At 58.2% G+C, this 57,671-nt stretch carries 39 protein-coding genes and 3 pseudogenes (1 of these 42 running past the window's edge); 37 read left to right on the top strand and 5 right to left on the bottom strand.

All coding sequences use genetic code 11. The features are described from left to right. The 31 genes from AC0L3J_RS31760 to AC0L3J_RS31610 form a co-directional block, all read left to right on the top strand. Positions 1-720, top strand: the 3' portion of a protein-coding gene (locus AC0L3J_RS31760; RefSeq protein WP_473349658.1) for a dipeptidase. The gene continues 369 nt to the left of window position 1, outside the view; 720 of the gene's 1,089 nt are visible here — the last part of the coding sequence; its start codon lies off the left edge, out of view; the stop codon is at positions 718-720. Between the two features lie 514 nt (positions 721-1,234). After that, a complete protein-coding gene (locus AC0L3J_RS31755; protein ID WP_473349657.1) occupies positions 1,235-1,615 on the top strand; it encodes a RidA family protein in 381 nt (126 codons plus the stop codon). Positions 1,616-2,547: 932 nt separating this feature from the next. Next, on the top strand, positions 2,548-3,693 hold the full coding sequence (locus tag AC0L3J_RS31750) for an ABC transporter substrate-binding protein (RefSeq protein ID WP_473349656.1): 1,146 nt from the start codon (positions 2,548-2,550) through the stop codon (positions 3,691-3,693). 587 nt (positions 3,694-4,280) lie between these two features. After that, complete coding sequence (locus AC0L3J_RS31745; protein WP_085384554.1) at positions 4,281-5,390, top strand: ABC transporter substrate-binding protein; 1,110 nt, start codon at positions 4,281-4,283, stop codon at positions 5,388-5,390. Positions 5,391-5,844: 454 nt separating this feature from the next. After that, positions 5,845-6,861 (top strand): ABC transporter ATP-binding protein, encoded by a 1,017-nt coding sequence (locus AC0L3J_RS31740; protein WP_473349655.1) that lies wholly within the window; start codon positions 5,845-5,847, stop codon positions 6,859-6,861. Positions 6,862-6,993: 132 nt separating this feature from the next. Further along, positions 6,994-7,770, top strand: coding sequence for an ABC transporter permease (locus tag AC0L3J_RS31735; RefSeq protein WP_473349654.1), 777 nt, complete (start codon positions 6,994-6,996; stop codon positions 7,768-7,770). Next, positions 7,770-8,567: an ABC transporter permease gene (locus tag AC0L3J_RS31730; protein WP_473349653.1), complete on the top strand. Its 798-nt coding sequence runs from the start codon at positions 7,770-7,772 to the stop codon at positions 8,565-8,567. The genes AC0L3J_RS31735 and AC0L3J_RS31730 overlap by 1 nt, the downstream gene beginning before the upstream one ends. A 667-nt stretch (positions 8,568-9,234) precedes the next feature. After that, complete coding sequence (locus AC0L3J_RS31725) at positions 9,235-10,329, top strand: ABC transporter ATP-binding protein (protein WP_473349652.1); 1,095 nt, start codon at positions 9,235-9,237, stop codon at positions 10,327-10,329. Positions 10,330-10,417: 88 nt separating this feature from the next. Continuing rightward, positions 10,418-11,476 (top strand): ABC transporter substrate-binding protein, encoded by a 1,059-nt coding sequence (locus AC0L3J_RS31720; protein WP_473349651.1) that lies wholly within the window; start codon positions 10,418-10,420, stop codon positions 11,474-11,476. A gap of 80 nt (positions 11,477-11,556) precedes the next feature. Beyond that, complete coding sequence (locus AC0L3J_RS31715; RefSeq protein WP_473349650.1) at positions 11,557-12,807, top strand: ABC transporter permease; 1,251 nt, start codon at positions 11,557-11,559, stop codon at positions 12,805-12,807. Between the two features lie 5 nt (positions 12,808-12,812). Next, a complete protein-coding gene (locus AC0L3J_RS31710; RefSeq protein WP_473349649.1) occupies positions 12,813-13,643 on the top strand; it encodes an ABC transporter permease in 831 nt (276 codons plus the stop codon). 428 nt (positions 13,644-14,071) lie between these two features. Then, entirely contained in the window at positions 14,072-14,260 is a 189-nt protein-coding gene (locus AC0L3J_RS31705; RefSeq protein WP_473349648.1) for a hypothetical protein, read from the top strand. A gap of 415 nt (positions 14,261-14,675) precedes the next feature. Continuing rightward, positions 14,676-16,025 (top strand): CapA family protein, encoded by a 1,350-nt coding sequence (locus AC0L3J_RS31700; protein WP_473349647.1) that lies wholly within the window; start codon positions 14,676-14,678, stop codon positions 16,023-16,025. A gap of 1,140 nt (positions 16,026-17,165) precedes the next feature. Then, a complete protein-coding gene (locus AC0L3J_RS31695) occupies positions 17,166-17,624 on the top strand; it encodes a hypothetical protein (RefSeq protein WP_473349676.1) in 459 nt (152 codons plus the stop codon). Positions 17,625-18,461: 837 nt separating this feature from the next. After that, positions 18,462-19,898 carry a M20 family metallopeptidase gene (locus AC0L3J_RS31690; protein WP_473349675.1) on the top strand — a complete coding sequence of 479 codons (1,437 nt, stop codon included), beginning with the start codon at positions 18,462-18,464 and terminating at the stop codon, positions 19,896-19,898. Between the two features lie 78 nt (positions 19,899-19,976). Further along, positions 19,977-21,572 (top strand): ABC transporter substrate-binding protein, encoded by a 1,596-nt coding sequence (locus AC0L3J_RS31685; protein ID WP_473349646.1) that lies wholly within the window; start codon positions 19,977-19,979, stop codon positions 21,570-21,572. Positions 21,573-21,579: 7 nt separating this feature from the next. Further along, positions 21,580-22,521 carry an ABC transporter permease gene (locus AC0L3J_RS31680; protein WP_473349645.1) on the top strand — a complete coding sequence of 314 codons (942 nt, stop codon included), beginning with the start codon at positions 21,580-21,582 and terminating at the stop codon, positions 22,519-22,521. A 2-nt stretch (positions 22,522-22,523) separates the two neighbouring features. After that, positions 22,524-23,405, top strand: a complete 882-nt coding sequence (locus AC0L3J_RS31675; protein ID WP_473349644.1) for an ABC transporter permease — start codon at positions 22,524-22,526, stop codon at positions 23,403-23,405. A gap of 1 nt (position 23,406) precedes the next feature. Next, complete coding sequence (locus AC0L3J_RS31670) at positions 23,407-24,414, top strand: ABC transporter ATP-binding protein (protein ID WP_473349643.1); 1,008 nt, start codon at positions 23,407-23,409, stop codon at positions 24,412-24,414. Beyond that, positions 24,411-25,388, top strand: coding sequence for an ABC transporter ATP-binding protein (locus tag AC0L3J_RS31665; protein WP_473349642.1), 978 nt, complete (start codon positions 24,411-24,413; stop codon positions 25,386-25,388). Before AC0L3J_RS31670 ends, AC0L3J_RS31665 begins: the two co-directional genes overlap by 4 nt. 714 nt (positions 25,389-26,102) lie before the next feature. Further along, positions 26,103-27,305 carry a pimeloyl-CoA dehydrogenase large subunit gene (gene pimC / locus AC0L3J_RS31660; RefSeq protein WP_473349641.1) on the top strand — a complete coding sequence of 401 codons (1,203 nt, stop codon included), beginning with the start codon at positions 26,103-26,105 and terminating at the stop codon, positions 27,303-27,305. A 90-nt stretch (positions 27,306-27,395) separates the two neighbouring features. Further along, positions 27,396-28,583, top strand: a complete 1,188-nt coding sequence (locus AC0L3J_RS31655; protein ID WP_473349640.1) for an acyl-CoA dehydrogenase family protein — start codon at positions 27,396-27,398, stop codon at positions 28,581-28,583. Then, positions 28,576-30,654: a 3-hydroxyacyl-CoA dehydrogenase NAD-binding domain-containing protein gene (locus AC0L3J_RS31650; RefSeq protein WP_473349674.1), complete on the top strand. Its 2,079-nt coding sequence runs from the start codon at positions 28,576-28,578 to the stop codon at positions 30,652-30,654. Before AC0L3J_RS31655 ends, AC0L3J_RS31650 begins: the two co-directional genes overlap by 8 nt. 68 nt (positions 30,655-30,722) lie before the next feature. Next, the gene (locus tag AC0L3J_RS31645; RefSeq protein WP_085384584.1) at positions 30,723-31,877 is read left to right on the top strand and encodes a thiolase domain-containing protein; all 1,155 of its coding nucleotides are present in this window, start codon (positions 30,723-30,725) and stop codon (positions 31,875-31,877) included. 6 nt (positions 31,878-31,883) lie between these two features. Beyond that, positions 31,884-32,264, top strand: a complete 381-nt coding sequence (locus AC0L3J_RS31640; RefSeq protein WP_473349639.1) for a Zn-ribbon domain-containing OB-fold protein — start codon at positions 31,884-31,886, stop codon at positions 32,262-32,264. A gap of 976 nt (positions 32,265-33,240) precedes the next feature. Further along, positions 33,241-34,335 carry an ABC transporter ATP-binding protein gene (locus AC0L3J_RS31635; protein ID WP_473349673.1) on the top strand — a complete coding sequence of 365 codons (1,095 nt, stop codon included), beginning with the start codon at positions 33,241-33,243 and terminating at the stop codon, positions 34,333-34,335. A 94-nt stretch (positions 34,336-34,429) separates the two neighbouring features. Further along, a complete protein-coding gene (locus AC0L3J_RS31630) occupies positions 34,430-35,479 on the top strand; it encodes an ABC transporter substrate-binding protein (RefSeq protein ID WP_473349638.1) in 1,050 nt (349 codons plus the stop codon). A 302-nt stretch (positions 35,480-35,781) separates the two neighbouring features. After that, positions 35,782-36,555: an SDR family NAD(P)-dependent oxidoreductase gene (locus AC0L3J_RS31625; protein ID WP_473349637.1), complete on the top strand. Its 774-nt coding sequence runs from the start codon at positions 35,782-35,784 to the stop codon at positions 36,553-36,555. Positions 36,556-36,914: 359 nt separating this feature from the next. Continuing rightward, the gene (locus AC0L3J_RS31620) at positions 36,915-38,402 is read left to right on the top strand and encodes an AMP-binding protein (protein ID WP_473349636.1); all 1,488 of its coding nucleotides are present in this window, start codon (positions 36,915-36,917) and stop codon (positions 38,400-38,402) included. 307 nt (positions 38,403-38,709) lie between these two features. Further along, the gene (locus AC0L3J_RS31615) at positions 38,710-39,582 is read left to right on the top strand and encodes an SDR family NAD(P)-dependent oxidoreductase (protein WP_085384585.1); all 873 of its coding nucleotides are present in this window, start codon (positions 38,710-38,712) and stop codon (positions 39,580-39,582) included. Positions 39,583-39,771: 189 nt separating this feature from the next. Further along, positions 39,772-40,656 (top strand): MaoC/PaaZ C-terminal domain-containing protein, encoded by an 885-nt coding sequence (locus tag AC0L3J_RS31610; RefSeq protein WP_473349635.1) that lies wholly within the window; start codon positions 39,772-39,774, stop codon positions 40,654-40,656. 266 nt (positions 40,657-40,922) lie between these two features. Here AC0L3J_RS31610 and AC0L3J_RS31605 read toward each other — a convergent pair whose 3' ends face one another. Both AC0L3J_RS31605 and AC0L3J_RS31600 read right to left on the bottom strand, forming a co-directional pair. Continuing rightward, positions 40,923-41,699, bottom strand: a complete 777-nt coding sequence (locus AC0L3J_RS31605) for an SDR family NAD(P)-dependent oxidoreductase (RefSeq protein WP_085384576.1) — start codon at positions 41,697-41,699, stop codon at positions 40,923-40,925. Positions 41,700-42,972: 1,273 nt separating this feature from the next. After that, the gene (locus tag AC0L3J_RS31600) at positions 42,973-43,455 is read right to left on the bottom strand and encodes a MarR family winged helix-turn-helix transcriptional regulator (RefSeq protein ID WP_473349634.1); all 483 of its coding nucleotides are present in this window, start codon (positions 43,453-43,455) and stop codon (positions 42,973-42,975) included. A gap of 459 nt (positions 43,456-43,914) precedes the next feature. Between AC0L3J_RS31600 and AC0L3J_RS31595 the strand changes: the two genes are divergently transcribed. The 6 genes and pseudogenes from AC0L3J_RS31595 (at position 43,915) to AC0L3J_RS31570 (ending at position 53,840) form a co-directional block, all read left to right on the top strand. Beyond that, positions 43,915-45,432, top strand: coding sequence for a porin (locus AC0L3J_RS31595; protein ID WP_085383233.1), 1,518 nt, complete (start codon positions 43,915-43,917; stop codon positions 45,430-45,432). 1,020 nt (positions 45,433-46,452) lie between these two features. Next, the gene (locus AC0L3J_RS31590) at positions 46,453-47,154 is read left to right on the top strand and encodes a hypothetical protein (RefSeq protein ID WP_143273761.1); all 702 of its coding nucleotides are present in this window, start codon (positions 46,453-46,455) and stop codon (positions 47,152-47,154) included. Positions 47,155-47,447: 293 nt separating this feature from the next. Continuing rightward, positions 47,448-48,752, top strand: a pseudogene (locus AC0L3J_RS31585) (IS5 family transposase). Between the two features lie 551 nt (positions 48,753-49,303). Then, positions 49,304-50,356 (top strand): KamA family radical SAM protein, encoded by a 1,053-nt coding sequence (locus tag AC0L3J_RS31580; RefSeq protein WP_085383232.1) that lies wholly within the window; start codon positions 49,304-49,306, stop codon positions 50,354-50,356. 255 nt (positions 50,357-50,611) lie between these two features. Next, positions 50,612-51,532: a MaoC/PaaZ C-terminal domain-containing protein gene (locus AC0L3J_RS31575; RefSeq protein WP_085383231.1), complete on the top strand. Its 921-nt coding sequence runs from the start codon at positions 50,612-50,614 to the stop codon at positions 51,530-51,532. Between the two features lie 1,309 nt (positions 51,533-52,841). Further along, positions 52,842-53,840: an NAD(P)H-dependent flavin oxidoreductase gene (locus AC0L3J_RS31570; protein WP_473349633.1), complete on the top strand. Its 999-nt coding sequence runs from the start codon at positions 52,842-52,844 to the stop codon at positions 53,838-53,840. Positions 53,841-54,390: 550 nt separating this feature from the next. Here the strand turns inward: AC0L3J_RS31570 and AC0L3J_RS31565 are convergent. The 3 genes and pseudogenes from AC0L3J_RS31565 to AC0L3J_RS31555 all read right to left on the bottom strand — a co-directional run. After that, positions 54,391-54,620: pseudogene (locus AC0L3J_RS31565) on the bottom strand (IS110 family transposase); the annotation flags it as partial. Positions 54,621-55,194: 574 nt separating this feature from the next. Beyond that, positions 55,195-55,455 carry a hypothetical protein gene (locus AC0L3J_RS31560; protein WP_473349632.1) on the bottom strand — a complete coding sequence of 87 codons (261 nt, stop codon included), beginning with the start codon at positions 55,453-55,455 and terminating at the stop codon, positions 55,195-55,197. Between the two features lie 1,673 nt (positions 55,456-57,128). Then, positions 57,129-57,671 (bottom strand): annotated as a pseudogene (locus AC0L3J_RS31555) (integrase core domain-containing protein); the annotation flags it as partial.

Genomic DNA, 57,671 nt, shown 5'->3' with positions numbered 1-57,671 from the left:
GCGGCCAAGCGTGAAGGGAAGCTTGCGTTGCTGCCGGCTCTCGAGGGGGCGGACAGCCTGGAAGGGCTCATGGACAACTTGCATGAGTTCCATCGCCGCGGCTTGCGCCTCCTGCAATTGGTCCATATGCGCGCGAACGAAGTCGGGCACGTCCAGACCTTTCCTTACTCACCCGGAGGCCTGACGCCTTTTGGGCGTGAGGTCGTTCGCGCGTGCAATGAGCTTGGGATCGTCATCGACCTGGCGCATGCCAATACCGAGACGATCATGGACACCCTCGCGCTCTCTTCGCACCCCGTGATATGCAGCCACACTGGCGTTCAGAGCCTCTACAATGGGCAAGAACAGATTGGCTTCGATCGCTTCCTCACGGACGAAGAGATCCGGGCTATCGCCGCTAACGGCGGCGTCATCGGCATCATTCTCGTCCGAGAGTGGATGCCTCGCTTGAGCGACCTCATGCGCCACTGCAATCACATCAGGCGGCTCGTGGGCATTGATCACTTCGGTATCGGCAGCGACCTTATCCGCGAGGTAGGACGTACCTCGCAACCGGAATACATGGTCGAGTTCGGTGAAGACGCGAACTTTCGCGCCATCGCCAATGGCTTGTTGGGTGAGGGCTACTCGGTTGAGGAAGTCGGAAAGGTGATGGGCGGCAACTTCTTCCGCGTCTGGGAGCAGGTGGCGGAGCCGCGCACTGATCGCTCAATCTCATAGTCAGAGCAGCGGGCAGAGGCTGGGACTGCGGTGCCCGGCATGCGCCGTCTTTATCGCGCGTGCGGCGCGTTCGAACTCAGCGCCGCGCCGCCTCGATGCTCTCGACTAACAAACGCAATCGCCCACGCGGGACGCAGCCGCGTCAATAGTGTCAGCAATCATTGCTTTTGCAATCTTTCTGTCCCCCGCACGACGGCGAGTTCGGCCGCTGGTTGCGCGTCGTAGTGTCGTAGTTACTAGCAAGGCCAAAAGACACTGCATCTGTAGAGTTGGTGGCGCACCGCTGACAGTTGGCGCAGGCGAGGTGCAGTAGTGACGCGGTGTCAGGGCACTTTTGCGGCACTGCGTCGTTAAGCTGCTCAAAACACGGATGTGCGTTCGAAATGACACGATGGCGATGAAAGGTAGGTGAAAATCCGCGCGACGTTCGGAATAGCAATTCCTGGAAGTTGATCAGCTCCTCTCGGTTTTTCGCATGTCGAATGTCGAGCACTCACGAAAGGTACGAACAAAAATGAGCAAGCAGATTCCTTGTAGCCCAGCCCGTTGGGCTGGCGATTTGTTGAATGTGGCGGGCCAATTGGGTACGGCGCCGGGAGGGCTCGTCACCGCCGCCGGTGACCGGGCAGCGCAAGTTGCTGCACAGACCCGGCAGGCACTAAAGAATTTACTGCAGATCGTTGAGGCGAATGGGCTCAACGCCGCAGACATTGTCAAGGCAACCGTTTATTTGGTGAAGTGGAGCGATTACGGGGCCATGCACGCGGAATACACAAAAGTGTTCCCCTCCTCGTCGGACGATAATCCGCCGGCTCGGATGACTATGGCGGTGCATGAGTTGTGGAATGGTGCTCTCGTCGAAATCGATTGCTGGGCTTACCGGAAGAAGGCGTGACGACAACTCCCGCCTCGATTGTAGTCACTAGGTGGGCAGCTGGACGGATCGGCCGCGCGTGTGTCGTCGCGGCCAATCTAGCCGGCCACACATGCATCCAGCAGGCTAAGCAAAACCATCGTGGCACCAGCAGGTTCGGCGGTCGGTGATCCGCTGAGTTGCCAACACTTCATTTCTTCGGGGTCGCGAGATTCGTGACTTCCTCGTCAAGACACGGGAAGAGGGCATTTGCAACTCCGTTGCAACTCTTGGGCGACATGCAGCACCGCATTTGCTGGTCGATGTGGCGAAGCAGGCTACGTTGCTATGACGTGGCAAGTCGAGGTGGGTGACCAGGGTCGCTGAGCGAAGCGGCCCCGACGCTTCTTGTCTGCCCATGAACTTATGGGGCGCGCCGTGCAACACCTCCGGGAAGGGCGGCCTGACGGCCGCGCTGCTGATGCAATTGGCGGTCTCGTCGCCTTTTGCATTTGAATCCTGCAAACGGCAGCGCGAGCGCAGAATTCCAGCATCGAAGGCGGATCAACGCGGCGTTTCATCTTAAATTGTCCATACTGTCCCCGCGGATCGAACGGGACCCCGGTCTTACGCCCACGTTAGATTGGCTTCAGGCGAAAGGACATTGGGGTAACAAGCGCAATGAGCACATACTCGGCCTCAGTTTTCTCACGGGCGTTCAGTGTGGGACTGGCTGCACCAGCTCTTTCCGCTGGACGGCAGCTGTTGTGGCTGTCCTGGCTGCAACGCGCCGGTACGGCCCATTGCGGCTTGCTTATTGGCCAATATTTCGCAGCGGCTGCAAATAGCTCATTTTGCCGCCTTTTGCTCCATGCTGTCTGCCGATTTTCCGGCGCGCTCGCCGGGCACACGTTCACTCACGTGAGCCGCTCGCAGCCACTGCCGTGTCGGTGCAAAAACCGAGAGGGGAAGTCATGAACGATTCAGACAATGATAGAAATGGACAATCTGACCCAAGCCGCCGGAATGTTTTGCGGGCCGCTGCTGCGGCCTTAGCCATTCCCGCAGTCGCGCGATCCACGAGCGCCTTTGCCCAGGAGAAGCTCGTCGGTACCGGCCAGGTAGTGGCGTATTCAACGGGTGGCGCGTTTACCCAAGGCGTTCGCAAATACGTCTACGAGCCCTTTACCCAGGCAACTGGAATCAAGGTAGTCGATGTGATCGGCGATCTGGCCGAGCCTCAAGTCAAGGCGATGAACCAGGCGGGGCGTGTTGATTGGGATACTGCCTTTATACAAGGATCCATTTTTCCCACCATGGACGCAGCGGGCATGTTCCTACCGATTGACTACAGCCTTTGGGACGCCGAATCCCTCGAGGGCATACCCCAGTCGGTCCGTCTCAAGAATGCAGTTCCGGACATCGCATCGGCCAACTTGATCACTTACGACAAACGGGTGTTTGGAGATAATGGTCCAAAGAGCTGGACGGATTTCTGGAATGTCAACGCTTTTCCGGGGCCGCGTGGCCTTGGCGGCCTGCCCTCAGCGGCAAAAAACGCCATCGTCATCGCTTTACAAGCCGATGGGGTGCCAAAATCAGACGTCTGGCCGCTGACCGACGAGAAGATCGACAGGGCGCTAAAGAAGCTTGATGAACTCAAGCCGCACATAGCGAAATGGTGGACGGCGGCTGGCGAACCAAATCAGCTGCTTCTCAATCGCGAGCTCGTAATGACAAGCAACTTCGACGGTCGGGCGATCAGTGCAATCCGTCAAGGTGCACCAATTAAGATGGTTTGGGACGGTGCATACGTCAATTACACGTATTGGTCAGTGCTGAAAGGTGGTCCGAACAGTGAAAACGCACAGAAGCTGGTCGCTTTCGTCAACCGAGCCAGAATTGCCGCGGGCTTTACGTTAGGAACAGGGTACCCTGGCCCAAATACAAATCAGCTCAAGCATTTGCCTTCTGATCTCGTTGCGCTGCTGAGCGTCAATCCAGAGAATTCGTCGAAGGTGGTGCACGAGGATTCCGGTTGGCTTGCCGTCACGCGCCCTGACGGCAAGACGAATCTCGAGCACCTCGGCGATCGATGGCTGGCGTGGCGGGTGCAGTAATGAAATCCAAACCGACATCAGCTCGCCTCTTTTCTTGGGGGGCGAGAATTATCCTTAACCTGGAAAACGCACATAGGCGTTTCGCCACTGACCGCCCTTTGCGCCGCCTCTCCTGATGGAGAGGTGCGGACGAACTCATCTCGGAGCAATGAAAAGCGGCTGAAAGGCAGAGACGCGCCCGAGGAATCCAAGGTGGTCCTCTGGCGGATTTATTCATAAGCCGTGTGCAGGCGGTCAGTTCGATCGAAGCTCCGCGAGTTGCGTGGCAGAGCCAGTGCGTCCGAGCGGCCATGATTCGTTCTGCGACACGCTGCAAGTGATCCAGAAACGGTGGGATGGGCCGACGTCAAAACCGCGGGAAGGCGCTTCATTCGCAGGAATTTCCGCCTTCATGGACGAGCTTTACCGCTTTTATGCGTCGGGCTCCTCTACGATCCGCACGTTATCTGGTTCTTCATCACGCGAACAAGTGCCCTAAACGCGACCGGCACCGCTTGGGATGCTTGAGCCCAATACTGCGGTCATTGGTGCAATCGATATTACACACTTCAACGGAAGCTGTACCGTGAGAGAAAGGAGGCCTTAGTATGGATGAACGTCCTGTGCCGATCATTAATCGCCGCCGCGCCGTCAGTCTGATCACGGCCGGGCTCGCGGCACCTTTCGTCAGCCGATGGGCGGGTGCACAATCGGCTTGGCCAGAGCAGAGCGCCGTCCCCGAGATCCTCAAGGGTTCGGGCGAAGTGCGCATCGCCACTTGGGGTGGCGCATTGCAGCAGGCGGAGCAGAAGGCTTATTTCGAGCCGTTCGAGAAGCTGACCGGGATAAAGGTGCGCGCCCTTCCCGGCGCCGACCAGGCCAAAGTCAAGGCCATGGTTGAGACCGGCAACGTCGAATGGGACATCGTACAGCTCAGCAACGGCTCCATCATGAACCTGATGAAGTCCGGCGATTACTTTGAGAGGATCGACTACTCCCTCGTCGACGATGGTGTCGGCAAAGAATACCGATCCGAGTATGGGCTGGAAATGTTGGTCTGGGCCAGCGTGATGGCCTACCGCAACGATGCATTCAACGGGGCCGCGCCTACAAGCTGGGCCGATTTCTGGGACGTCAGAAAATTTCCTGGCAGCCGCGCCTTATACGGCATCGGCTCTGAGCATCCGGAGTTGGAGTTCGCTCTAATGGCGGCCGGCGTACCCGCTGACAAGCTCTATCCGCTCGATGTCGACAAGGCTCTGGCCAGCTACGAAAAGATTAGAAAGAGCGTGACGAAGTGGTGGACTACCGGTGCTCAGCCGCCGCAGATGTTGACCGATCGCGAGGTCGTCATGACCACGGTCTGGAACGGCCGGATGGCGGCATTGCAGGAGCAAGGCGTGCCGGCAACTATTTGCTGGAATCAGGGCGTGGCTCGGCGTGACGGTTGGGGGGTTCCTAAGGGAGCCAGGAACAAGGCCAATGCCATGAAGTTCGTGGCCTATTCAACTATGGCAATTCCGCAGGCGCGTTTCGCGCTCTCCATACCATATGGCCCGGTTAATGAAGATGCCTTTAAGTATATCCCGCCAGAGCGAACCGCCCTACTGCCAAGCGCGCCTGAGATCAAGAAAAAGCTGATCTCGTACAACTACGATTGGTGGATTGCCAATCAAGAAATGGCTGTCACCAAGTTCAACAAATGGCTGTTAGGCTGATGCCTTCTTTCCCGGTTCCAGCCCTGCGCTGCATCGAGCTTAAGTTGAACTGCCGCTTGGAGGGAAGAGCTGCGTAGCTTACCCGGGCTCATTGCCAACGCAAAGCGGCGGCGCCAACGGCCACACCCGCATCTGCAGTCACGGGTCCCTCTCGCTTCCCAAGTGGACGTCGCGCCGGGACGGGTAGCGATATTGCCAGCTGCGCCTGGATCGAAAAGCGTTGTGTCCCATCAATGTGAAGAGTGGCCGGAGAATCGCGAGGCAACCGCCAATGAGATTCAATAGCCCTTGGAGAAGTTCGTTGTCGTCGTCAAGTAGTGCTCTAAGGCTACCCCAGAGGGATCTTATGAACGAAGCGTCGGGCCCTTCGGCTCTGCCTAAGGGCGATGGTTGTCTTCGCGGGGCTTCGGTGTCGCTCAGTGACTTGGAGAGGAGTTACGGTGGAGTCGCAGCTGTGGCCGGAGTATCGCTTGATATTCAATCCGGCGAATTCCTCACGTTGTTGGGGCCCAGCGGTTCAGGCAAGACGACGACGCTCATGATGATCGCGGGCTTCCAGGCGCCCAGCAAGGGCGATATTGCCATTGACGGTGTATCGGTAGTCGATACCCCGCCTTATCGACGCAACATCGGCATGGTGTTTCAAAACTACGCCCTCTTTCCACACCTGACCGTGGCCGAGAACATCGCCTTTCCCCTGAAACAGCGTCGTGTTCCGAAAGTAGAGCGGGCACGCCTGGTGGCGGAGGCGCTTGAACTCATGCATCTGCCCGGCTATGGCGGGCGCTATCCGCGCCAGCTTTCCGGAGGGCAGCAGCAACGCGTGGCAGTGGCGCGTGCTCTGGTCTTTAAGCCGCGTCTATTGTTGATGGACGAACCATTGGGGGCGCTCGACAAGCAATTGCGGGAGAATCTTCAGCTTGAGATGCGCCGGCTGCACGCAGAACTCGGCATCACATTCATCTATGTGACTCACGATCAAGAAGAGGCGCTCACCATGTCGGACCGCATCGTCGTGATGAACGACGGGAAGGTCGCGCAGGTCGGACGGCCGGAGGATCTCTATGACCGGCCCTGCAATCGATTCGTGGCTAGCTTCATCGGTGAGTCCAATTTTCTTCCTGCGGTTGTGCGCGGTCTGGAAAATGACATGGTCGTTGCGGAGTGCGGGGGCGTGCTGCTGCGAGCCGCGACCTCACAGCGTCTGGAAATCGGCGCGGAGATTACGTTGGCAACCCGTCCGGAGCGGCTGCGCTTCGCCGAACAGCTTGCCGAGTCCGATGCGATCAACCGCATCGCTGTTACGGTGACCGAGTCGGTGTTTGCCGGTGAGCGTTGCCGGTACCTACTGAAGACTGAGAACGGGGCCGCCATGGTGCTCAAGGAAGTTTCCAGTGCCACGGTCCGCCGCCGCGACGTTGGTGATCGCGTGGAGATTGCTTGGTCGGTCGCGGACACGATCATCGTATAGGGTTGTCCAATGTCTGACTCGAGCATGACGCCATCCATGCGCATCTTAGGTGGCCGATGGGAGTGGAGCAGGTGGAGGCGCGACATACCATGGCTCACTCCGCTGCTGTTCGCAGCGCCGCTCCTCCTCTACATGGCCGTGTTCTACGCCATTCCGGTCGTGTCCATGCTGCTGCGCAGTCTTAACGATCCGAAATGGTCGCTGGACCACTATGCAGCGTTGCCAGGTGACGTCGTTTTCCTCAAGGTTCTCTGGATCACGCTCAGCACGTCCTTAATCGTGACGCTCGCCACCCTGATGTTGGCGTATCCAGTGGCGCTTGCTCTCTCTCTCGCCCGATCAACCGCGCCCTTGATCCTGATTGTGGTCCTGCTGCCATTTTGGACCTCGGTGCTGGTGCGGACCTACGCCTGGATGGTGTTGCTCGGCCGTCACGGCATGATCAACGAGGCGCTGATGGCGCTCGGTATAATCGAACAGCCGCTCCGGCTGCTCAACACGACGCTTGCGACGGAGATCGCAATGGTTCACATTTTGTTACCCTATATGATCCTGCCGATTGCCAATGCGCTGCGGCAGATTGATCCCTCGCTGGCGCTGGCTTCCTCTGGTCTCGGCGCCACACCCTGGGGCACCTTCCGGCAAGTGACGTTTCCCTTGTCGATGCCAGGTGCTGCGGCCGGAATGCTGCTGGTCTTTGTGCTGGCGCTCGGGTTCTACATTACCCCGGCCATGGTGGGCGGCTCTCGTGATATTACGCTCTCGATGCTGATTGCTCAGGAAGTCGATCAACTCCACTGGGGTTACGCCGCCACTCTTTCCACATTGTTGCTGGCGGTCGCGCTCGGCCTAGTCGCCATTGCGCAACTCCTGCCAGGCGTTGGCAACACCTTTAGGACAAGCAAGTGATGAGTGCTGTCCGCTTCGTGCCGCCGTTGATCGTTGCGCTCATCCTGCTCTTCCTTGCTCTTCCGATTGTTGTGGTGTTCGTGCTCTCCTTCTCCTCGGCGGCGTATCTCACCTTCCCGCCACCGGCTTTCGGCTTCAGGTGGTATAAGGCGTATTTCGGGGATTCTGATTGGCTTGACGCAACTTGGCTTAGCCTCTGGGTGGCGGCAGCTGTCGTGGCGCTTTCGACCACGCTCGGAACGCTTGCTGCGATCGGCATCGTTCGCCTGCCAAGACCTATACGCATATTCACAACCGCACTCGTTCTTTCACCGCTGGTTGTGCCGGGAATAGTCATCGCGATCGGTGTATACTACGCTTTCTCCCGCTACGGGCTGGTCGGCTCGCCGATGGGCATCGTGCTGGCGCATACGTGCTTGGCCGTGCCGTTTGTCGTAACTAGCGTCAGCGCCAGCCTCGCTGCAATTGATCCCAAGCTTGAGCATGCGGCTTTGAGCCTAGGCGCGACACCTGGTGCGACCTTGTGGCAAGTAACTTTGCCCCTGATCCGGCCGGGCGTCCTCGTCGGCGCGCTGTTCGCGTTCATCACCTCCTTCGATGAGGTGATCATAGCGCTGTTCTTGTCTGGTTCTGGCGCTGTCACGCTGCCGCGGCGCATGTGGGATGATCTGCGCTTTCAGCTCAATCCCACGATCGCGGCCGTATCGACGCTCACGATAATTCTGACAGCGTTGCTGCTCGCCATCGCGCACTTGATCCGCAGGCGCACCGAGCAACTGAAGAACGAACAAAGCTAAGCATGATCCTAAAGCCCGGCTTTGGTCGCACGATCCGCAACTACATTGGGTTGAGGCAGTGACTTGGAACGGCTGATTTGACTGTGATCAACTGCACCAGTGTATTGCCGAAAACGGGCAAGGGTGCACCATCCTTGTCCTGGAAATTAGGCTGCTGGATTGCGAGCCGACCTTCCAAGCTGAACGCGCCTGACGCGCAGAGAGCAATTCGAGTCGCTTGGTAGCATCCGACGAAGAACCTCGACTAGCGCTAAGATCATCTTTTCGCGCGCAAGAAGTCGCCTCTGAGTGTGAGGCCGCGTGACGATGAGTGTTTGCGCCTTAGTCATGACCGGTGCGCCGGTTAAACCAGTTTTTTGAGTGAAGCGCTCCAAAGAGTCAGAATTGTTCGGTTCAACGCACAATTGCGGCCATGCGGCGGTCCAAATCGGCTGAATCCAGCGCTGTCAGCGGATACATATTTTCCTGAAAGAGAAGCCTTTCTTGGCCGCTAGGTCACGGAGGTCAAGACCAGGGAGCTGGAACAGTGAGCCAACCGCAGGCGCCTAGTACACAGGTGTCGCCGCGATCCTGGGCGCGTACGGCGTCGGTCAAGAAGATCGCGGTCTGCTCTTCTATGGGCGCGGGGGCGGAAGCGCTAGTGCGCGCGGGGGAGGAAAGAGGGGCGATGCCGGGCACGGACAATGCCTTTGTGGAGTTTTCTGGCGTTCAGAAGACGTACGACGGCGAAACGCTGGTCGTTAAGGATCTCAACCTGGAAATCGCTCGAGGTGAGTTTCTGACGATGTTGGGGCCTTCCGGCTCTGGCAAGACAACGAGCCTCATGATGCTCGCCGGCTTCGAGGCGCCGACCCAGGGCTCGATCCTCCTGGCGGGTCGCTCGATCGGCAACATGCCGCCCCACAAGCGCGACATCGGAATGGTCTTCCAGAATTACGCGCTGTTTCCGCATATGACCGTCGAGGAGAACCTCGCGTTCCCACTGAAGGTTCGCAAGCTTGGGAAGCTGGAACGAGAGGCGAAGATTAAGCGGGCGCTCGACATGGTTCGTCTGGGTGCGTATCGCGGCCGTCGGCCTGGCCAGCTTTCCGGCGGCCAGCAGCAGCGCGTTGCACTGGCCCGCGCGCTCGTCTTCGATCCCACGCTAGTGCTGATGGACGAGCCGCTCGGCGCACTGGACAAGCAATTGCGCGAGCACATGCAACTCGAGATCAAGCACATCCACGAGGATCTCGGCGTCACTGTGGTCTATGTCACGCACGATCAGGGCGAGGCGTTGACGATGTCGGACCGCATCGCCGTGTTCAACGACGGGGTCATCCAGCAACTCGCGGCGCCCGCCGAACTCTACGAGCGGCCGCAGAACGCTTTCGTCGCCCAGTTCATCGGTGAGAACAACCGCCTCCACGGCAAGGTGGTAGCGTTGCATGGCGCGACCTGCCAGGTGGAGATACCGGGCGCCGGCAAGGTGCAAGCGCTGGCCGTCAATGTCGGCGGGGTTGGCAGGTCGACGGTGCTGTCGCTGCGGCCAGAGCGTGTGAAGTTGAATCCGGCGCCAGGCTCGCTGCCCAATGCCTTCAGCGCGCAGGTTTCGGAAGTGATTTATCTGGGCGACCACGTACGTACCCGGGTTTCGGTCTGCGGTCACGACGACTTTGTGATCAAGCTGCCGAATTCGGAAGGCACGGTGCAGGTCGAGCCCGGCGCGGTGATCACGATCGGCTGGAAAACTGAGGATTGTCGGGCGCTCGATGCGTCATGACGGACGACCAAGGGCCCACGTGGGGCTCGGCTGGACTTCGGCAGCGCTGCCCTCACTAAGGGGGCGGCATAGAGGGGGAGAGTGCACGATGAGAACGTCACTAACGATCGCGAGCAGCCTGGCCGTCATCGGCTTGACAGCGGGCATGTTCGCAGCGACGACGGCCGCCCTTGCGGACGACCAGCTCACGGTCACTGCTGGCGGCGGGTCCTTCCAGCAGGTCCTGCGCAAGGTCATTTTCGAGCCGTTCTCAAAGGCGAGCGGGACCAAGATCACTGAAGCTGAGTACGACTACACTCTCGGCAAGATCCGCGCCATGGTCGAGACCAAAACCGTGAGCTGGGATGTGGTTTACGCCGGCGACTCGGGCACCCGGCAGATGTGTGCGGAGGGTCTAATTGAGACTATCGACTGGAAGAAGCTTGGCCTCGACCGGACTAAGTTCGAGGGCGGCGAATATAGCGACTGTGGAGTTCCTGCCGGCATCGCCGCCTCTGTCGTTACCTACGACAGAGACAAGCTTCCGAACGGCCCGAAGACCATCGCCGATTTTTTCGACCTGAATAAATTCCCTGGCAAGAGGGGACTACCTAAGACTCCCCAGGTCACAGTTGAATGGGCTCTTATCGCAGACGGAGTGCCTATCGGCGACGTCTACAAGGTACTCAACACCCCGCAGGGAATCGATCGGGCATTCAAAAAGCTCGACACCATCAAGAAGGACATCGTCTGGTGGACGTCCGGCGCCCAGCCGATCCAGCTTCTCGCCGATGGCCAGGTGGTCATGACCGATGCTTGGAATACCCGAATCTATGATGCGGTCAAGAACTCCGGCAAGCATTTCGAGATGGTGTGGGACGGCGCCGTAACGAACGGAAACGCTTGGGTGATTCCAAAAGGTACGCCACGGCTGGACAACGCCTACAAGTTTGTTGCTTTAGCCGGTTCGGCCCAGACGCAAGCCGACCTAGCTAGCTATACTAGCCAGGGGCCGGGCAACAGCGATGCCCTCGCACTCATCGATCCTGCCGTCCGTCCCAACATTCCGAATGATCACTCGGGTAGTGCTCTCCCGAGCAATTTAAGCTTTTGGAGTGAGAAGGGCGATGAACTACGCCAGCGCTTTAACGCTTGGCTCGCGAAGTAAAGCCGTAGCAGAAAGAAACTGCCGCGAGGAGCGCTTCCCTCTCCTCGCGGCACCAGCGCAGACAAGTCAAGGAATAGTCAATGTCGACGACGGCCATCCAAATTGGCGGTACCTTCGAAGGCATACCTCTGCGTCTCAAGCTTCGGCGCATCGAGCGCCGGCAGAAGTTGAAGGCTCTCGTTCTCGTCCTTCCGCTGCTGCTGTTCATTCTGGTCGCCTTCGTTCTTCCGATTGGCCGGATGCTGTTCAACGCCATCCACGATGATACACTCTTGACTCTGGCGCCGCGGACAATGACGGCGCTAAGAGGATGGGATGGCAAGGACCTGCCGGGCGAGCCTGTGTATGCCGCACTGGCTGGTGACCTCAAAGAGTCTTGGACCCGGAAAACGGCGGCCACTATAGGCAAGCGCATTAACTACGAGCTGCCCGGGTCTCTCAGCGAGGTGATATCTAGCGCGCGCAAAGCGAGCTTGATTCCCGCTGGTCCCTACCAAGAGGCATTGATCAAAATCAGTCCGCTCTGGGGCCGGCATGACGTCTGGAGCCTACTAAAGCGTGGAACGTCGGCCTACACTGGCTACTACCTGCTGCGTTCTGTCGATTTCGAGTATGGCCCAAACAGCCAAATTGTCGCCTCACCGCCGGAAAACAGGATCTTTCGGGACGTCTTCTTGCGTACGCTAGGCATCAGCAGCGCCGTAACCGCAATAACCCTGCTGCTCGGCTTTCCTTTGGCCTTTCTCCTGGCGACATTACCGCGCAAGTCCAGCAATCTTCTGATGATCTTAGTCGTGCTGCCGTTCTGGACATCAGTGCTGATACGGACCACGGCCTGGGTCGTGCTGCTGCAACAGCACGGCATTGTCAACGATACCTTGATGGCGCTGCATGCCATCTCCCAACCGGTAGAGCTCATCTACAATAGGATTGGGACTGTCGTGGCGATGACCCATATCCAGCTGCCGATAACTCTCCTGCCGATCTACAGCGTTATGCGAACGGTATCGCCGAGCTATGTCCGCGCCGCTCGCTCGCTCGGCGCTGGACCGTTCTACGCGTTTTGGAGGGTCTACTTCCCTCTAACCCTGCCGGGCATTGCCGCCGGATGCCTGATGACCTTCATCCTGTGCCTCGGTTATTACATAACCCCGGCGCTCGTCGGGGGGGCAGCTGACCAAATGGTTAGCTCTTTTGTAGCCCACTACACAAATGAGGAACTTAACTGGGGCATGGCGTCTGCGCTTGGCACCATTCTGCTCACTACGACGTTGCTTCTCTACTGTTCCTTCAGCAAGCTGGTCGGGGTCGACCGCGTCAAGATGGGGTGAGAACGATGGCCGCCTCCGCCTATGCCACTCCTTTAGAAACGGTTTGGTACTACGTCCACCGGCTGCTCTGCGGGGCAGTACTGTTCTTTCTGATTGCGCCGATCCTCGTCGTCATCCCGCTCTCATTCAATTCCGTACCCTTCTTCACCTATCCAATGGCGGGGTTGTCCCTGCGATGGTATGAGGAGTTCTTCCTGACCGTCCGATGGCAGGGCGCACTTCACAATTCGATTTTTATCGCCGTCGCCGTGACGATTCTGTCGACGGTTCTAGGCACGTTAGCGGCGCTCGGGCTCAGCCGACCGCATTTCCCCTGGCGCACGGCGGTGATGAGTGTGCTGATCTCGCCCATCATAGTACCAGTCGTGATTACCGCGGTCGGCGTGTATTTTTTCTACGCCGATGTCGGCCTGCTCAACACCTTTGCTGCACTGATCCTGGCGCACACTACGCTGGCTACGCCCTTCGTCATCATCACCGTGACGGCAACGCTGGCGGGCTTCGACCACTCCCTGACCCGCGCAGCCGCAGGGCTCGGTGCGCCGCCGTCCACTGCGTTCTTCAAAGTTACAATGCCCCTCATACTTCCCGGCATGATCTCTGGAGGGCTCTTCGCCTTTCTCACCTCATTCGATGAGGTTGTGGTCGCTCTTTTTGTTGCCGGTCCGGAGCAACGCACCTTGCCAAGGGTCATGTTCTCCGGCATCCGCGAGGAGATTAGCCCTACCATCATTGCTGCTGCCACGGTGCTGATCCTGTTCTCTATCGCCGTGCTGATCACTGTCGAGCTGTTGCGGCGGCGCTCCGAACGCCTGCGCGGGATTCGCGAGCTCTAATTCAGGATCACATCAATATCGAAGCGGGAAGGTGACTCGAAACGCCCCGCGGCCGAACAACCGGCAATCGATCCGCTTTTCGACGGTTGGAGAACGAAACCGCAAGCGTCGATGCCCACCAGAGCTATGACTACCATGGTCTAAATGGACCTCCAGACACATCGGTCAAATTCAGCTCGAATGGACTTCGACTCTGGAAACGATGCCGGCTCATGGCCAAACGCCAACGGAATTGCGCGTTGTGCGGAACACAACCACGATAGGCATCTGCGCCGAATGAAGAAGCGCGTCTGATCCACGCGCAGCTCCAGTAGAAGCTGACGACATTCCTCTGCCAGGAAGCGTTAGCTCCCTCAGCTTGGGGGGATTTATCGCAGGCGAGTGTTCCATCCAGCAGCTCGGTCCAATGAAGGCGAGGGCGCTCGGAAGTGGCTGAAGGCATGATTCCTCGAATTGCGCGCGCTGCAAACCTTGATCCGGCTTGCGAGCTGATCACTATCGAACTGCCCAGCGGAGACGACTTCATCGAGGCCCGCTGGACAGTGTTGAAGCCGGGCGCGACGCCGCAACCCGCTTCCTTTCAACTACCGATTTCGGAGTTCCACACCGATCATTGAGCTAGCCGACCCATCAGTGTGATCGCGTTATCAGGTATTGACGGACTTCGGCCACTATCGAAGACCCGTCTGCCCCATCCAACCATGGCACGCCTGTCGTTGTGGCGGTACCCTGACCTCCGTGTGGGATCGACCGGTTGCCCCAAGCTGATCCTCTCGGGTCATCTGCTGAAGGAGCTCGATCGGGCTGCAGACAGACATGGACGCGCTCTGTAAGCAATCGGTTCGCCGTCTGCGGACCATGGGCAAGCGCATGTTACAGTTCAGAATGCTGCTCGCGTTGCGATTTCTGCGCCAGTTTACTGTATGTGGCGGTCGCAATACGCCGTTTTTCGTAACAAACCTCAGCTATTTTGTCGGGGAAATCGGGTTGGGATAACTGCTATCCCGCCTCTTTAAGCGCAAGGGGATCAAAGTGAACACAGAATCCGAACCGTCGCCCACCGGCTCCTCAAAATCCGACGCCGAGTTCGATTCCTTCGGTTCTATCCAAACGAATGTGATCGATGGCTTCACCCTCGCTGCGGTCGGCGACGTCATGATGAGACGGCCTCACACCGTTGTTCAGTCGTGCACCTTTAGTCCTGTCAGCAAATCCTTGCAGGACGCTGACGTCGCCTTTGGAAATCTTGAGACAAGTATAACAGACCTGAAGACCTCAAAGGGGCATCCCATCGTAAACGGGGACGCCTATCACGTCTCAACACCCGCCGTGGCCCCTGACTTGAAGGCCATAGGTTTCAATCTTATGGCACGTGCGAACAACCATACCTGCGACTGGGGGATCGAAGGTATGCGGGAAACAACAGAGATGCTCGACCTCGTCGGCGTTGCTCATGCCGGTGTAGGTGAAAATTTGGCTCAGGCCGGAGCCCCAAGCTTCTTGGAGACCCGACGCGGCCGTGTTGGCCTGATCTCGTTGACTACGACCTTTCCTCCGGCCTGCCGGGCTGCCGATGCAGCGGGTCAGGCGCCGGGCCGCCCAGGCCTAAACGCACTTCGCCTAACGCGAAGTGTTGTAGTGCCGCCAGATATGCTGCAAATCCTGCGACAGATCAGCAAATCGCTGCCCGACGCAGGACAGGTCAACGAAAACCCAGATCACGTCCTACTGGCTGGCACCACCTACCGCGCCGGAGACCGACCAGGCTATAGCTTTGAGCCTAACGCTCACGACGTGAAGAGGATCTTGAAGAACGTTCGTGAGGGCAAGCAATCTTCAGACTTTTTGGTTGTCGCAAACCACGATCATTATCCAGGGAACTGGAGTGAGGTCCCTGCAAACTACGCCCAAGCATTTTCGCACCAAGCAATTGATTTCGGAGCCGATGCGATCATTGGCCACGGACCACATATCCTGCGAGGCATAGAGATCTACAAAGGGAGACCGATTTTCTATAGCTTAGGGAATTTCCTCTTTGACAATCTGAACCCCGTCGAAGGCGCAGACTATTTCGAGCACCATGGTTGTGATCCAAGCAAGCACACCGTTCCCGACGTAATAGCAGCGGCGATGGGCGAGTTTCGGGACGCCGTGTTTTTCGAAAGCGTTGTAGCGGTGAGTCGATTCGTAGAGAATCAGATCAAAGAAATCCGGCTTTTTCCCATCGAGTTGAACTTCACGAAACGATTTGCAGATCGAGGTGTGCCGTCTATTCCCTCGCTCCCGCACAGCAAAGCCATTCTCGAGCGTCTCCAAATGCTTTCTGAACCGTACGGGACCCACATCGCTATCGAGAAAGGAGTTGGAATCATAAGGCTCTAGAGCGTTAGCCCATCAGACTGAATCGTTTGGGGATTGTACGAAGCAGCTGCCGCGGCGTGAGGGTAAGGTGGCGTAGATCGCCTCCTGGCTGAGAGGATGTGGGTGTTGGAGCCCATCCCCTCAGACAGGAGTATCGAGATGGCCGATTTGAGCCCTCTTCGCCGCCGCATGAATCGAAGACATGACCGTCCGCAATCTGTCGCCTTCGGTGATTCCAACTAAACCGCCGGGACAAGAGGCCCGCGGGCGCGGCATTGCGGACGGTATTCCGGTCAGCGGCCCGCGAACCGGTTTGGAGGAAGGCCTGCCAGGGTGAGCCACTGGCGCACACGCGAGCGAGAACAAGGTGATGCTGAGCCGCGAGCCCGAGGCGGCGATCGCAAGTCTCATCGGATTGACGCTCATCAGGCGACAATGATGGATCTGCTCAAGAGCACGCCAGATCTCACGATCGAGGAATTGCGTGATCTTTTAGCAAACAAGGCCATTCCTTTGGCTGTGGCACGATCCCCCCCTTCTTCGAGCGCCACAAGATCGCGTAAAAACGACGGCCCGTTGCTCGCGCCATGTTGGTCGATGCCCAACATTCGTCGATGAGGACGAGCCGGCTCCGACGTGGACACGAGACCAGCGATCTCATTGCGCACTCGGCCATGGGCGAAAGTATTCCGCTGGTGTGCCAGGACGGGGCCCAACACCAAGGCTGCGTACCGGTTTTTTCTGCAAAGACCGGGTCAGTGAGGCGGACATTCTGGCCTGCCACTTTCAATCGACGCGTGAGCGCACGATTGCCACTGACGGTCCTGTTCAAGTGCTCCATGACACGACCGAGTTCAGCTATCAAAGAGAGAACTCAGACGCGATCGGGATCACCAAGAGCATAAACAGCGGCCGGGACAAGGCGGGCCGCCTGAGATCGCACACGGTTTGCGGCATCCTGATGCACTCGAGCCGGGCGGTGACGACCGAAGGTCTGCCGCTCGGACTGACGGCCGGCAAATTTTGGACCCGGAAGAAATTCAGGGGGACCGCCGCGCTTAAGGAGAAGATCAATCCGACGCGTGTTCCCATCGAGAAGAAGGAGAGCATTCGGTGGCTGGACAATGTCCGTCAATCCACGGAGCTGCTGGGCGATCCGGGATGGACGAGGTCGCCGTCAAAGGACTGCATTGCATCGACCTCAGAAACAACAACGGTGATCCCGATGAAACCGTCCTCGAGATCAGATATCGCAAGATTCGCCTCTTGCCACCGATCGGAAAGCAGAAGCGCTGCCCGGCGCTGACCTTGATGGTGATCCATGCCGAAGAGCGCGTGACGCCGAAGAACAGAAAGAAAATCGAGTGGAAGCTGATCACAGATCTGCCTGTTAGCTCCCGCACCGACGCCATTGAGAAGCTCGAATGGTATGCTTTGCGATGGAAGATCGAGGTGTTCCACAAGATACTCAAATCAGGCTGCAAAGCCGAGCAGCCGAAGCTTAGGACCGCCCAGCGTCTGATGAACCTGATCTCGCTCTTTTGCATCCTGAGTTGGCGGGTCTTCTGGATGACGTGCTCAACCGTTCCGCTCCAGACGCGCGACCAACCCTCGCGTTGACGCGACCCAAATCGGGCGTACTCGATCGCCTCGTCAACGACAAACAAAAAGCGACAAAGACGCTTTCGCACTATCTCATCAAGATCGCTCGGCTCGGCGGTTATCTTGCCCGTGCCAGCGATCCGCCCCCGGGGCAATACGGTCATGTGGCGCGGGCTGTCGCGCCTCACCGACATCGCGTTAGGCGCCCTGGTCGGAGGAGAATTTGTGGGAAATTGAAAGCTTCACCGGATGGATACGCTCCCGCTGCCGGATCTCAGGGTTGATGCGAGCCGGCGATCACGTCGTTTCCGCCGCCTTGGCGACTTCAAGGAAGATCTGCACACAGTCGGTTGTGGACACCCTTCGGGCAGCGCTCACGTGGCACGCTTCCTGGTTCAAGTTCCGTGAGCCAGGCTGTGAAGGGCTCCCCCATGGCTTTCGAACATCATGAACAGTTTTTCTCCGGCCCGCGGCGCGCCGCGAGGAGGCTGCGGATAGGTGTTCCGCGCAGTTTTACTGTTCGCGGGACCGCCTAAAAGCAGGTTTTGATCACGGCGCCACAGCTATCCTCCAACAGTTGAAGGGAAACGATGTGACGACGATCTTGAGGAATGTTCGTGCGGGGAAACAATTTTCAGATTCTCTAATCGTTGCGAACCACGATCATTATCCTGGCAAGTGGAGTGAGGTCCCTTCAGACTACGCCCATGCGTTTTCACGCCGAGCAATCGATTCCCGATCGGGTGCGATCATAGGTCACGGGCCGCCTCGAGCTTCAGCACCCGAATGATGACCAGCCCCTTTGATTGGCCCCTGCAAGCGGATGGACTTGCCACCACAAGAAAAGGTGTAGTCGTGCAAAATGATGCCCTTAGCCTCGACGAAATCGTCCGTTGCGTGAACGCAAAGGCTTCCGATTACTGTGCCCTGAGCGACCGTATCTGGACAATGCCAGAACTTGCTTTCGAGGAATGGCGCTCGTCAGCGGAGCAGATCACAATGCTCGAGCGTGAGGGCTTTCGCATCACCAAAGAAATTGGTGGTATCGCTACGGCCTTCGTGGCCGAATATGGTAGCGGCGGTCCGATCGTCGGAATCCTTGGTGAGTTCGATGCGCTGCCCGGCCTTGCACAAGTATCGGGCCTAACCGAGCACCAGCCAACAATGAAAGGGGCTCCTGGCCATGGCTGCGGGCACAACCTTCTTGGTTCCGGTGCAGCCCTGGCGGCTGTCGCGATAAAGGATGCGCTTTCGGCCGAAGGTATAGCGGGCACAGTACGCTATTACGGCTGCCCGGCGGAGGAGGCCGGCGGAGGTAAAACCTACATGGCGCGCGCCGGCGTTTTTGATGGCATCGATGTCGCCTTTTCATGGCATCCGGCGGACGTTAACGGGGTGTCCACTCAGTCGACGCTCGCGACTGTTGGAGCTTACTTTCGCTTTAAGGGCCGCGCGTCGCACGCCGCGGCTTCTCCTCATGTCGGCCGTTCCGCACTTGATGCGGTGGAACTGATGAATGTGGGCGTGAACTACATGCGCGAGCACATGCCCTCCGAGGCGCGGGTGCACTATGCTGTCACCGACACGGGAGGCGATGCGCCTAACGTAGTTCAGGCCTATGCGGAATCAATCTATTCAGTCCGTTCACCGCACCTGCCGGACGCTGAGCGACTTTTCGAGCGCGTGAAGAACATTGCTAAGGGCGCCGCGCTGATGACCGACACTTCCGTGACGGTACAGATCACCGGTGGTTGCTCGAACGTTCTGCCAAACGTGGTGCTGCAAGAAGTCATGTACGAAAACATGCGCCGGCTCGGCCCACCCGACTTCGACCACGCCGACTATACCTTTGCGCGGGAGATAAGAAAGGCGGCCCTGACGAACGACGACGTGAAGGCAAGTGTCGGGCTGCATTATGTTACGCTCAAGGAACGGGTGCTCCACGATGCGCTGCTCCCAATGCCCGCGCACGAGGGCGTCTCGATGGGCTCGACCGACGTCGGAGACGTAAGTTGGATTGTGCCGACTGCACAATGTTACACAGCCTGCTTCGCAATAGGCACGCCACTCCACACCTGGCAGCTCGTTACACAGGGAAATTTGCCTGCGGCTCATAAGGGCATGGTTTTGGCTGCGAAGTCTATGGCGACCACGGCCGCCGATTGTCTGAGAAATCCGGCCATCATAGCCCGGGCAAAAGCAGAGCTGAAGGAGCGCACCGGTGGCCGCGAATATCGTTGCCCGATTCCGCCAAATGTATCGCCTTATGACCTGCGCGCAAAGGCGCCGTAAGTCTCTTCCCGCGAACTCGCTATCAAGCTCCGCAAGGGTCGATCAATCCATCCTCGAAACCAAAGGGCCAGAAGTAAAATGAGCATTACTCGGCGAACTCTTGTGAAAGGAAGCATGGCGGCCATGGCGGCTGGATTGATGCCGTTGAGGCTCCGGGCGCAGACGGCCCAGTCAGCCGCCCGGACGGTGCGCATGGCGACGGGAAATATTACGATCTTCGATCCGTACTCCACGACCGCTATTCCTACCATGAATCATGCTCTGGCGATCTACGATATGCTGTTCGCCCTTGACTCCCAATTTGCGCCGCAGCCGCAAATGGTCAGTAAGTGGAGCGTTTCCGACGACAAGAAGACTTATACGTTCGAGTTGCGCGATGGGTTGGCCTGGCATGACGGCACCCATGTCACAGCAGCGGACTGTGTCGCCTCGATCCGTCGTTGGCTTCAGCTATCCGGCGCGCAGTCGGTTCGGGAGCGGGCGAAGGATATCTCGAAGAAAGACGAGAATTCTTTCAGGATCACGCTTAACGAGCCGCTGGGGCAGTTAATCGACCAGTTGGGGAATTCCCAGTCTCCCCTGTTCGTCATGCGCGAGCAGGACGCGGATCGTCCTCCCTCTCAGCCCGTGACCACGCATATCGGATCTGGGCCGTTTAAGTTCAACGAGAGGCTCTTCAAGCCCGGCGCGAGCCTGGTTTACGACCGCAACGAACAGTATGTCCCACGTCGGGAGAAGGCTGACGGGCTCGCCGGCGGAAAAGTCGCAAAGGTCGATCGCATTATCTGCGAAATCATGAAAAATGCACAAACAGCGGCTGCTGCTTTGCAAGCGGGCGAGGTCGATTTCCTGGATTCGCCGCCAGCCGAAGTTCTCTCAATGCTCGAGAACGATCCTAACCTTGTAGTGGAAGATCTCCACAAGTCAGGTGATGACTATGTTTTGCGTATGAACTGTTTGCAGGCCCCATTCAGCAACGCTTATGCGCGCCAGGCGATGCTTCACCTGATCGATCAGGAAGCGTTCCTGAATGTTATGAATCGAAATCCAAAATATAACCACGTCGTGACCTCATTGTTTGGAACCAACACGCCGTATGTCAATGACGTCAACACAGGATGGCACAAAAAGGGCGGCGATCCTGAAAAAGCCAAGCAGCTTTTCCAGAAGGCCGGTTATGCGGGCGAAAAACTCGTCATCCTTCAACCGACGGACTGGGCGGCTGTTACCAACGCGTCGCAACTTTTGGCCGCCACGCTGCGAAAGATCGGGATCAACGTCGAACTCGCGCCAAGCGACTGGGCCGGACTTATCGCGCGCCGGGATAAAAGAGGTCGCGTCGAAGATGGTGGCTGGAGTATGTTCATAACGTACTCCAGTGATGCTAGCTTCGGCCGACCATCAAATTCAGCGTGGCTAGCCCTAAATGGCGAAAACGGGTGGTACGGTTGGCCAACAAGCGACGAATATGAGGCTCTTCGGGCCAAATGGCCGGATCTCGAAACGCTCGAGGATCGCAGGGCGATGGCCCGTAAGATGCAGCAAGTTTATTGGGATTCTGTTGGCCAAGTTTTCCTGGGTCAGATTAACTCACTTACGGCACGCCGCAAAACGCTCACTGGTATCATCGGAGCGCCGGCACTGACTCCGATGTGGAACATGCAGAAATCCTGAGGCAGTTGTGGGCGTTTATATCCTTCGCAGATTAATCTCAATGATCGCCGTCATGGGGATGGTCGGCATTTTCGTGTTTCTGCTCCTCAGGCTGGCCCCCGGCGACGCCGCGGCCATGATCGCCGGCCCGATGGCCACGCAACAGATGGTTGACAGCATCCGGGAACAGTTGGGCCTGAAGGAGCAATTGCCGGCCCAGTTCTTCCATTGGGCATTAGATATCATCAGTGGCAATTTCGGCAATTCGATTTTTGCTGGGCTGCCGGTTCTCAAGGTTATCTCGCAACGGCTCGAGCCGACTCTTTCGCTCGCGATCCTCACGATGAGCCTTTCGGTCGGAGTTGGGATTTCTTTCGGCATCTTTGCTGCGTGGAGTGGAGGCGGCGTTCTTGATCGCATGCTGACAGCGTTTTCAACGTTTGCCTATTCCGTTCCGGTGTTTGTCGTTGGTTATTGCCTCGTATACTTTTTTGCGGTCCAAACACGTTGGCTGCCAGTCCAGGGCTATGTATCGATAGAGGATGGCCTCCGACCCTGGTTCTCGCACTTGATCCTGCCGACCGTGGCATTGGGTTTACCTTACATTGCCTTCATTGCCCGGATCACGCGAGCGAGCATGCTGGAAGTTCTACTAGAAGACTACATGCGCACCGCCGCCGCTAAGGGCGCCTCGACTTATTCCATACTTTTTCATCACGCGTTAAAGAACGCGAGTGCGCCGATCCTCACAGTGATCGGCATGAGTTTCGCCTATCTCATTGGTGGTGTCGTCGTTATTGAAACAGTGTTCAACCTGCCCGGCGTCGGTCGCTTAGTCATCGATGCGATCGATAATCGGGACTATCCCGTCATACAAGGCGTACTGATCCTCGTGTCGGGTCTCTACGTGGTCATCAATCTGGTGGTTGACCTCGCCTATACTCTAATCGACCCCCGCATCCGGTACTGACCATGTCCGTTCTCTCCGCATCGACTGACGCCGTAGCGACGACGCAGTCTCGAATGTCTCGGCTATTTCGGCTGGTAAAGCGCCATCCCATGGTCATTATCGGGGGCGGCCTCTTGTTGCTCATGATCGTTATGGGGCTTACTGCACCGCTGTACGCCAATGATCCAACGACCATAGATGCATTCAAGCTGCTTCAGCCCCCTTCGGCCGAAGTTTGCTTGGGAACGGACAATCTCGGCAGAGATGTTTTTGCGCGAACGATGTTTGGGGCCAGGATTTCGCTCTTGGTGGGAGTTGTGTCCACGGCCGGAGCGGCCCTGATAGGTCTGTTGGTCGGCATCATTGCCGGCTATAGCCATAGCTTCGATAACGTCATGATGCGGATGATGGACGCCCTGATGTCGATCCCGACAATCCTTTTGGCCATTGCCCTTGTTTCTCTGACGGGACCTGGCGTCGGTATCCTTGTCGTTGCTATTGCGATTCCTTATATCCCGACGGTCGCGCGACTTGTTCGTTCCGTAGTACTAGGTCTTCGTGATTGTCCTTATGTGGTGGCCGCTCAGTGTGGCGGTGCGCGCCTGCCTAAGGTGTTGTGGCGCCATATCCTGCCGAGTACTATTAGTCCGCTTATGGTTCAGAGCGCCAATGTCTGCGCTGGCGCAATTTTGAGCGAGGCGGCGCTGAGCTTTTTGGGCGTCGGCGTTCCGCCTGACATCCCTAGTTGGGGCAATATGATCGCAAGCTCTCGCCTGTATCTGCCTATCGCCCCCTTGACGGTCTTCGCCCCCGGTATTGCCCTTGCGGTGACAGTGCTTGCTGTCAACTTGCTCGGGGATGGCCTGCGCGACCTGTTCGATCCCCGCTCTCGGCGGAGAGACTGACATGCTCACGCGCGAAACTCCGAAGAACGATGTGCTTCTCGATGTGCAAGAGCTTGAGACCCACTTTTACGGCGAAGAAAGTCTCACCCGCGCTCTGGGCGGCATCAGTTTCCAGGTGAAAAAAGGCGAAACTCTCGGTGTAGTCGGCGAATCGGGATGCGGAAAGAGTGTCACCGCGCTTTCCATTATGCGCCTGCTGCCGAAACTGACTGCCAAGACCGTCGGCGGCAAGATCCTCTTCGACGGTCGCGATCTCCTGGAAGTCTCAGACCGGGAGATGCGAAAGATTCGCGGCAATCAGATCGCCATGATTTTCCAGGAGCCAATGACGAGCCTGAACCCGGTTTACACTGTCGGTCACCAGATTGCTGAGACGGTGCAGATTCACGCGAACGCTTCGCGGTCCGTTGCGTTGGCAAGGGCCGAGGAGATGCTCCGCCTTGTTCGCATCGCCGACCCTGATCGCCGAGCGAAGAATTATCCTCACGAAATGTCTGGAGGCATGCGCCAGCGCGCGATGATCGCGATGGCGCTCGCCTGCTCGCCAGAACTGTTGATCGCTGACGAACCGACCACCGCGCTTGACGTCACGATCCAGGCGCAGATCCTGCGCTTGATCATGGACCTGAAGGAGCGCACGAGAACTGCAGTCATGTTTATCACCCATGATCTCGGCGTTGTCGCGGAGACATGCCAACGCACGATTGTTATGTATGCTGGCCGTATCGTCGAGCAGGCGAGCGTGACGGATTTGTTCGCGCGTCCGACACATCCCTACACTCAGGCACTTATGCGCTCACTCCCCGACCGGCGGCGTGGTCGACAGCGCCGCCTTCCAGAAATCCCCGGCATTGTCCCGAGCCTTCGCGAGGCGATTGTGGGGTGCAGTTTCGCGCCTCGCTGTCCGCTCGCAACAGACATTTGCCGCGAGACGAGACCCTCCTTGCGCGACCTCGGTTCGTGCCATACCGTGGCTTGCTGGCGCGCCGAAGAAGTAATGGGCGCATGAGTGATCCTCTACTTAAAGTCGAACGTCTGACGAAGCACTACCCGCTGGGTACAGGATTTTTCAGCAGGGGGGGGCCGGTCGTTAGGGCGGTGGAGGACATTTCCTTTTCCGTTGAAGCTGGCGAAACGCTTTGTATCGTCGGCGAATCCGGCTGCGGCAAGTCCACGGTCGCCCGGCTCCTGATGCGGATAGTGGAGCCAACAGTTGGGCGGGTGCTGATCGAGGGGACCGACATTGCAGATCTCAAGAAGGACGCGCTTCGGGCTTGGCGGCGCCGGATGCAGATGGTGTTCCAAGATCCGTACTCATCCTTGAACCCGCGCCTGACTGCAGCACAAATCATCACCGAACCTGTCGAAAACTTTGAGACCCTCAGCCGGAAGCAGCGTCAAGCGCTTGCCGCCGAGCTTCTTCGGAAAGTTGGGATGTCCCCGCAGGTGATGCACAGGCTCCCGTCCGAATTGTCGGGGGGGCAGCGCCAGCGACTCGGCATTGCGAGGGCCTTGTCGCTCCGGCCTTCTCTCATCGTTGCCGACGAGGCGGTATCAGCCCTGGATGTCTCGGTGCAGGCGCAAATCCTCAACTTGCTGATGGATCTCCAGCAAGAATTGGGGATCGCCATTATCTTCATCTCACATGACCTCAGCGTCGTTGAGCATATCAGCCGTCGTGTAGCAGTCATGTACCTGGGAAGGATCGTGGAGCTTGCCCCGTGCGAGGCTCTCTTCGCTAAGCCGGTCCATCCCTATACAGAAGCCCTCATTGCGGCGGCCCCAGTACCGGACCCGACACAGGTTCGGCGGGAGGTGCCCATTGAGGGCGAAGTGCCAAGTCCGATTAGCCCACCGAAAGGGTGCGCTTTCCATCCACGCTGCCCGCATGTACTCGAGCGTTGCCGGATCGAAGTGCCACCTTTGGTTCCCCTGGCTGACGGGCGGGTAGTCGCCTGTCATGTGCGCGCTCCGGCCTCTTGATTTGCGAGCGGAGTATTCTGGTTTCCGGTGGCGGTACTGCGCCGCCCCATCTCCTGCGGATGTCGCTGTCCTTCGATACAGCGTAGCCGGTGAGTCATGGCGAGAGCTGGCTTAACTCGCCAACTCCGCCCGAGATGCTACGTCGAGCCCTGGGCTGCAGTCGAGCCAACTACTTGCTTGCCGCGGACGAGCACATCGAGACGCTGCGTCGCTACGCGACGTGCTTTCGATTCTGCCGATGACACGCTGCCGCATCGCGTGAAACTTCCTAGCCGCGCAGCCGGTTATGACCGTGTCGGTCATAATCTGCTCTAGAGCACGCCTCGAGTTTTCTTCTGTTTGCATCTGGTTCACCGCCGTTGCCACCTGCGTGCTGATTGTTGGCTCAAAAAAATTGCCCGTCGGCTAACCCGTCCCCAGTTTAACGTGGAGCGTCGGGCCAAAGTCACCAAAACGCTCATTTTGCAGAATTTCTCCGATGGCAGGCGGCCTTTTGCAGCCTTTGTGCATCGGTCCGGTTTACCTGTCCTTTCGCACCACGAACTGCCGAGCTGGCAGCAGAGACTTTGTTGGGTGGATACCGGACCCCGAAATGAGTTGGGAGCCGCACGCGGCTCCCATTGATCGTTATGTCTATGGTCGCTCATCCTTTAGCGCTCGAATAAATACACCGGAATGACGGGCTAAACAGAATTCTCGCTCAGGACAAATCGAATGGATATCGCGTTCACGAAGGAAGAGCGGGCGTTCCGCGAAGAAGTGCGTCAATTTCTGCGCGACAGCGTTCCCCCGGCGACTCGCCGCAAACTTATCGAGGGCCGCCGTCTGTCCAGAGATGAAATGGTCGCTTTCACACGCATCCTGCACAAGAAGGGTTGGGCTGTGCCTGACTGGCCCAGACAACATGGCGGAACCGGCTGGACGCCGGCCCAGCTGTATATCTTTGGTGAAGAGTTGCAGATGCATCCGGCGAGGGGGCTGCCCGACTTCGGTACGTCCTTGGTCGGCCCCGTGATCTATACGTTCGGCACTGACGCGCAAAAGAAGTATTACCTTCCGCGGATTGCAAACGGAGATGACTGGTGGTGCCAGGGCTTCTCAGAGCCTGGCGCGGGCTCGGATCTCGCCTCGCTCAAGACACGGGCTGTGCGGGACGGCGAGCACTACATAGTTAACGGGCAGAAGATATGGACCACTCTCGCCCAATATGCCGACTGGATTTTCTGCCTGGTCAGGACCAATCCCGACGTTAAGAAACAATTGGGTATCTCCTTCCTCCTGATCGACATGAAGTCGCCAGGAATTACGGTGCGCCCAATCCAGCTGATCGATGGCAGCTACGAAGTCAACGAAGTCTTCTTCGATAACGTGCGCGTCCCCGCCGAAAACCTTGTTGGTGAGGAAAACAAGGGTTGGGACTACGCCAAGTTCCTTCTCGGCAATGAGCGATTCAGCATCGCCACGATTGGCTCTTCGAAAGAGCGTGTCCGCCGCATCAAGACGCTTGCCACTCTGTGCCGTGTCGGAGACGGGCGGCTAATTGACCAGACCGCCTTCCGAGAAAAGGTCGCGGCCCTTGAGGTTCGCCTAAAGGCATTGGAGATAACGCAGCTCCGGGTGGTGGCGAACGCATCCAAACGCCAGAGCGTCACCCAGGATCCTGCGAGCGCTATTCTGAAAATCAAGGCCTCGGAGATCCAACAGGCGACAGCGCAGCTCCTGATGGACATCGTCGGCCCCTATGCGCAACCCTACTGGTCAGACGAGGATATCCAGGCCCATAACAATCCGCCGATTGGTCCGGATTGGGCCACAGCTATCGCGCCGGCCTATTTCAATGTCCGAAAGGTCTCAATTTACGGCGGCTCTGACGAAATCCAAAAAAACATCATCGCCAAGGCGATCCTCGGCCTCTGACGCTCTTTGTTGGTCGAGGAGGCGAGACGCGAGCGTGTTCGCTGCGGGTGCAAGGGGGCTGTCGCGGCCCGCATTCAGGAGACTCTACCAGTGGACTTTGATCTTTCGGAGGAGCAGCGGCTTCTCAAGAACAGCGTTGAGCGCCTGATGCTCGAAAGTTACGGTTTCGACCATCGGCGCGGATACCAGAACGAAAAGGCGGGGTTCAGCGAGACCATGTGGACGCGCTATGCCGAACTTGGGCTTTTGGCTCTGCCGTTTTCTGAGGCTCATGGCGGCTTCGGCGGCGGCGCGGTCGAGATGATGATCGTAATGGAGAGCTTGGGCCAGGCGTTGGTCCTTGAGCCCTATTTCGCGACCGTAGTGCTCGCTGGAGGCGTCCTGCGGTATGGGGCAAACGAGGCGCAAAAGGCCACGCTCGTTCCAGCAGTTGCAGAAGGGCGGACAAAACTGGCCTTCGCGTATGCAGAGCCAAATTCGCGCTACGACCTCTTCCACGTAGAGACACAAGCGAAGAAGGACCGCGACGGGTGGTTGATCAGCGGTGCCAAAGGCCTTGTTCTCCATGGTCATAGGGCCGACAAGATCATCGTCTCGGCGAGAACGGCTGGAGGGCCGCGTGAAGAGGACGGGATCGGCCTCTTCCTCGTCGATGGTGAGGCGCATGGCCTCACGCGCCGCGGCTATCGAACACAGGATGGTCTGCACGCGGCCGAAGTCACACTTGCGAATGTGCGCGTTGAGCCCGCCGATGTGATTGGAGATCCCGCGGGCGCATTTCCCGTCATTCTGCGGGTTGCCGACGAGGCGGTCGCAGCGCTTTGCGCCGAAGCCGTCGGCTGCTTTGCAAAGATGCAATCGATCACGCTCGACTATCTGAAGACGCGCCAGCAGTTTGGCAAGACAATCGGTTCGTTCCAAGTGCTTCAGCACCGTGCCGTCGATATGTTCGTCGAACTGGAGCAATCGCGCTCCATGGCGATGTACGCCGCGATGATGGCAGCCGAAGACCATGCGATGGAGCGTGCTCGAGCGATCTCCGCGGCGAAGGTCCAAATCGGCCAGTCAGCGAAAGCGATCGGCCAACAGTCGATTCAGTTGCATGGCGGCGTCGGCATGACAATGGAATACAGCGTTGGCCACTATTTCAAGCGCGTCACGATGATCGACACATTGTTTGGAGATGCCGACCATCACCTCCGACGGCTCGCATCCCTCGGAGGACTGATGAGTGACCAAGAACATGGAACACAACGCGAGGTACTGCCGCATGGCTGAGGTCGTGAAACTCGAACGTCATGATGTCATCGCCACTATTACGGTCGATTATCCTCCCGTGAATGCGCTAAGTGCTGCGGTCCGTGGCGGTATCTTGCGATGCATGAACCTTGCGATCGCTGATCCGAAGGTGAAGGCGATCGTTCTGACATGCGCCGGCCGCACATTCATAGCGGGGGCGGATATCACCGAATTTGGTAAGCCGCCACAGTCCCCGACATGGGACGAGTTTATGGTGGTCATTGAGGACTCGCCCAAGCCCGTGGTCGCTGCCATCCACGGCAACGCCCTCGGGGGCGGGCTGGAAGTTGCATTGGCTTGCCATTTCCGGGTCGCGACCGAACTCGCCAAACTCGGTTTACCCGAGGTCAAGTTGGGCCTCCTGCCTGGCGGTGGCGGAACGCAACGCCTCCCCCGCGCCGTCGGGTCAGAGCTTGCGGTGAAGATGATTGTGGGCGGTGATCCGATCACTGCGCGAGAAGCACTCAATAGTGGCTTGATCGCGGAAATCGTGGAAACTGCAGCGGCCGGCGGGCAAGCCTTCGCCCGCAAGGTTCTGGCCGAGCGGCTGCCGATACGCAAGCTTCGCGACGATGATTCAAAGCTCGCCGCGACAAAGGCTGACCGCTCGATTTTCACCAACGCAGTTGCCTCCATGACCAGGCGGGCGCGCGGGCTGGAAGCTCCGTTCGCCGCCGCCGACGCCATCGGTGCTGCGATCGACCTACCGTTCGAAGAAGGGCTCAAAAAGGAGCTCGAGGGCTTCAACAAGCTGCTCGGAAGCGATCAATCCAAGGCGCAACGGTATGCGTTCTTCGCCGAGCGTGCTGCCAACAAGCTGGCCGGGCTTCCCGAAGGGACGAAAGCTCGACAGATTGAACGTGTGGCGGTCGTCGGGGCTGGCACAATGGGAGGCGGCATCGCGATGTCCTTCGCCAATGCCGGCGTTTCTGTGACTCTAATTGAGAGCACGGAAGAACAGCTCAAGCGCGGCTTGGGCACCATTCAGAGGACCTGGGAAGCATCGGCTGCGCGTGGCAGTATCCCCGCGGACGCTCCCGCCAAACGCATGGCCTTGATCAACGCCGTGGTCGGCCTCAGCAACGTGAAGGATGCGGACCTTGTCATCGAAGCGGTGTTCGAGACGATGGCCGTCAAGAAAGAGGTGTTCGCGCAACTCGACAAATACGCCAAACAGGGCGCGGTCCTCGCCTCCAACACCAGCTACCTGGATATCGACGAGATCGCTTCTGTCACCGACCGGGCGCAGGACGTGCTTGGTATGCACTTCTTCTCGCCTGCCAATGTGATGAAGTTGTGCGAGATCGTGCGCGGACCTCGAACCGCACCGGACGCGCTGATGACCGCGGTTTCGGTTGCCCGCCAGATCGGCAAGGCGCCGGTCGTCGTCGGCCTCTGCCACGGGTTCGTCGCCAATCGCATGTACGATCCGGCTTTCAAGCAGGCTGATAAGCTGTTGTTCGAGGGTGCGCTGCCGCATCAGATCGACGCAGTCCTGACCAAATTCGGCATGCCGATGGGACCGTTCGTCATGGGCGATATGGCAGGCTTGGATATTGGTTGGCTTTCGCGCAAGGATCGGGGCGTCAAATCAGAGATCTCCGATGCCCTTTGCGAGGCTGGCCGCTTTGGCCTGAAGGCCGGCAAGGGCTGGTACAAGTATGAGCCCGGCTCTCGCGCGCCAATTCCGGACCCGGACGTCGAGAGACTGATCGATCAGACGCTCATTCGCCTGGGCCGGAGGCGTCGAGCCATCAGTGACGAAGAAATCCTCGAGCGCATGATGTACTCGATCGTCAATGAGGGCGCGCACATCCTCGACGAAGGGATCGCCGCCAGACCGGGCGACATCGATGTAGTGTGGCTCTATGGCTTTGGCTGGCCGGTCTACCGGGGCGGACCGATGTATTGGGCTGACCAGGTCGGCCTCACGCATATCCTCGACCGGCTCGCGTTCCATGCAAAACAGACCAACGATCCCTCGCTTGAGCCGGCATCGCTCCTCAAGCGGCTGGCCGCACAAGGCAAGCTCTTCGCCTCTCTGGCGTAGTGACGCGCCAGGGACGAGGGTACGATTTCGACAACAAGGCCAGTCACCAAACAAAGGAATGCAACGCGATGATTCGCGATGAACAAGCCTATATCGTCGGTGCATATGAGCATCCCACGCGTAAAGCGCCCGACAAGTCAGTCGCGCAGCTTCACGCCGAATGTGCCGCCGGCGCACTGGACGACGCTGGTCTGACCAAAGACGACGTTGACGGCTACTTTTCGGCGGGCGATGAACCAGGCTTCCGCCCGGTCTCAATGGTCGACTTCTTGAATCTTAAGGTACGGCATTGTGACTTCACCGATATTGGCGGTTCCGCTCCGTTGCAGCACATTGCCCATGCCGCCCAAGCTATTGCGGCCGGCAAATGCAACGTGGCTCTGGTCACATTGGCTGGACGGCCTCGCAGCGCACCGGTCAACTTCCAACCCGACGTAACTCAGCCGGATTTGCTGTGGGAACGGCCGCTACGGCAAAGCCTGCTGGATATCTATGCCTTGTGCGCACGTCGTCACATGTATGAGTACGGGACCACTAGCGAGCAGTTGGCGTGGATCAAAGTCGCTGCTTCTCACCATGCACAGCACAATCCGCACGCCATGTTACGTAAGGTGGTCACCACTAAGGACGTGCTGGCGTCTCCAATGGTGTCTGACCCTCTGCACCGGCTCGACTGTTGTGTCATCTCGGATGGCGGCGGCGCCGTTGTGGTGACCCGCCCAGAGATCGCCAAGAGCCTCATGCGTCCGCGGGTAAAGGTGATCGGGTCGGGCGAGGGCATCCAGGGACAATCGGCTGGTGCGGTCGAGCTTACCGCTTCAGCGGCCAGGCAGTCAGGCGCCGTCGCATTTGCCGAGGCCGGTGTGAAGCCAAGCGATATCCGCTACGCTTCGATCTACGATAGCTTCACCATCACCGTCCTCATCGCATTGGAGGATCTCGGGTTCTGCGAAAAGGGCCAAGGCGGCCGGTTCGTTGCTGACGGAAACCTAATCTCCGGCGTCGGCGGGCTACCCTTCAACACAGACGGTGGTGGTCTATGCAGCAACCATCCAGCGATGCGGGGCGGAATTACCAAGGTGATCGAGGCCGTTCGCCAGTTGCGAGGCGAGGCCCATCCCGCCGTCCAGGTCAAGGATTGCGCGCTGGCGCTGGCACATGGCACCGGCTGGCTGATGGGGACGCGCCACAGCAGCGCCACGCTCATCCTGGAACGGGAGTAATCGCAAATGACGGGCAGAGACTTTATCGCACATAGTCCTGAGACAAAGCCGTTCTGGGATGCAGCCGCCGAAAGCCGCTTCGTACTACCACGGTGCCAACAATGCCATAGGACTCACTGGTATCCCCGAGGAATCTGCCCACACTGTCTATCGACCGATATCGATTGGCAGGAGTCTCCAGGGGAGGGCGAGATTCACTCGTTTTCTGTAAACCGCATGGGAAACGAGCCGTACGTGCTCGCTTATGTAGCGCTCACCGAGGGTCCGATTATGTTGACCAACGTGGTCGGCGCAGATCCGGCCACACTGTCGATAGGTACGAGAGTCAAGGTGATATTCAAGGGCGCAGCTCCGGAAGCCCCCGTTCCTCTGTTTGCTGTACGTTAGTACGGGCCGATCGAAATCGCTCGGCGAGATCCCAGCACCTTTGCCCTCTTTCTGCAGGCGAGGAGTCAAGCGCAAGGGTCGTGAGACAATGGGTCGGCTACGGCCGACCCATGCAGACGACGCCCTTGGCGCCAAGCAAATTCCGCAAGGTAAAACAACGATTCTGGTCATAGGCAGCCGTCGCCGCAACGATGGGAGTCGCCGGACTCCGTGAGCTTCGCGGGTGTGGCCACCGTCGGCGGAAACGCATGAGCTTGCTTCAGAGCGGAGCGGAATGGCTTTGCTGGAGAGCATCGCAGCGACCCCTCTGTGAAATTCCTGCTCACCAGTTCTTAGGGATAGCAATTGAAGCTCCAATGCTGACTTCGCCGACCGGTTCAAACTTCAAACGACCTCACGGCTGATAGAAGGTGCGCGGATGAAATCCGCTCATCGAAGCAATACGGTATCGATCAAACCGATCAAACGTGCAGACGATGATCACACTCCGGCCTCACTGCGCCATAGCGGGAATGAGCTGAAAGAAAACGTCCAGGAGCGGTTACTTGCGCGCCTAGTGGCGCAGCCAACAGGTGGCCGCCCACCGGCTAAGCCTGGACGAGCAATTCCTCATGGAACAGCGCGATGATCTGCACACGATGCGATCAGTCAAGCACGCTTCATTCGACAATGCCGGCGACGAAAACCTCTGGCTTGGCCTGAATTGCGATGATTTTTAGCCGTTGTGCTTCCATTTCGATGAAAACCAGCGCCGGCAACCAATACACATATTTGTATAAAAGAAGTCTCTGCTGGCCAATAGATCGCAGAGCTAAGAACGAAAGGTGACGACGCTGTGAGCCAACCGCCGGCGCCAGACGCAGGTGTGTCGCCGCGATCCTCGGTGCGCACACCGTCGGTCAAGAGAATCGCGGTCTGCTCTTCGATGGTCACGGGGGCGGAAGCGTCAGGGCGCGCGGGGGAGGAAAGAGGGGCGATGCCGGGCACGGACAATGCCTTTGTGGAGTTTTCTGGCGTTCAGAAGACGTACGACGGCGAAACGCTGGTCGTTAAGGATCTCAACCTGGAAATCGCTCGAGGTGAGTTTCTGACGATGTTGGGGCCTTCCGGCTCTGGCAAGACAACGAGCCTCATGATGCTCGCCGGCTTCGAGGCGCCGACCCAGGGCTCGATCCTCCTGGCGGGTCGCTCGATCGGCAACATGCCGCCCCACAAGCGCGACATCGGAATGGTCTTCCAGAATTACGCGCTGTTTCCGCATATGACCGTCGAGGAGAACCTCGCGTTCCCACTGAAGGTTCGCAAGCTTGGGAAGCTGGAACGAGAGGCGAAGATTAAGCGGGCGCTCGACATGGTTCGTCTGGGTGCGTATCGCGGCCGTCGGCCTGGCCAGCTATCCGGCGGCCAGCAGCAGCGCGTTGCACTGGCCCGCGCGCTCGTCTTCGATCCCAAGCTCGTGCTGATGGACGAACCGCTCGGCGCGCTGGACAAGCAATTGCGTGAGCACATGCAACTCGAGATCAAGCACATCCACGAGGATCTCGGCGTCACTGTGGTCTATGTCACGCATGATCAAAGCGAGGCATTGACGATGTCGGACCGCATCGCGGTGTTCAACGATGGGGTCATCCAGCAACTCGCCGCGCCCGCCGAACTCTACGAGCGGCCGCAGAGCGCGTTCGTCGCCCAGTTCATCGGCGAGAACAACCGGCTGCACGGCAAGGTCGTGGCGAAAAACGGAGAGAGCTGCGAGGTGGAGATTCCGGGCGCCGGCAACGTGCAGGCGCTGGCCGTCAATGTCGGCGCGGTTGGCCGATCGACGGTGCTGTCGTTGCGGCCCGAGCGGGTGAAGTTGAACCCGGCGCCAGGCTCGCTGCCCAATGTCTTCAGCGCGCAGGTTGCGGAAGTGATCTATCTGGGCGACCACGTGCGCACCCGGGTTTCGGTCTGCGGTCACGACGATTTTGTGATCAAGCTGCCGAATTCGGAAGGCACGGTGCAGGTCGAGCCCGGCGCGGTGATCACCATCGGCTGGAAAACTGAGGATTGTCGGGCGCTCGATGCGCCATGAGCGACGACCAAGCCTTTGCTTGAGCAGGGCTCGGCTGGGACTTCGGCAGCGCTGCCCTCATCCAGGGAGTGGCATAGAGGGGAGAGAGTAGACGATGAGAACGTTACTGACGATCGCGAGCAGCCTAGCCGTCATCGGCCTGACAGCGGGCTTGTTCGCAACGACGACGGCCGCCCTGGCGGACGACCAGCTCACGGTCACTGCCGGCGGCGGGTCCTTCCAGCAGGTCCTGCGCAAGGTCATTTTTGATCCATTCTCAAAGGCGAGCGGGATCAAGATCAACGAAGCCGAATACGATTACAGCAATGCCAAGATCCGCGCCATGGTCGAAACCAAGACCGTGAGTTGGGACGTGGTCTACGCCAGCGAATCGCAAATCCAGCAATTGTGTGCCGAGGGCACGATCGAGACCATTGATTGGAAGAGGCTCGGCCTCGATCGGACCAAGTTCGAGGGCGACTACACCGAGTGTGGCGTCCCGGTCATCGACTCTGCCACCGTCGTTGTCTATGACAGGGATAAGCTTCAGGACGGCCCGAAGACCATTGCCGATTTTTTCGATCTGAAGAAATTTCCCGGCAAGAGGGGATTATATAAGAGTGCCCCGGTCGAGTGGGCGTTGATCGCCGACGGCGTGCCGGCAAAAGACGTCTATAAGGTGCTCAACACGCCGGAGGGGATTGATCGCGCTTTCAAAAAGCTCGACACAATCAAAAAGGACGTCGTCTGGTGGACGGCCGGGGCACAGCCGATGCAGCTTCTCGCCGATGGTCAGGTCCTGATGACTGACGCCTGGCACGGCCGAGTCTATGATGCGGTCAAGAACTCCGGCAAGCACTTTGAGATCATGTGGGACGCCGCGGTATTGAACGGAAACGCTTGGATAATTCCCAAGGGCACGCCGCGCTTGGATAACGTATACAAGTTTATCGCATTCGCCAGTTCGCCTCAGGCGCAGGCCGGCGTCGTGAACAACACCGCTTACGGCCCGACCAACAAGGACACGATAGCGCTCGTCGATCCGGCGGTTCAGTCTCACCTTCCGAATAACCATATGGGTAATGCTCTGCGAATTGGCTCAAGTTTTTGGAGTGAGAAGGGCGATGAACTCCGCCAACGCTTTACGGCGTGGCTAGCCAAGTAGATCTCAACAAAGAGATGGCGGCGAGCACGTTCGTTGTCTTCGCCGTCTCCCCTCAGACCTAGTGAGCGAGAAGTCTACAGTGGCATGAAGCCAAATGTCAGGAGTTTGCACGGAGCTTGTCCGTCCCGCCGGCCTCCACAATAGTGACCGATCACGATGTTCGCGCATCAATGTCGCCGGTCCATTGTCTGCTCGATGGTGCTGCGTACATTCACGTTACGCTGGACGACGCCATCGAGTGCTGACTCAAGTCCGCGTGCAGACGGTCCCGATTACCCGAAGTCTTGAAGAAGGTGAGTGCTATGGATTTTCCCCTGCCGAACTTTTCTATTGATCTGAGGGGACAGACCGCCCTCGTCACCGGAGCATCGTCAGGTCTTGGTGTGAGGTTTGCAAAGACACTCGCACGATGCGGGGCACAAGTGGTGTTGACGGCACGGCGGCTCGAGAGACTCGAGAGCATTGCGGCGGAGATTAACATGGCTGGCGGCAAGGCCATACCGCTGCAGCTCGATGTGACCGATTCCGATCAACTGATTAAGGTGGTCGCGGAAGCAGAGCGCCAGCTCGGTCCAGTGACCATCCTAGTCAACAATGCGGGTATTCCAGACGCGCAGCGTGCGACCAGGATGTCGATAAACCTGATTGATCGCGTGCTTGACACCAATGTCCGAGCGCCATACGTGCTGTCCTGTGAGGTTGCGCGCCGATTGATCGCAGCAAAGCGTCCCGGCCGCATCGTCAACATCGCGTCGTCATCGGCCTATTCTTATGGCGGGAACGGGGCTGCGCTCTATTCGATCAGCAAGGCTGCAGTGGTGCGCATGAGCGAAGCGCTTGCGGTCGAATGGGCGAAATTTAACATCAATGTCAACGCGATCGCGCCGGGTGCCTTCTCGTCTGAAATGATGGATGGCATGCTGCAACGCGTGGGCGACATCACCAAGGGATTTCCGCGGCCGCGCATCGGCAACCCAGCGCAACTCGACAGCACCTTGCTGTTCCTAGTCTCACCGTCCTCCGACTTCGTGACCGGCACCTGCGTACGCGTCGACGACGTTCAGGACGGAAGATAGGTAAGCGCCGGTACCAGGAGAGGGCTTCATATTGAGCGAATTCAGAATTGGCGCTTCCGATTCGAGCTGACCCACTTCGTTCGATGCCGCGATAAAATGGTTCTGAACCGCCTCGCTCTCGAGCTATGCAGCGGCTGTTCAGTTACCGATCGGTCGCGACCAAAACGCCACCAACCTTAATTCTGATGGTGAGCTTCTGCGTCAGACAACGAAAGCCGCCTGATGTGAGCGCTACATGACCTCAACTTGGCGTTTTTCTTCTGTAGGCGTGAGCTAAGTCTGTCCTAGTTCACGAGGTATGGCAGCGGGCGAATGCTAGTCGGGCAACCCGGCTCGAGTGAAGGCGAGGTCGGACGGAAATGGCTGAACAAATGATCTCCTTGGGCGAGAAGTTGTATCGCCGCGCCCAAGCTACGCCCGACGCGCCGGCGGTGAGTTGTGGCGAGATCAACCTCACGTGCAGGCAGTTGGAGGCCAGGGCGAACCGAATCGCGCGCGCGCTGCAGAAGCTGGGCGTCAAGCTCGGCGATTTGGTCACTATCGGCTTGCCCAACAGTGTCGACTTCGTCGAAGCCTGCTGGGGCGTCTGGAAGCTGGGCGCGTCGCCCCAGCCTGTATCCTTCCGATTGCCCAATGCTGAGCTCCAAGCCATTGTTGACCTGGCCGATCCGCCGGTGGTGATCGCCTTGCCGGGTATGGAGACTAATCGGCGACGCGTCACGACCGGCGACCTGCTCGCGCTGTCAGATGATGATCGACCGCTGGAGTCGCGTGTGGCCCCAGTGAAGCAGGCCGCGACTTCGGGCGGCTCGACAGGCAGGCCGAAGCTCATTCTCTCCGGCTTGCCCGGCCTCACCTCGCCCGAGCCGACTGATGATCCCGGCGGCTGGCGCTTTCGCCCAGGCGAAGCGGCTCTGATTCCTGCACCGCTCTACCACAACGGCCCCTTCGGGTGCGCCTTGGATGCGATAACTCACGATGGCCATTTGGTGCTCATGCCGCGATTCGACGCGGAAGGTGTGCTCGCCGAGATCGAGCGGCGCAGGGTGAGTTGGATCTATCTGGTTCCTACTATGATGAGCCGGATCTGGCGGCTGCCCGAGGAGGTGCGAGCCCGCTACGACATCTCGTCACTGAAGACGCTCTGGCACTTGGCTGCGCCCTGTCCGCCTTGGCTCAAAGAGGCCTTCATCGGTTGGTTTGGGCCGGACGTTATCATGGAGCTCTATGCCGGCACCGAGAGCCAAGCTTGGACGACTATCACCGGACGCGAGTGGCTCGATCATCGCGGCTCAGTTGGCCGGGTAGTCGTGGGTGAAATGAAGGTTTTCGGCCCTGACGGAAATGTACTGCCACCGGGCGAGATCGGTGAAGTTTACATGCGCCGCGGGGAGGGCTCGCAGCCCTCATATCATTACCGCGGCGCAACGGCCCGCTCGCTACCTGGCGGTTGGGAAAGCCTCGGCGACATCGGCTATTTCGACGCGGACCAATATCTGTACCTCGCCGACCGCCGCACAGACATGATTCTGGTTGGTGGCGCTAACGTCTATCCTGCAGAGGTCGAGGCGGCGATTGATGAGCACCCGCTGGTGTTGTCCAGCGCTGTGATCGGCATGCCACACGAGGACTTGGGAGCGTCCATTCACGCCATTGTTCAGGCTCGACCGGGGCTAACCGCCGACGCGCTGCTGGCGCATCTCGCCGACAGGCTGGTGACTTACAAGCGTCCCCGCACCATCGAATTCGTTGAGGAGCCTTTGCGCGACGAAGCAGGCAAGGTGCGCCGTACCCAGTTGCGCGACGAGCGAATCGCCCGCATGAAGCCGCCTGAGAAGCAAACGTAATCGGTGCCGAAAGCTTTGCCGTAGAGGCGAGGCCGGCGACGCATTGACGCGGTTTCTGCCCGCGACGTGTGACGCGACATTGCCGCTGATCTGCAGAGACGACCCAAATTCACCTGCGAGGTGTCTCAGCGCTGACGAGCGAGACGCGCACCGGTGGCGCCTTGCGGATCAGTCGATGAAGGCAATTTCGTCGTCTGAGCAAAGGAATGATAACTCGCAGTTCGCAATGCGTGCGTCGTTAGATCCGAAGCAACCGTGCTTCGGCGTCGCCTCAGCGCTCACAATGCAGACATTTGAGGAGAATGGGATGGGACTGTTGGAAGGCAAGGTGGCGATCATTACCGGAGCTGGCGGTGGGCTCGGCGAGGCTTATGCAAAGCTGTTCGCTAAAGAGGGGGCGGCCATCATTGTCAACGACCTTGGCAGCACGCTGGATGGCTCCGGCACGAGCGCCGCTGCCCAAAAAGTGGCGGCCGAGATCATAGCGGCAGGCGGGCGCGCGGTGGCCAATGGCGACGATGTATCCACTCCCGCCGGTGGGGAAAATATCCTCCGGACCGCGGTCGATGCTTTTGGCCAAGTCGACATCCTGATCTGCAATGCAGGCATCTTGCGTGACCGGACATTTTCAAAGATCTCGGAGGAGGACTGGGACCTCATTATTAAGGTTCATCTGAAAGGAACCTATTGCTGCACGCTGCCAGTTTGGAAGTGGCTCAGGGACAACGGTCGGCCAGGCGTCATAATTATGACGTCCTCAACGTCAGGACTGTTCGGGAATTTCGGCCAGGCCAACTACGGGGCTGCCAAAGCCGGAATCTACGGCTTGATACGAGTTCTCTCCACCGAGGGCCGCAAGTACGGCATTCGCGTCATGGGCGTGGCACCAAACGCGATTACGCGGATGTGGGCAGATATTCCTGGTGTCCGGGACGGCGAACCCGATCCTATCCTTAGCCCCGAGAACGTTGCTCCAGGCGTACTCTTTATGGCCTCTCAGTTGGCCGCGGACCATTCGGGCAAGGTTCTCGCTGTGTCGGGGGAAGAGATCGCAGAAGTTAAGATGCTGACGACTGAGGGGTTTCATCCCAAAGGGCACTACACGGCGCAAGACGTGGCCGCACACGCGTCCTCGGTGTTCTTCCCGGCGGACTTGAAGCGGCTCCCGGCGAAGGCTTGAGCCGGCCCTGGCTCGAGGCCTCCGAGACGTCACCTCCTGTGGCACATCCGACCTATCCTGCGACGCTGAAGTCCTCTTCTCCCATGAAACGACCGACCGTTGCGTTTCCCGCTTCGAGGGGCATGAACGCTTCACTCAACGCAAGAGCACCCCAATCTCTATTGCGTCCAACTTCCTGAGGATATTTTCATGCCGATTTATTATCCTGACATCCTGGAGCAGAAGAACGAGCCTCGCATCTTTACCTATGGCCACAAGGACGTGGTGTTGTACGCGCTTGGAATCGGCATGGGGCGCGACCCAATGGACGAGCGCGAGTTACCGTTCGTCTATAAGAAAGATATCAAGGTCTTGCCCACCGCTGTCGCAGCGCTGGCGTCGGGCAAAGGAGGCAGTTCCGAGCCGGCACCGAACCAGAAGCCAGGCCTCCGGATCAGCCACTTGAATTGGCCGATGCTGGTGCATGGTGAGCAGAAGGTCGAGCTACATAAGCCGCTGCCATCCTTCGGCACGTTCACGGCCACCAGCCGCACGATCGGGGCCTACGACAAAGGCAAAGATAAGGGCGCAGTGGTCGTCGACGAGACGGTTTGGATCGACGAAACGGGGGAGAAGGTCGCCACGCTCACCGGGTCAAACTTCGCGCGGGGGGATGGCGGCTTCGGTGGGCCGCCGGAGGGCGCGCCCAAACCGCACCTTGTTCCAACCCGCAAACCAGACCTGGCGATCCCATTGGATACCCGGCCGGACCAAGCGCTGCTCTATCGCTTAAACGGCGACCTTAATCCTCTGCACTCCGATCCTGGCGTTGCCAAGCGGGCCGGCTTTCCACGCCCCATCCTGCAGGGCCAGTGCACATTCGGCATCACCTGCTGGGCTGTACTGCAGGCATTCTGCGGTTACGATCCCACCAAGATCCTGAGCCACCAAGCGCGCTTTTCAGCGCCCGTATTCCCCGGTGAGACCATTACCGTCGATCTCTGGCAGGACCGAAATGTGATCTCGTTCGAGGCTCGTGTGATTGAGCGCGGCGCGACCGTTATCAAGAATGGAAAGACAGTGCTGCGCACTTAGACGCGCGCGCCCGACCAACAGTTTGAAGCGGGTTTTTAGGTCGAGCGGAAGAGCAATCATCAGTACACTGGTGCCCCTGATTCGACGAGCGCAGCTCGACTGTATCCACCCCATGTACCTCTTCTCAGGCGCAAACTGCCGTACTTTCGGATGCTGCTTCTCAGCAGCATATATTGTGCTCGCGCAAAGCCCCGGGCCGTCACTACAGTTCCGCCTGCATCCAAGCGCGTGGAAACTGGAGTTGGAGGGTCGTGGCAGCGGCAGACTTAGGCACTTGCAGCAAGATCGATCGTGATGCACTCACCACTGATTCCCGAGGCAGAAGGGCTCGCAAGAAAGCCAATAGTTGCCGCAACCTCACGCACATCAACAAAACGGTTGCCGGGCTGCGAGGCTCGGAAGGCTGCCACCACCTCTTCTGTGCTCATGCCGCGATTCTTTGCCTGAGCTTCCAGCTGACCGCGCATAAGTGGGGTATCCATCCAGCCTGGCGCGACGGCGTTCACGGTGAGACCGTGCGCACCGCCTTCCAGCGCAGCGGTACGGACGACCCCAAGAACTCCATGTTTGGCGGCAGAATATGCAACCTTCTGCCGTGCACCGCCGTAGCTGGCAACTGAAGCCGTGACCACAACCCGACCACCGGGCACCTTCGTCAGAGCCGGCCATGCAGCCTTCAACGCGTGGAATGGCCCGTCCAGCATCAGCGCATTAAGGCGATCCCATTCGGCGTCGGGAAACTGATCGAAGGGAGCCATGAACTGCACTCCAGCATTCAATACCAGGACGTCGAGACGACCCGCAGCCTTGATTACATGGGCGATCATATCCCTGTTCCCATTCGCAGTGGCAAGGTCCGCGTGAAAGACACCATCGCCCGCCATGTCGACACTGTGCACGTCCGCTCCGCGTTCGGACAATTCAGCCACGATCGCCTTGCCAAGCCCTCCTGTCGCTCCGGTCACGAGCGCGACACGGCCCTCGAGCGACCATCCGTGCGGATGGGACTGCTGTTGGTGGCTCTCACTGCCGAATTTTGCCATTCATTTCTCTCCTACGTATTGGCTTGTCAAATAGACGCGATCATCTTTCAGCAAATCTAGCGCTCAGTGCCGCCGGCGGACTCGAGCAGTTGCAGCTATCTGGCTTCCGATAGTGAGCTAAGCTCCGGCTAAAGCTTTGCGAGATGACAGCGACACCAAACGCAAGCGAGACCACCCAAAGAGACGGCAACTGCGCAAGAGACGTTAGAGGCCAAGCATCCAGACAGCATGGGATTTACTTCTCAGCAGAATACCGTGCCAATCATGTTGAATTGCCCCGTAAAAGGAGCTCAGTAAGCAGAAGTTCCGCCTCAAATCGGACGAACGCGGAGCTTCTCTGCTTGCGGACATGCTGATGCTGAGACACTCAAAGGACGACAAGCACTCGCCGATAACCGGGCGACCATGATCTGGCGGCCCCCCACCGCAGCCTGCTTCTGCAGAACACCAACTCTAATTAGGAACGACTACTCCTCTCTGTCAGGCGATCAAATGAATTCGCACCGTTTCGCCGAACGAGGTTCTCGAAGGGCGAGGAGCCGATGAAGATCTCACGAGCGAGGTTATTTCAAAGATGCAGCCGAATCCCGCGTTCGCACGAATGCCAGCGATTCAACCGGTGCGGCAGTGAACGCCCGCGCCCTAGTTTTCCCCTCATGCACCTCGGCTAGCGCCATAACCAAATCGCCTTCGGTGGCGCTTACGTATTGGCTGAACAATAGCTACGGCTTTCGAGCCCTGGCGCATCGCACATGCGCTTTCGACCCCCGAGCGAATCATGCATCGCCCGAAGCAGAGTGAAGCTGAACCAGAGGCCGGCCTCATTGCTTGACGTTTTCAGCCTGCGAGGCATCAACTGGGCGATCCGATAGGCGCCAGGATTTCAATTCTGGCTGCAACTATTTGGTGATCAAATTGGTGAACGCGGAAAGCAGGGACAATCGCGCTCCGGTACTTAAGAGGCGCCGGAAAGCCGAGTAGGTTTGTGCCCGGCCGAGCACCAGAATGTCACGTCGGCTGCAAGGCCCGATCTTTGGATCCGAACTTTGGCGTAGGTCCGCTCGTTGAGAGCACGACACGTGCCTTGGGCCGCTCACGCCTGAGCAGCAATGTCAGTCAGGAAGATGGATAGTACGACAGTGCCGATTCATGTCGAATGTGAAGATTCAGCTGGTTGGTGCAAGCTCATTGACGTTCGGCTTCCGCTGCTTCTCGATAGAAGCGAGCTGTCAGAACCAATTCACGAAGGCGGCCAAGCCGGGGTCGAATAAGCCTACAATACGCCAATACTCAGTTTCTGAGAGGCCAAACGGCTATTTTTCGCGATCGAGGCCAGCCGTTTATTGAGATAGTCGAGCGATGCCTCATCAAGTCCCGCGAACATCGTGAGATTGAGTGCAAGCCTTTTGTTTGAGAGGCTCGCAATTTCCCCCCGTGCCGTTTCCGTCAGTGAGATCTGCAGGAATCGTGCGTCATCGGGGGAGGTCACGCGGGACAACAGGCCTTTCTCCTCAAGCTTCTTTGTTTGGTTCGTAACGAAGGCGGGGTGAATGCGGAGCTTATTTGCCACCGCAATCCCGGAAACGCCGCGTCCTTCGTCGATTTCATCGATAGCCATCAAAATCAACCATTGGGGCTCGCTTATTCCCATCATCTCGGCCCACCCTTTGTGTATCTCCTCCAACTGGGAGTGGATCTCAACGATGTTCCAAACGAAGTCCGTAACAGCCTTATCTAATTGATGTTTATCGCCCATTTGGTCTTTCCGTCACATGTTCGCGCCCGACAGGCACAGAGCAAGATCATTACCCGGAATACGCGCGGCCGTCTTGATGCGATTTGAGGCCACATACCCGGCATGCAATAATTAATTGACAAATGCAATTCATGCGGGATATGAATAGCGCAGACCACGAGGCTCTTTTGCTAAAGGTCATGCGAAACCTCCAAGAAGAACCTCTGGGATGCCCCCCGGGGTTCTTTTTTTTGCAGTCGGCGGCGGGTGGATCCGTCAAATGTTGCCGAAATGCAACAGTGATGGCCCGAATATTAGTCACCTCAATTAATTAATGGAAGCAATTGATTGGTGGCGCTATAGGACGATTGACGGAGAGGGGGCGCCTCGAAGTCGTTCCGCCAAGCCAGCCAGTGGGGGCAGGCTAGTAGCGGCGGGATCTGGACGACGGAAACGATGTTTCAACTAGGAGCTTCATCGATGAAACTGACAAAGGGTCTCATCCTCGGTTCTGCGGCAATGTTCGCGGGCGCCGGGGCGCAGGCAGCCGATCTGCCAGTCAAGGCGAAGGCAATCGAATATGTGAAGATTTGCTCGCTCTATGGCGCGGGATTCTACTACATCCCCGGTACGGATACGTGCCTCAGAATCGGCGGCTATCTGCGTGCCGATGCCATGGTGGGAACGAACTCGGATTTTGATGCAGCGGTCAATGGTGTGGCTGGCGCGCAAAACCGCCTCACCAACTACTTGCAAACCCAGAGCCGCCAAGATCTGCAAATCGATACGCGCACCGCGACAGAATACGGCGCGGTTCGGACGTTCGCTGAACTGGCCTTCACCTGGAGAACCGGTACCTACGGCGGAACCGGCTCAACAGGCGTAAATGGAGCGACTGCCTACACTTCGTCGCTCACTTCTCAGGTCGCTGGCGGCGGACTCGGTATCTACTACGCCTTTATTCAGTTCGCCGGGTTTACATTCGGTAGAGCGGAATCGCAGTTCAGAACGCCTTGGGCCGAATATCCGGCGCAAAGCTTTGAGCTGCCGGGAGCCGCGGGTTGGGACCCGGTGAATCAGATTTCGTACACAGCTGACTTCGGTCAGGGAATTACGGCTTCGTTCTCAGCCCAGGATCAAGCGCCCAATTATCAGACCAACCTCTGGAATGTGAGCGCCGCAACAGCCGCAGGTCTTGCAACGGGTGCATATGGTGCCAACGATTTCGCCGGTACGCGAGCCCCAGATTTCGTGGCGAGGGTCCGTGTTGACCAAGCCTGGGGTCTGTTTCAGGCGTCGGTCGCAGCACACGACAACCACGCTGCCTATTATGGCGCCGACGAAACGACCGGCCATCCCGGGGATAAGTGGGGTTGGGCCGGACAGTTGGCCCTGTCAATCAAAAATCTTCCGACCGGTCCCGGGGATACGATCAACTTGACGGGTGTTTATACGTACGGCGCGAGCCGGTACAACTTCCATGACTACATGTCGAGCACCTTCGCGATGTACGGCGGGGCGGGCACCGCAGGTGCCTACCAAAGCGCGGGCATTGCTGGTGTGTCTGACTCCGTGTTCGTCACGGGTGCTGGTCAGGAGCTGACCACTACCTATGGCTTCAATGGTGGCTATACTCACAACTGGGACGCTCACTGGAATACTGGCGTTTTCGGCGCGTGGGCAGCAGTACGCTACAACAACACGGCTAAGGGCTATATCTGCGGAGCTTTCGTCAGGACCCTGGCACTTTCGACTGGCGCTGACGGGTGCAATCCCGACTTCAACTATGCAGTTGTTGGCACGAAGACGTCGTGGACTCCGGTTAAGAACCTGACCTTCACGGGCGAACTCGCGTACATGATGCTCGATCAGAAGTATGCGGGCGGAAGCACCGTGACGCTTCCGTTGCAGGCGGGTATCGCCAAGCCCGGTGCCGTGTATGAGCTGAAGGACCAGAACAGCCTCGTGCTTCTGCTGCGCGCTCAGCGAAACTTCTGACTTCTGCAACGGCAACTCGAAGGAGGAAATTAACGGCTCTTATAATCTAGGTTCTACCTCCAAGAAGGCCTCCGGCATGCCCGCCGGGGGCCTATTCAATAGCGTCGTGAGTGGATCCATAAAAACGTTTCCGATGCTCCGCATATTAGCGTTGACCAATGCACTTCGATGGTTCGACGTCATGTTGACGTGATCGCCGGGCCATTCATGCAGCACCAAGCAGATTTCCGGTCCGTCGCCGAGCCGACAGTGGCCAAGTCGATAGCATGCCTGCAGATTTTCTCGAACGTGAGTTCGCGTCGGCTTTCGGCGAAAACCGCTTCGCGTCCCCGAAGCACGGCTATACGTGCGCACGGATCTGGCGGCGCGGCTCGCCCAGCATGTCGGTCTCGGCCCCCTTGATCTCGCCTTCTAGAAGCGCACCCCGTCGAATGCTGCCGACGACGCGATTGCGTTTGAGCCAATGGCATAGTTCGGCAAGACGGCTCGGTGCGACAATGCCGTTCCGCTAGTTGCGTTCGCCACGGCTGGGCCAATCGCGACGAAGCGCTTCGTAGCCTGCGGCTCAGTTTTAGCGTTCGGCCCGAGACCGCGGCGTGGCCCTTCCGCAAGCTGCGGCCATCAAGTGCCAACCGGGCTGGACGTATTGCGGGGACGCCAGCGGCGGCTGGAAACAGTTTACGAACAAGCGGTGCCTTTCGCCGGCGAAATTGAGAGCATCATCGCTGAGCGCTGCGCCCGTCAAAGCTAAGCCACAGTTGCCCTGACTGCCGCGCCGCAGCGCGTGCTGCGTTTTCCCGCGAGCTAAACAACAGGCAGGTAAGTCCCATACTTGCCACGCAAGGATCTGACCTATTCTCGCTCGCGGAGCCCCCGTTCTGTAAAAAAGAGGGAATTGAGGCGTGTCAACTTCGGTGCGAGAGTTCCTATAAAAGTAGGTAGCTGTCGATTCATCGCCAGCAGAGTACCATGATTTGCCACGCTTGTAGTGGTCCATCAGGATTGCAAAATGGTGTGCAAATGAGTAGTGCAGTCAATTTGTTGCAAGTGGCTCGATATCTTCGAGTATATGACGATGCCGCTGCGGAACGAGGCATTAGGCTTTCGATAGGATTCGATTTTCACCAGTATGTGTCGATCACGCGAGCCACAGCAACAAAGCACCCGACCCAACCAGTTTTCCGGCCAGAGTGCTCTCCAATAGACTTGCATGAGGGATACTGGATCATCGGCTACAACAAAAAGAACGAAGTTGTGTATCTTGAGGCTGCTCGGCTGTTTAACCTTCAGCACAGCAATTTGGGAGAACATCTTCAATCATTGAAGCTCTTCTACGGTGAACCTGAAAAGCAAGCACATCCCGAAGATCGTTGCATCTGCACGGCGCCCAGCGCAAGGAAGATTACAGGTAAGGTCGCCTATCACGGGGACCTCTGGGTCCGCAGCGACTTTAGAGGACAAGGTATACCAAAAAGTATCGGGGGAATAGTAGCTGGGATCACTCTTGGCATGTGGGACCCTGACTTCCTATGTTGGTTTGGACGGCGCTGGACCCTGGATAAGGGTGTCCACAATCCACCGCATTGCGAACCTGGTGGGGCCATATTGCAGTTGGTAGACGAGAACGTCTCCGAGGAGAACTGGCTTATGTGGATGACGCGAGAGGAGTTGAGGCGCACCGTCGATCCTTGTGACAGCACGAAGCCCGCACTTGCTTCATGACTTAGGTTTAGGAGGTTTTCCATCTGGTCTGAGCCGAAGATCGAGGCCGCCGAAGCTTCTGTGTTCTACTGAGAGAGCCAAATGAGCACCCACAAGAACGCGCGCCTTTGATGCCTCAACGTCGATAGTCGTCCGTGAACAAGGCTCTAAGCGATGGAGCAGGAGTCAGTTTTCCGGCTGCGGCGGCATTTGAGATTGCAGGGATTGGGGCTTGAGCCCCCAGACCTTGCAATTTTCGTTTGTGGATTCCCTTTCGCTGCGGACCATGATTCTATGGTGCATCGGAGGGGCCAATGCGACCGAAGAAGCACAGGACGACGGGATCGAACAATGTGTTCCGGGCACGGCTGGACCAGATCATGAAGCACGAGCTGGTTCAGCTCGCCGGGGTGGATCGACGGCGAGGTCGCGCCGCTCTAGAGAGAGAAAGGCCGGCCCGGAATCGAGACCCGGTTCATGATCGGCCTGCTGTTGCTCAAGCACACTTACGGGCTGTCCGATGAGGGCGTTTGCGACCGCTGGGTTCACGAGCCATATTCCAGTTCTTCACCGAAGAGTTCTTTCAGCACGCCTTCCCGCACGAGCGCTTGGACCTGAGCCATTGGTGCAAGCGGCTCGAAGACAAGTTGGAGCTGCTGCTGGCGGAGAGCCTGCGGGTGGCGCACGAGGCCGGCGCGTTACGCGACCAGGGCCTCAAGCGGTCACGGTCGACACCACGCTGCGCCGAAGGCCATCACCTTCCCGACCGATGCCAAGCTGCTGCACGCGGCGATCAAGGGGCTCAACCGCCTGGCGAGAAGGCACGGGGTCAGGCTAGCGGCAGTCCTATGTTCGCATTGCCAGGCCCGCGGCAATGATGGCGGGGCGCTACGCTCATGCCAAGCAATGCAAGCGGCATCAGGGGCAGTTGCGCATTCTGCGCAGCCGGCTCGGCCGGATCATCCGCGACATCCGCCGCAGGATCGAGGGCCAGCCGGCACTGGAGGAGGCATTCGCCCTCCCGCTTGGCCGGGCCGTGCAAATCCGCTCGCAGCAGCAGCGCCAGCGCGGCTGGAAGCTCGATTCCTTTCATGTCCCGGAGGTGGAGTGCGTCGGCAAGGGCAAGGCCGCCGCACCTTACGAGTTCGGTGTCAAAGCCTCCATCGTGCTCCCGTGGCCTGTTCGTGCTGCACGCCAGGTCGCTGCCCGATAATCCCTACGATGGTCATACCCTGCGGGACGTCATCGACCGCACCGAGGCACTCACCGGCTGTGCGATCAAGCGGGCCTACGTCGATAAGGGATATCGCGGCCGCGACACGCAAAATCCCCGTCGCGTCTTCATTTCGGGCCAGAAGCGCGGCGTGTTCGGCGGCATGAAGCGCGAGCTGCGGCGCCGCTCCGCCATCGAGCCCATCATCGGGCACCTGAAGGCCGAAGGTCACCTTGGCCGCGGCTACCTCAAAGGCCGCGCCGGCGACGCCGCCAACGTCGTGCTCTCAGCAGTGGGCTACAACTTCCGCCGTATCCTCGCCTGGCTCAGAGAACTCTTGTGCCTCTTCCTGATACAGCTATCGCAAACGTTTGCCTGTCCAGTCCCGCTTAATTCGGCTTCTTAACGAACGACTAGATAGGCGATCGCGCGGAGGCATGGTCGGAGGCGGGCTGAGTAGGCCGCCGCGGCTTAACAATCCCAATACGAGGCGAAGACAGTCGCCAAATGAGTCAGGACCTCGGCTCTCTGATCATTGCTGAGGTGAAGGTCGCTTGCCGTCTGCGAATGGCGCCCGCGCATATGAAATATTTTGATATGAGAGATCATCGTGCTCCTTTGCATCCTGAACTCGCGACCGGCTCACATTGATCCAAGATTGCAGGTGATGACCAGTCGGTCACTTGTCGGGCCGGCGGCGACGCTGTCGCAAGGCGCGGGCAACCGGGGCGCTACCGTTCAGGAACGCTTTGCCGTTTAATGCTGTTTCCAAACACCGCCTCATCAATATCGCGCCTCATATTCTCCACCAGAGTAGGTAGCTTTCCGGGATATTAGCGATGCTGTACCGCAGGTGACTAGCTCGTCCTGCGGGTAAGAGTCAGCTCATCCCTCATGGGAATGAGGTACCAGAAACGACAAGCGTAGCTTACTTGCTGCTTCTAAGAAAGAACGGTCATGAAATTCATCGAAGGGATGCGCGCCGTTAGCGAGGGTGAGTTGCAGGTCAACAACATCACACGTCATCAAGTCACAAGGTTCTATCGTGAACAGATCACCAAAGGCGGTTATTACGAGCAGCTTAGACGGGTTGTGGAGCCGTCGATCGAGGAGTTCGAGACTCGTGGCAGCTTAGATACGAGCGGCGAGCACGCCAACACCGTGGTGCCTGGTCTCCAGCACAAGTACGCTCAGACCGGGTTGTTGTTGGTAACGGACCGTTGCGCTTCGTATTGCCGCTACTGCTTTCGCAAGCGCATGGTCGGAAGGAAGTCCGATGAAATTGCATCCGATTTCGCTCAGGTTGCGCAATATATTGGCCAGCATCCCGAGATGACGAACGTGCTGCTCTCGGGAGGCGACCCGTTCGTGCTCAGCACTGCCAAGCTCAATGAGATTCTTGATCATTTGCTGCCGATTGCACATTTGGATTCCATTCGATTCGGCACGAAGATGGTCGCCTATGAACCCAGACGGTTTGACGATCCCGCTCTGCTGTCTTTGTTTCAAAGGATCAGTCAGGCAGGCAAGACAGCAACAATCGTTACTCATTTCGATCACATCGGTGAGATCTCGGTCGACGCGGAACGTAGAATCCGTTCTTTGGGTACACAGCACGTGCAATTCCTGAACCAGTCTGTGCTTCTTGCGAAAGTCAACGATGATCCGCAGGTCTTGGCTGCGACCTTCACCAGATGTCATCAAATCGGAGTTCGCCCTTATTATCTCTTCCAGGGGCGGCCAGTGAAGGGCGGATCGCACTTCCAGGTTGCGTTACGCCGCGGACTGGAGATTACGCGCGGCATCAACCAACGTCTCAGCGGTATCCATAAGACCTTCAAATACATCATGTCGCATGACACAGGAAAGATCGAGATCCTCGCCTTGGGAGACGATGGCCGCGTGTATATGCGATATCATCAAAGTAAATCTCCGGAAAAGATCGGCAAGATCTTTTCTCGGGCGTACGTCGAGAATGCCTGCTGGTTGGACGATTTGCCCGAAAAATGAGAATCGAGGCAACAGCAATGCTGATTTCCGATGGAGGAACGGTGGGCGCAAGACAAAGCTTCGCAACATAGCGCGATTCCAACGCCGCCAGTCATTTGCGCAGCGTTGTATCCGCGCCATATCGAGTTTCTCACTCTGTAGGGAAGCGCGCAATTAATGGGTACGCTGTACGGCATTCCAACGATCATGAAACGCTCGCTGTCTCCGACGAGAACGCGAACCCCTAGTGAGACCTAAACCTCTGTAGGAGCTTTAGTGCCAATCTATTATCCTGATATCCTGGAACAAAAAAAACGCCCACGCACTTTTACCTATAGCCACAAGGATGTCTTGCTGTATTCGCTAGGGGTCGGCATGGGGCGCGATCCAATGGACCAGCGCGAATTACCGTTCGTCTGTGAGAAGGATATCAGGGTCTTGCCCACCGCGGCCACGGTCCTCGCGTCAGCCGGCGTACAGCGCTCCGGCCCCCCGCCAAGTCAGAGGCCGTGTCTTCGGACGAGTGAGCTGAATCTAGGGATGCTAGTGCATGGTGAGCAGAAAATCGAACAACACAAGCCGTTGCCGTCGTTCGGCACGTTTACGGCCGCGACTCGTACGATCGACGCTTATGACAAAGGCAAAGAAAAGGGCGCAGTCGTCGTCGACGAGACTGTGTGGACCGACGAGAATGGTGAGAAGGTCGCCACCCTGACCGACTCAACCTTCGCCCGTGCCGACGGCGGGTTCGGCGGGCCATCGCAAGGCGGACCTGAGCCGCACCTTGTCCCCACACGCAAGCCAGATGTGCTGGTCTCGTTCGATACCAGACCGGACCAAGCCCTCCTATATAGGCTGAACGGCGACCTCAATCCGCTGCACTCCGATCCCGATTTCGCGAAACGGGCCGGCTTCGCGCGGCCCATCCTACATGGTCTGTGCACATTCGGCATTACCTGCCGCGCCGTGCTGCAGACGTTCTGCGGGTATGACCCTACGATGATCATGAGCCATCAGGCGCGCTTCTCGGCGCCCGTCTTTCCCGGCGACACTATAATGGTCGACCTCTGGAAAGATGGCAATGTGATCTCGTTCGAGGCCCGTGTGATTGATCGCGGCACGACGGTGATCAAGAATGGCAAGACAGAGCTGCGCTCCTCGGCGCGTGCGCCTGTAGCTTCTGAACCGTTTTACTAGTCCCATCGTCTCCCGACTCTCTTGCGGCGATGCTTGCAGGTCGACTAATACATCGCCGCGCGCGGATAATTGGCGCGACTGCAGCTAAAGTCCTCAGCCTAGCGACTCGCTTCTCCGCGTGAATGCTGCCATACCTGCAAAAATGTTCCTTAGGAGAAACTGGTTCACACGATGGGGCTCGCGGCGCCTTGCAGGCGCAGGGTCGCTTAAAAGTTGTCACCGCGTCGTCATTCTCATGGGTATAGTCCGATGCCGTCGCCAAGGGCGCTTGACTGGCAGAACCGGACCTGAGTTGGCGAAAGGGTGCGCTGACTGAAGCAATTTGCGGTTACCGCATCTCGGGCCCGATCTACGCTGTGATTCACGGCGTCACATGCATGCCGTGACGCTGTTCCGGATGACGTTGCCGCTGAAGGAGTCGCTTACGGAACTCGTTGCTCGGGGCGGAACGGACCGTCGCGACGATGAAGAGGGGGTGAGGATTCATGCGCAAGCGTGACGACCAACAGATCTTCCTCGAGCACGTCACTCGGAAGCGGGTGGTGCTCGTTGGCGCTGCCGCTTGAACTGTTCCCGGCGTGATTGTGAAGGCTCAGCACGCAACGCCGTGGGCGGCATGAGCCGCTGAGTCGTGGGCCAAGCGCTAAGCTGTCGATCGCACTATCGAGCATGCCCTGGTACGATCCCTTGCTGCGCCTGCATGTGATGGCGGCCGATCGCCTTCATGGCGGTGATACAAGCGTGTGGGTGCCGGCCAAGGAAGCGGCAGACACGGACCGGCTTGGGTTTACGGGCCTTTAGAAGGCGCGTGCCCACCGACGACGATGTTCTACTACTCGCGTGACCGCAGGGGCGAGTGTCGCCCTCAGCATCTGGCACGGTATGTCGGCATCCTGCAGGCCAGCGCCACGACGGCCCGATGCTCGTGTAGCTCAACCAGCAACTGAGTTATCATCTGCACTATAGTCAACTCCCAAGGTCGGCAATTGAATGGATTGCATGAGCATGCCACTAAATAGGCGTCAGGTTGCTCAAACGGCCTTCAGGAGTTTCGCGATGCAAATCGGAAGTTGTGGTCGCCGGCGGGCACAAACAACGCCTTGTCTGCTGGACTTACAGTCGATTGGCGCATCGACGCCGGTCTGTCTCGAACTCGCCAATCGCTTACTCGACTCTCACTAGGTGATGCTAGCCATCCTTCACCGATGTCGCAAGTGCTAGCTGTCGATGCGACGTTGACCCAAAAAAGCGGCAGGAAAGTCGGAAGACCTCTCTGTCGAAATGCGCTTCAGCTGAAAGGACGATAGCCGTGACTACACGTTACGAAAGTGACAGGCTGCCCGGTGCTCTTTCTTCCCGGCTGACTGTACCCCTGATCATCGCGCCCATGGCCGAGGTATCCGGGGTGGATCTTGTGACTACCGTCTGCCGTTCGGGAGCCGTCGGCGCGTTTCCCACCACCAACGCCCGATCGGTTGAGGAGCTCGATCATTGGCTGGTCCGGATTGAACATGATCTCACAAACTTGGATCACCCTGTTGCGCCGCACTGCCCAACGCTTATGATCCGTCACAGACGGTTCAAGGATGATCTTGCCTGCCTTGTACGTCACAAGGTGGAGATTGCCATTACGAGCGTGGGATCGCCGGCCGCGGCAGTTGATCCCTTGCACGAAATCGGCTGCCTCGTGCTTGCCGACGTCGCCTCGCTGCACCACGCGGAAAAGGCGATCGAAGCCGGTGCGGACGGCTTGATTTTGCTGGCCGCCGGCGCGGGAGGCCATACCGGGTGGGCCAATCCGTTTGCTTTTGTTCGCTCAGTCCGCGCCATATTTGATGGTCCGATTGTACTTGCGGGCGGCATCACCGATGGCAGTTCACTAGCGGCGGCCCGGATGCTTGGGTGCGATCTCGCTTGCATGGGTACTCGCTTCATAGCCACCTGGGAAAGCATGGCAAGCGCCGCCTATCGGCAGATGTTGCTCGATAGCACGCTTGATGACATCGTCTTAACCAGCGCATTTTGGGGACTCAATGCGAACGTGCTGAAGAGCTCAATCGTCGCGGCCGGTCTCGATCCTTCAAGAGTTGACGAGTCAGTGTCCGAGGCGCGCGCAAAGCAGAGAGCTGGCACTGTGACCTCTTGTGAAGGCCCGCTGCGTTGGGACAATGTCTGGTGTGCCGGTCATTCGGTGTCAGGTGTGCGCTCGGTCATGGGGGCTGCGGAGCTTGTTAAGGAAATTGCAGGAGAATACGGAGCTGCGTTGCTGAACGCTGCTTCCATTCCTATGTTGCCACCGCAACGGTAAACTGTGCGTCCATTCTGGGGTGTCGAATGACGCGGTCAGGAAACAGACCAGGATGTTCTTGCTTGCCTGGAAGCAAACGATGTTCCCATCGGCGAACATCACGTCGTGCCAAGCTATCAGAAGCTCTCGATCACAGTTCGTGAGCATTCCTGAAATTTTACACAGCCATTTTCGTCCCAAAACGGCACCCATGGTTAAGGCGCTTATATATTAGGAGACCTCCTATCCGTCGGAGTTTTGGGGTCTTCGAGATTGAAGCGAGCAGGCATTAACCGCCACAAGGCAGATCGCCTAAGTCGGGCCCGACTGACTTTCATCTGTAGAACTAGTTCTGATTCGCATTTTGCTTAGGTCTGATTTCACGGACAATCCTTCGTGCACCGGGCGGCCCGCGTCTCCCGGATAAGAAGTCAAAGAGTCCTCGCTTTGCCTAACGGGCCGCCACAGCAGGAGTAAATCATCTTGAGAGGATCGGGCTGCTTCTGCCATCACTTGCCGCCGCCTAGTTTAAGCGCAGTTGTGGCAGTATACCGTGCCGGGATCGGAGTGCCAAAGCCGTCAGCTCGCCGGTTCGTAGCAACCTGCGAGGGAAACTACGTCCCGGTGGTTCGCCTTCACCCGATCACCGGGCTCCTTCGGGATCGGCGACCGCGCTACCACGGCGCACTCATAACCGAGCGAGCGGATCAGGCGATAAAGGTCATGGCCAGTCGGACCGGCTCATAACAGAAATGCACACTATCCAAACTGCCTGGCGATCCGTTCAATGATTCTGCGCATCCGAAGGCCATTCGGAACTGCCTACCTTGCGTCGAGCCGACCACGGGGCCGACAGCGGCGGGGGGCCTGATGAGGCGGATCTTTCGCTTGGCACGGACCCGGTAGCTGTCGCCGCGGACGTCAGCACGTGCCTGTGGTGCACGAGTCGGTCGAGGATCGCAGTGGCGACCACGGGATCGGCGAACGCGGTGCCCATTCGGCAACGCTGCGGTTTAACGTGATCAGCGTGGCGCCGGTTTCGTAGCGGCGGCTGACTAGCTGGAAAGACAGATGCGACGCCTCGGGCTCCAACGGCAGGAGCCGAGTTCGTCGACGAGCAGCAGCTTTGTCTTCGACAGCGCGGGCAGTTTGTCGTCCAGACGTCGCTCGCATGAACCCTGGCTAAGCTAGCGACCAGCACCGTGTTTGCGGCCAGGATCGCCGCTCGCTCGTGCGCGGTCGACAATTGAGTCTTACTGACGCGGGCGGCGCGAGCGGCAGTACGTTGTCGATCCATCGTGACAACGGGCAGGTCGCAGATCTGCTTTGAACCGAATCCAGGGCTGCGCCTCCAAGTCGAAGGCCGCAAGCTCGTTCACCGTCGGAAGTGTGCAAGCTTCAGCGCCATATCGATACGGCGACGATCCTTGCGCGCCATCTCACGTTCGCACAGCAGGATCAGCGTTGCCGTTGCCCGCGGGTTGATCCGGTTTGAAGTTCGTTCTGACCAGGGACAAGGACCAGAACGAACTTGAAACTGGATTGAGCCCAAGGGGACATCACAGCTGCTGGTGAAGAATTGGCGTTCAAAGGCCACTCGACAGCTCATCAACAAAGCAGAGATCAAGTTAGGCATCGACCCACACTCCGTCCCTGAGGTCCGCGCCCTGACAGCTACCTCCGCCTAATCACCTCAAACCGCTCGCTCGCTACAGCGCTGTGCTTCGCGAGCGGCTTGCTCGGACTCGTGGCAAGTCGAATCTGGAAACAATGGGGTCCCCTTCGGCAACATTCTCATCTGAGGCAATATGAGGGGGGGAGTTTGCCATGGCGTGCGACACCTCTCAGTCCAAGTAAGCGCGAAGGCACACTAAGGGTTGTACCCAGCAGGTCGAGGTGCGGGATCGCTGCCGATTACATCCTGGTACTTGCGCCGAGCCCATTTAAATCGGCACCATCCCTCAGATACCTCTTGCAAAGAAGTGATATCTTGCAAAGAAGTGATATCTGTTGGTTCCTCCCAATCCCGAATTAGATCCTCATTCCAGTTCTGCAACCATCTTGGGTCATGGTCTCTACAACGCCGTCGTCAGGCAGAATAGTCAGTACGTTCTGCGAGGGCTTCTGAGCGGCACGCCAATCCGCAACGATTAGAGCAGCACCGCTCCATAGGCCAACAAGCATTCCGGTACGTTGATGAAAACGATGGACTTTCGCACCATTATCGGCACCGGTATCCAATGAAGCAGTTTCGCGTTCTTGCGTTGCAATACGGAAGCAACTACAAAGAGTGATCCTCCGCTGCCGACTGTGCCAACGACTGCATCGATTTTTGGCTGCCTCAGGAGCGCACGTTCAGCAATCGAACGATGAAAGGGAGTTCAACGGGTTTGTGTATTGTTGCGGCCAGAAGGTATCTGATATGGACCGGCGCAACTTGGCGAGTTCCTCTAGATGCGCCTGCTGAATTCCTCCCCTCGCAGTTCTTACTAGCGTTGACGGTATGCGACGTGGCGCCCAGACTTTGTAGTCGCCACCGCACGATATTGGATGTCGGGCCTGTAAAGAGGGTGAGGCGCAGTCCATTTAACGAACATAGGATTGCGAAGGCGAGGGCGAAAGTGCCAGAACTGCTTTCAATCACATGTCCCCAGGTGTGCAATTCCCCGTCTTCATCGCGGTGTCCAGAATGTGCTTCGCCGGAGTAAACTTCATCAGGTCGAATTTTGCGGCGAGCAGATCGTGTCAAACGTCCTTCGCGGCCAGTTTAGTCAAATGTTGTAGTCAATTTCTTGCGTCGGCCAAACCGCTATAGATAATCACAAAGACCAGCCTCGTTTGGCGCGGGTCTTGAATATCTTGGGTTCGGGGGCTGGCCGGGCTCAACGAGTTTCGAGGTTCTTAGTCATGACGCGCGCCGGGTCGCCGCTGCTCGGAGCTTGGATGATCTTTCAGGAGGGGAGATTCACGACATCGGTGTTAGTCAGCAAACATTTTCGGTAGCTCGAGAAATTATGATCGTTCCGCCTACATCGCGCTACCCGTGCAGAAAGCCTTGATCGGGAGCTTCACCAACCGCAGGCGCGATGAACTGCTCAACGAAAACTTCTCGCTCACGCTCGATGACCCGCGTGCCAAGGTTGCCGTAGCGTCGCCCACAACGTTCGGCTTGTAGCCCCACCGTAGCCAGACATTCAAGTTGTCGAGCGATCCTCTATTTGTCGATAATGCGCGCCATAATCGTCGGCCTTAAAGGCAGTGACCTGCCGCTGAACTTTCATCCATTGGCGATTAGAGTCTCGGCGGATGTTACGCCGTTTGGCGCGGGGTGAGCAACGTGCGATCGGCGGAGCTGGTCGGGGTTGCGCAGCCGGTCGCACGTTGCGGTGAGGTGGCGGAATAGGCCGCGGGTGTCAGATAGCCCAGCGACGAATGCGGGCGGTGGCTATTGTAGTCATGGGCCCACGCCGCAATCCTGGTTCGGGCGTGATCAAGGCCGAAGAACAGGGTTTCGTTGAGAAGCTCGTCTCGCATCCGGCCGTTGAAGCTTTCACAGAAGCCGTTCTGCATCGGTTTGCCTGGCGCGATAAAGTGCCAGGCAATCTGGTTGTCCTCTGACAAGTCAGAATGGCGTTGCAGGTGAACTCGGTGCCGTTGTCCGAGACGATCATGCCAGGCTTGCCGCGGCGACCAATCAACGCCGTCAGCTCGCGCGCCACCCGCCGTCCCGGGATCGAAGTATCGGGGATCGCCGCCAGGCATTCCCGGGTCACGTCATCGACGATGTTGAGGATCCGGAACCGGCGCCCATTGGCAAACTGGTCATGGACAAAATCCAGCGACCAACGGGCA

The sequence above is a fragment of the Bradyrhizobium sp. Kon37 genome (assembly GCF_055807535.1).
This window is presented reverse-complemented; position numbering and strand designations above follow the sequence as displayed.

What these genes read in the sequence shown, in the direction of transcription:
- AC0L3J_RS31755 (WP_473349657.1), top strand. Translation starts at nt 1,235, where the DNA reads ATGAGCAAGCAGATTCCTTGTAGCCCAGCCCGTTGGGCTGGCGATTTG.
- AC0L3J_RS31750 (WP_473349656.1), top strand. Translation starts at nt 2,548, where the DNA reads ATGAACGATTCAGACAATGATAGAAATGGACAATCTGACCCAAGCCGC.
- AC0L3J_RS31745 (WP_085384554.1), top strand. Translation starts at nt 4,281, where the DNA reads ATGGATGAACGTCCTGTGCCGATCATTAATCGCCGCCGCGCCGTCAGT.
- AC0L3J_RS31735 (WP_473349654.1), top strand. Translation starts at nt 6,994, where the DNA reads ATGGCCGTGTTCTACGCCATTCCGGTCGTGTCCATGCTGCTGCGCAGT.
- AC0L3J_RS31730 (WP_473349653.1), top strand. Translation starts at nt 7,770, where the DNA reads ATGAGTGCTGTCCGCTTCGTGCCGCCGTTGATCGTTGCGCTCATCCTG.
- AC0L3J_RS31725 (WP_473349652.1), top strand. Translation starts at nt 9,235, where the DNA reads ATGCCGGGCACGGACAATGCCTTTGTGGAGTTTTCTGGCGTTCAGAAG.
- AC0L3J_RS31720 (WP_473349651.1), top strand. Translation starts at nt 10,418, where the DNA reads ATGAGAACGTCACTAACGATCGCGAGCAGCCTGGCCGTCATCGGCTTG.
- AC0L3J_RS31715 (WP_473349650.1), top strand. Translation starts at nt 11,557, where the DNA reads ATGTCGACGACGGCCATCCAAATTGGCGGTACCTTCGAAGGCATACCT.
- AC0L3J_RS31710 (WP_473349649.1), top strand. Translation starts at nt 12,813, where the DNA reads ATGGCCGCCTCCGCCTATGCCACTCCTTTAGAAACGGTTTGGTACTAC.
- AC0L3J_RS31695 (WP_473349676.1), top strand. Translation starts at nt 17,166, where the DNA reads ATGGACGAGGTCGCCGTCAAAGGACTGCATTGCATCGACCTCAGAAAC.
- AC0L3J_RS31685 (WP_473349646.1), top strand. Translation starts at nt 19,977, where the DNA reads ATGAGCATTACTCGGCGAACTCTTGTGAAAGGAAGCATGGCGGCCATG.
- AC0L3J_RS31675 (WP_473349644.1), top strand. Translation starts at nt 22,524, where the DNA reads ATGTCCGTTCTCTCCGCATCGACTGACGCCGTAGCGACGACGCAGTCT.
- AC0L3J_RS31670 (WP_473349643.1), top strand. Translation starts at nt 23,407, where the DNA reads ATGCTCACGCGCGAAACTCCGAAGAACGATGTGCTTCTCGATGTGCAA.
- AC0L3J_RS31665 (WP_473349642.1), top strand. Translation starts at nt 24,411, where the DNA reads ATGAGTGATCCTCTACTTAAAGTCGAACGTCTGACGAAGCACTACCCG.
- pimC (WP_473349641.1), top strand. Translation starts at nt 26,103, where the DNA reads ATGGATATCGCGTTCACGAAGGAAGAGCGGGCGTTCCGCGAAGAAGTG.
- AC0L3J_RS31650 (WP_473349674.1), top strand. Translation starts at nt 28,576, where the DNA reads ATGGCTGAGGTCGTGAAACTCGAACGTCATGATGTCATCGCCACTATT.
- AC0L3J_RS31645 (WP_085384584.1), top strand. Translation starts at nt 30,723, where the DNA reads ATGATTCGCGATGAACAAGCCTATATCGTCGGTGCATATGAGCATCCC.
- AC0L3J_RS31640 (WP_473349639.1), top strand. Translation starts at nt 31,884, where the DNA reads ATGACGGGCAGAGACTTTATCGCACATAGTCCTGAGACAAAGCCGTTC.
- AC0L3J_RS31635 (WP_473349673.1), top strand. Translation starts at nt 33,241, where the DNA reads ATGCCGGGCACGGACAATGCCTTTGTGGAGTTTTCTGGCGTTCAGAAG.
- AC0L3J_RS31630 (WP_473349638.1), top strand. Translation starts at nt 34,430, where the DNA reads ATGAGAACGTTACTGACGATCGCGAGCAGCCTAGCCGTCATCGGCCTG.
- AC0L3J_RS31625 (WP_473349637.1), top strand. Translation starts at nt 35,782, where the DNA reads ATGGATTTTCCCCTGCCGAACTTTTCTATTGATCTGAGGGGACAGACC.
- AC0L3J_RS31620 (WP_473349636.1), top strand. Translation starts at nt 36,915, where the DNA reads ATGGCTGAACAAATGATCTCCTTGGGCGAGAAGTTGTATCGCCGCGCC.
- AC0L3J_RS31615 (WP_085384585.1), top strand. Translation starts at nt 38,710, where the DNA reads ATGGGACTGTTGGAAGGCAAGGTGGCGATCATTACCGGAGCTGGCGGT.
- AC0L3J_RS31610 (WP_473349635.1), top strand. Translation starts at nt 39,772, where the DNA reads ATGCCGATTTATTATCCTGACATCCTGGAGCAGAAGAACGAGCCTCGC.
- AC0L3J_RS31605 (WP_085384576.1), bottom strand. Translation starts at nt 41,699, where the DNA reads ATGGCAAAATTCGGCAGTGAGAGCCACCAACAGCAGTCCCATCCGCAC.
- AC0L3J_RS31600 (WP_473349634.1), bottom strand. Translation starts at nt 43,455, where the DNA reads ATGGGCGATAAACATCAATTAGATAAGGCTGTTACGGACTTCGTTTGG.
- AC0L3J_RS31595 (WP_085383233.1), top strand. Translation starts at nt 43,915, where the DNA reads ATGAAACTGACAAAGGGTCTCATCCTCGGTTCTGCGGCAATGTTCGCG.
- AC0L3J_RS31590 (WP_143273761.1), top strand. Translation starts at nt 46,453, where the DNA reads ATGAGTAGTGCAGTCAATTTGTTGCAAGTGGCTCGATATCTTCGAGTA.
- AC0L3J_RS31580 (WP_085383232.1), top strand. Translation starts at nt 49,304, where the DNA reads ATGAAATTCATCGAAGGGATGCGCGCCGTTAGCGAGGGTGAGTTGCAG.
- AC0L3J_RS31560 (WP_473349632.1), bottom strand. Translation starts at nt 55,455, where the DNA reads ATGCCTAACTTGATCTCTGCTTTGTTGATGAGCTGTCGAGTGGCCTTT.